At 40.6% G+C, this 55,513-nt stretch carries 60 protein-coding genes, 1 other RNA gene and 2 pseudogenes (1 of these 63 cut by a window edge); 24 read left to right on the forward strand and 39 right to left on the reverse strand.

Going from position 1 to position 55,513, the window contains the following annotated elements:
* Positions 1 to 94: 94 nt before the first annotated feature.
* From HMPREF2086_RS06945 to HMPREF2086_RS06980, 7 genes are all read right to left on the reverse strand, one after another.
* On the reverse strand, positions 95 to 1,279 hold the full coding sequence (locus HMPREF2086_RS06945) for an HP0729 family protein (RefSeq protein ID WP_023928078.1): 1,185 nt from the start codon (positions 1,277 to 1,279) through the stop codon (positions 95 to 97).
* Between the two features lie 54 nt (positions 1,280 to 1,333).
* Complete coding sequence (locus HMPREF2086_RS06950; protein ID WP_023928079.1) at positions 1,334 to 1,543, reverse strand: hypothetical protein; 210 nt, start codon at positions 1,541 to 1,543, stop codon at positions 1,334 to 1,336.
* Between the two features lie 183 nt (positions 1,544 to 1,726).
* A complete protein-coding gene (locus tag HMPREF2086_RS06960) occupies positions 1,727 to 2,053 on the reverse strand; it encodes a hypothetical protein (RefSeq protein ID WP_023928080.1) in 327 nt (108 codons plus the stop codon).
* A 208-nt stretch (positions 2,054 to 2,261) separates the two neighbouring features.
* Positions 2,262 to 2,672 (reverse strand): hypothetical protein, encoded by a 411-nt coding sequence (locus HMPREF2086_RS06965; protein ID WP_023928081.1) that lies wholly within the window; start codon positions 2,670 to 2,672, stop codon positions 2,262 to 2,264.
* A gap of 4 nt (positions 2,673 to 2,676) precedes the next feature.
* Entirely contained in the window at positions 2,677 to 3,432 is a 756-nt protein-coding gene (locus HMPREF2086_RS06970; RefSeq protein ID WP_023928082.1) for a hypothetical protein, read from the reverse strand.
* Position 3,433: 1 nt separating this feature from the next.
* Complete coding sequence (locus HMPREF2086_RS06975) at positions 3,434 to 4,291, reverse strand: hypothetical protein (protein ID WP_023928083.1); 858 nt, start codon at positions 4,289 to 4,291, stop codon at positions 3,434 to 3,436.
* Between the two features lie 10 nt (positions 4,292 to 4,301).
* Positions 4,302 to 5,867, reverse strand: a complete 1,566-nt coding sequence (locus tag HMPREF2086_RS06980) for a dynamin family protein (RefSeq protein WP_023928084.1) — start codon at positions 5,865 to 5,867, stop codon at positions 4,302 to 4,304.
* 485 nt (positions 5,868 to 6,352) lie between these two features.
* Between HMPREF2086_RS06980 and HMPREF2086_RS06985 the strand changes: the two genes are divergently transcribed.
* From HMPREF2086_RS06985 to HMPREF2086_RS10890, 5 genes are all read left to right on the forward strand, one after another.
* Positions 6,353 to 6,538 carry a hypothetical protein gene (locus tag HMPREF2086_RS06985; RefSeq protein ID WP_034560449.1) on the forward strand — a complete coding sequence of 62 codons (186 nt, stop codon included), beginning with the start codon at positions 6,353 to 6,355 and terminating at the stop codon, positions 6,536 to 6,538.
* Positions 6,528 to 7,016, forward strand: a complete 489-nt coding sequence (locus HMPREF2086_RS06990; RefSeq protein WP_023928085.1) for a hypothetical protein — start codon at positions 6,528 to 6,530, stop codon at positions 7,014 to 7,016. The genes HMPREF2086_RS06985 and HMPREF2086_RS06990 overlap by 11 nt, the downstream gene beginning before the upstream one ends.
* 606 nt (positions 7,017 to 7,622) lie before the next feature.
* Positions 7,623 to 7,787 (forward strand): hypothetical protein, encoded by a 165-nt coding sequence (locus tag HMPREF2086_RS11605; protein WP_156921318.1) that lies wholly within the window; start codon positions 7,623 to 7,625, stop codon positions 7,785 to 7,787.
* A complete protein-coding gene (locus HMPREF2086_RS10885; RefSeq protein ID WP_023928086.1) occupies positions 7,771 to 8,010 on the forward strand; it encodes a hypothetical protein in 240 nt (79 codons plus the stop codon). Before HMPREF2086_RS11605 ends, HMPREF2086_RS10885 begins: the two co-directional genes overlap by 17 nt.
* Positions 8,011 to 8,032: 22 nt before the next feature.
* Complete coding sequence (locus tag HMPREF2086_RS10890; RefSeq protein ID WP_023928087.1) at positions 8,033 to 8,395, forward strand: hypothetical protein; 363 nt, start codon at positions 8,033 to 8,035, stop codon at positions 8,393 to 8,395.
* A 372-nt stretch (positions 8,396 to 8,767) separates the two neighbouring features.
* Here HMPREF2086_RS10890 and HMPREF2086_RS07005 read toward each other — a convergent pair whose 3' ends face one another.
* From HMPREF2086_RS07005 to HMPREF2086_RS07035, 7 genes are all read right to left on the reverse strand, one after another.
* Positions 8,768 to 9,610 (reverse strand): hypothetical protein, encoded by an 843-nt coding sequence (locus HMPREF2086_RS07005; protein ID WP_023928088.1) that lies wholly within the window; start codon positions 9,608 to 9,610, stop codon positions 8,768 to 8,770.
* A gap of 167 nt (positions 9,611 to 9,777) precedes the next feature.
* Positions 9,778 to 10,416: a WYL domain-containing protein gene (locus HMPREF2086_RS07010; protein WP_023928089.1), complete on the reverse strand. Its 639-nt coding sequence runs from the start codon at positions 10,414 to 10,416 to the stop codon at positions 9,778 to 9,780.
* Positions 10,397 to 10,738 carry a DeoR family transcriptional regulator gene (locus HMPREF2086_RS07015; RefSeq protein WP_023928090.1) on the reverse strand — a complete coding sequence of 114 codons (342 nt, stop codon included), beginning with the start codon at positions 10,736 to 10,738 and terminating at the stop codon, positions 10,397 to 10,399. The genes HMPREF2086_RS07010 and HMPREF2086_RS07015 overlap by 20 nt, the downstream gene beginning before the upstream one ends.
* A 286-nt stretch (positions 10,739 to 11,024) precedes the next feature.
* On the reverse strand, positions 11,025 to 11,531 hold the full coding sequence (locus HMPREF2086_RS07020; RefSeq protein WP_023928091.1) for a chemotaxis protein CheW: 507 nt from the start codon (positions 11,529 to 11,531) through the stop codon (positions 11,025 to 11,027).
* A gap of 1 nt (position 11,532) precedes the next feature.
* Positions 11,533 to 13,980, reverse strand: a complete 2,448-nt coding sequence (locus tag HMPREF2086_RS07025) for a hybrid sensor histidine kinase/response regulator (protein WP_023928092.1) — start codon at positions 13,978 to 13,980, stop codon at positions 11,533 to 11,535.
* A gap of 304 nt (positions 13,981 to 14,284) precedes the next feature.
* On the reverse strand, positions 14,285 to 15,286 hold the full coding sequence (locus HMPREF2086_RS07030; RefSeq protein WP_023928093.1) for a chemotaxis protein: 1,002 nt from the start codon (positions 15,284 to 15,286) through the stop codon (positions 14,285 to 14,287).
* Between the two features lie 81 nt (positions 15,287 to 15,367).
* Positions 15,368 to 16,309, reverse strand: a complete 942-nt coding sequence (locus HMPREF2086_RS07035) for a metallophosphoesterase family protein (protein ID WP_023928094.1) — start codon at positions 16,307 to 16,309, stop codon at positions 15,368 to 15,370.
* 396 nt (positions 16,310 to 16,705) lie between these two features.
* Here HMPREF2086_RS07035 and HMPREF2086_RS07040 point away from each other — a divergent pair, with 396 nt between their 5' ends.
* The 7 genes from HMPREF2086_RS07040 (at position 16,706) to HMPREF2086_RS11615 (ending at position 22,218) form a co-directional block, all read left to right on the forward strand.
* Entirely contained in the window at positions 16,706 to 17,635 is a 930-nt protein-coding gene (locus tag HMPREF2086_RS07040) for a ribose-phosphate pyrophosphokinase (RefSeq protein ID WP_023928095.1), read from the forward strand.
* A gap of 151 nt (positions 17,636 to 17,786) precedes the next feature.
* Complete coding sequence (locus HMPREF2086_RS07045; protein WP_023928096.1) at positions 17,787 to 18,635, forward strand: ATP phosphoribosyltransferase regulatory subunit; 849 nt, start codon at positions 17,787 to 17,789, stop codon at positions 18,633 to 18,635.
* 256 nt (positions 18,636 to 18,891) lie between these two features.
* On the forward strand, positions 18,892 to 20,103 hold the full coding sequence (locus HMPREF2086_RS07050) for an adenylosuccinate synthase (protein ID WP_023928097.1): 1,212 nt from the start codon (positions 18,892 to 18,894) through the stop codon (positions 20,101 to 20,103).
* 102 nt (positions 20,104 to 20,205) lie between these two features.
* Positions 20,206 to 20,637, forward strand: coding sequence for a flagellar export protein FliJ (locus HMPREF2086_RS07055; protein WP_023928098.1), 432 nt, complete (start codon positions 20,206 to 20,208; stop codon positions 20,635 to 20,637).
* The gene (locus tag HMPREF2086_RS10895; protein WP_023928099.1) at positions 20,634 to 21,482 is read left to right on the forward strand and encodes a MotE family protein; all 849 of its coding nucleotides are present in this window, start codon (positions 20,634 to 20,636) and stop codon (positions 21,480 to 21,482) included. The genes HMPREF2086_RS07055 and HMPREF2086_RS10895 overlap by 4 nt, the downstream gene beginning before the upstream one ends.
* A gap of 302 nt (positions 21,483 to 21,784) precedes the next feature.
* A complete protein-coding gene (locus HMPREF2086_RS11610) occupies positions 21,785 to 22,030 on the forward strand; it encodes a hypothetical protein (protein WP_148374485.1) in 246 nt (81 codons plus the stop codon).
* A gap of 23 nt (positions 22,031 to 22,053) precedes the next feature.
* Complete coding sequence (locus HMPREF2086_RS11615) at positions 22,054 to 22,218, forward strand: hypothetical protein (RefSeq protein ID WP_156921319.1); 165 nt, start codon at positions 22,054 to 22,056, stop codon at positions 22,216 to 22,218.
* 205 nt (positions 22,219 to 22,423) lie between these two features.
* On the opposite strand, the gene HMPREF2086_RS11620 is transcribed toward HMPREF2086_RS11615, so the two are convergent.
* The 3 genes from HMPREF2086_RS11620 to HMPREF2086_RS11630 all read right to left on the reverse strand — a co-directional run bounded on the left by HMPREF2086_RS11620 (position 22,424) and on the right by HMPREF2086_RS11630 (position 23,362).
* Complete coding sequence (locus tag HMPREF2086_RS11620) at positions 22,424 to 22,588, reverse strand: hypothetical protein (RefSeq protein WP_023928100.1); 165 nt, start codon at positions 22,586 to 22,588, stop codon at positions 22,424 to 22,426.
* A gap of 414 nt (positions 22,589 to 23,002) precedes the next feature.
* Positions 23,003 to 23,176, reverse strand: coding sequence for a hypothetical protein (locus HMPREF2086_RS11625; protein ID WP_156921320.1), 174 nt, complete (start codon positions 23,174 to 23,176; stop codon positions 23,003 to 23,005).
* 9 nt (positions 23,177 to 23,185) lie between these two features.
* On the reverse strand, positions 23,186 to 23,362 hold the full coding sequence (locus HMPREF2086_RS11630) for a hypothetical protein (RefSeq protein WP_156921321.1): 177 nt from the start codon (positions 23,360 to 23,362) through the stop codon (positions 23,186 to 23,188).
* Positions 23,363 to 23,486: 124 nt separating this feature from the next.
* Here HMPREF2086_RS11630 and HMPREF2086_RS07065 point away from each other — a divergent pair, with 124 nt between their 5' ends.
* Positions 23,487 to 25,817 (forward strand): autotransporter outer membrane beta-barrel domain-containing protein, encoded by a 2,331-nt coding sequence (locus HMPREF2086_RS07065; RefSeq protein ID WP_148374486.1) that lies wholly within the window; start codon positions 23,487 to 23,489, stop codon positions 25,815 to 25,817.
* 458 nt (positions 25,818 to 26,275) lie between these two features.
* Here the strand turns inward: HMPREF2086_RS07065 and HMPREF2086_RS11635 are convergent, their stop codons facing one another.
* The 5 genes from HMPREF2086_RS11635 to HMPREF2086_RS07090 all read right to left on the reverse strand — a co-directional run bounded on the left by HMPREF2086_RS11635 (position 26,276) and on the right by HMPREF2086_RS07090 (position 29,069).
* Positions 26,276 to 26,437, reverse strand: a complete 162-nt coding sequence (locus HMPREF2086_RS11635) for a hypothetical protein (RefSeq protein WP_156921322.1) — start codon at positions 26,435 to 26,437, stop codon at positions 26,276 to 26,278.
* Positions 26,404 to 26,649, reverse strand: coding sequence for a hypothetical protein (locus tag HMPREF2086_RS07070; protein WP_148374487.1), 246 nt, complete (start codon positions 26,647 to 26,649; stop codon positions 26,404 to 26,406). Before HMPREF2086_RS07070 ends, HMPREF2086_RS11635 begins: the two co-directional genes overlap by 34 nt.
* A 77-nt stretch (positions 26,650 to 26,726) precedes the next feature.
* On the reverse strand, positions 26,727 to 27,629 hold the full coding sequence (locus tag HMPREF2086_RS07075; protein WP_023928102.1) for a bifunctional riboflavin kinase/FAD synthetase: 903 nt from the start codon (positions 27,627 to 27,629) through the stop codon (positions 26,727 to 26,729).
* Complete coding sequence (locus tag HMPREF2086_RS10900) at positions 27,598 to 28,533, reverse strand: TlyA family RNA methyltransferase (RefSeq protein ID WP_023928103.1); 936 nt, start codon at positions 28,531 to 28,533, stop codon at positions 27,598 to 27,600. Before HMPREF2086_RS10900 ends, HMPREF2086_RS07075 begins: the two co-directional genes overlap by 32 nt.
* 20 nt (positions 28,534 to 28,553) lie before the next feature.
* Positions 28,554 to 29,069 carry a hypothetical protein gene (locus HMPREF2086_RS07090; protein ID WP_023928104.1) on the reverse strand — a complete coding sequence of 172 codons (516 nt, stop codon included), beginning with the start codon at positions 29,067 to 29,069 and terminating at the stop codon, positions 28,554 to 28,556.
* A 309-nt stretch (positions 29,070 to 29,378) separates the two neighbouring features.
* Here HMPREF2086_RS07090 and HMPREF2086_RS07095 point away from each other — a divergent pair, with 309 nt between their 5' ends.
* From HMPREF2086_RS07095 to HMPREF2086_RS10905, 3 genes are all read left to right on the forward strand, one after another.
* Positions 29,379 to 30,479, forward strand: a complete 1,101-nt coding sequence (locus tag HMPREF2086_RS07095; RefSeq protein ID WP_023928105.1) for an aspartate carbamoyltransferase catalytic subunit — start codon at positions 29,379 to 29,381, stop codon at positions 30,477 to 30,479.
* The gene (locus HMPREF2086_RS07100; RefSeq protein ID WP_023928106.1) at positions 30,463 to 31,773 is read left to right on the forward strand and encodes a homoserine dehydrogenase; all 1,311 of its coding nucleotides are present in this window, start codon (positions 30,463 to 30,465) and stop codon (positions 31,771 to 31,773) included. Before HMPREF2086_RS07095 ends, HMPREF2086_RS07100 begins: the two co-directional genes overlap by 17 nt.
* Positions 31,774 to 31,897: 124 nt before the next feature.
* Complete coding sequence (locus HMPREF2086_RS10905) at positions 31,898 to 32,824, forward strand: BspA family leucine-rich repeat surface protein (protein WP_023928107.1); 927 nt, start codon at positions 31,898 to 31,900, stop codon at positions 32,822 to 32,824.
* Between the two features lie 3 nt (positions 32,825 to 32,827).
* Here HMPREF2086_RS10905 and HMPREF2086_RS07110 read toward each other — a convergent pair whose 3' ends face one another.
* From HMPREF2086_RS07110 to HMPREF2086_RS07150, 9 genes and pseudogenes are all read right to left on the reverse strand, one after another.
* Positions 32,828 to 34,141, reverse strand: a complete 1,314-nt coding sequence (locus tag HMPREF2086_RS07110) for a ComEC/Rec2 family competence protein (RefSeq protein WP_023928108.1) — start codon at positions 34,139 to 34,141, stop codon at positions 32,828 to 32,830.
* A gap of 126 nt (positions 34,142 to 34,267) precedes the next feature.
* Positions 34,268 to 34,831, reverse strand: coding sequence for a hypothetical protein (locus HMPREF2086_RS07115; protein WP_023928109.1), 564 nt, complete (start codon positions 34,829 to 34,831; stop codon positions 34,268 to 34,270).
* A gap of 8 nt (positions 34,832 to 34,839) precedes the next feature.
* Positions 34,840 to 35,103 (reverse strand): PP0621 family protein, encoded by a 264-nt coding sequence (locus HMPREF2086_RS07120; protein WP_023928110.1) that lies wholly within the window; start codon positions 35,101 to 35,103, stop codon positions 34,840 to 34,842.
* Between the two features lie 9 nt (positions 35,104 to 35,112).
* Positions 35,113 to 35,805, reverse strand: a complete 693-nt coding sequence (gene rsmG / locus HMPREF2086_RS07125) for a 16S rRNA (guanine(527)-N(7))-methyltransferase RsmG (RefSeq protein WP_023928111.1) — start codon at positions 35,803 to 35,805, stop codon at positions 35,113 to 35,115.
* Between the two features lie 65 nt (positions 35,806 to 35,870).
* Positions 35,871 to 37,106: a tRNA preQ1(34) S-adenosylmethionine ribosyltransferase-isomerase QueA gene (queA, locus tag HMPREF2086_RS07130; protein ID WP_023928112.1), complete on the reverse strand. Its 1,236-nt coding sequence runs from the start codon at positions 37,104 to 37,106 to the stop codon at positions 35,871 to 35,873.
* A gap of 27 nt (positions 37,107 to 37,133) precedes the next feature.
* On the reverse strand, positions 37,134 to 37,928 hold the full coding sequence (gene tatC, locus HMPREF2086_RS07135) for a twin-arginine translocase subunit TatC (RefSeq protein ID WP_023928113.1): 795 nt from the start codon (positions 37,926 to 37,928) through the stop codon (positions 37,134 to 37,136).
* A 542-nt stretch (positions 37,929 to 38,470) separates the two neighbouring features.
* Positions 38,471 to 38,639 (reverse strand): annotated as a pseudogene (gene tatB / locus HMPREF2086_RS12535) (Sec-independent protein translocase protein TatB); the annotation flags it as partial.
* A 14-nt stretch (positions 38,640 to 38,653) separates the two neighbouring features.
* A complete protein-coding gene (locus tag HMPREF2086_RS07145; RefSeq protein ID WP_023928115.1) occupies positions 38,654 to 38,893 on the reverse strand; it encodes a hypothetical protein in 240 nt (79 codons plus the stop codon).
* A gap of 44 nt (positions 38,894 to 38,937) precedes the next feature.
* Positions 38,938 to 39,621 (reverse strand): F0F1 ATP synthase subunit A, encoded by a 684-nt coding sequence (locus tag HMPREF2086_RS07150; RefSeq protein WP_023928116.1) that lies wholly within the window; start codon positions 39,619 to 39,621, stop codon positions 38,938 to 38,940.
* A 266-nt stretch (positions 39,622 to 39,887) separates the two neighbouring features.
* Here HMPREF2086_RS07150 and HMPREF2086_RS07160 point away from each other — a divergent pair, with 266 nt between their 5' ends.
* On the forward strand, positions 39,888 to 40,652 hold the full coding sequence (locus tag HMPREF2086_RS07160) for an outer membrane beta-barrel protein (protein ID WP_023928117.1): 765 nt from the start codon (positions 39,888 to 39,890) through the stop codon (positions 40,650 to 40,652).
* Between the two features lie 238 nt (positions 40,653 to 40,890).
* Here HMPREF2086_RS07160 and HMPREF2086_RS07165 read toward each other — a convergent pair.
* A pseudogene (locus tag HMPREF2086_RS07165) lies at positions 40,891 to 41,439 on the reverse strand (pyridoxal-phosphate dependent enzyme); the annotation flags it as partial.
* Positions 41,440 to 41,687: 248 nt separating this feature from the next.
* Between HMPREF2086_RS07165 and HMPREF2086_RS07170 the strand changes: the two are divergent.
* Positions 41,688 to 42,134, forward strand: a complete 447-nt coding sequence (locus tag HMPREF2086_RS07170; protein ID WP_023928119.1) for a hypothetical protein — start codon at positions 41,688 to 41,690, stop codon at positions 42,132 to 42,134.
* A gap of 50 nt (positions 42,135 to 42,184) precedes the next feature.
* On the opposite strand, the gene mqnP is transcribed toward HMPREF2086_RS07170, so the two are convergent.
* From mqnP to HMPREF2086_RS07195, 5 genes are all read right to left on the reverse strand, one after another.
* A complete protein-coding gene (gene mqnP, locus HMPREF2086_RS07175) occupies positions 42,185 to 43,075 on the reverse strand; it encodes a menaquinone biosynthesis prenyltransferase MqnP (RefSeq protein ID WP_051397673.1) in 891 nt (296 codons plus the stop codon).
* Positions 43,076 to 43,296: 221 nt separating this feature from the next.
* Positions 43,297 to 43,758, reverse strand: a complete 462-nt coding sequence (locus HMPREF2086_RS07180) for a ribosome maturation factor RimP (protein WP_023928121.1) — start codon at positions 43,756 to 43,758, stop codon at positions 43,297 to 43,299.
* 31 nt (positions 43,759 to 43,789) lie between these two features.
* Complete coding sequence (rbfA, locus tag HMPREF2086_RS07185; protein WP_023928122.1) at positions 43,790 to 44,137, reverse strand: 30S ribosome-binding factor RbfA; 348 nt, start codon at positions 44,135 to 44,137, stop codon at positions 43,790 to 43,792.
* 69 nt (positions 44,138 to 44,206) lie between these two features.
* Complete coding sequence (infB, locus tag HMPREF2086_RS07190; protein WP_023928123.1) at positions 44,207 to 46,933, reverse strand: translation initiation factor IF-2; 2,727 nt, start codon at positions 46,931 to 46,933, stop codon at positions 44,207 to 44,209.
* Positions 46,918 to 47,271, reverse strand: coding sequence for a DUF448 domain-containing protein (locus HMPREF2086_RS07195; RefSeq protein WP_023928124.1), 354 nt, complete (start codon positions 47,269 to 47,271; stop codon positions 46,918 to 46,920). Before HMPREF2086_RS07195 ends, infB begins: the two co-directional genes overlap by 16 nt.
* A 214-nt stretch (positions 47,272 to 47,485) precedes the next feature.
* On the opposite strand from HMPREF2086_RS07195, the gene HMPREF2086_RS07200 reads away from it, so the two are divergent.
* Entirely contained in the window at positions 47,486 to 48,712 is a 1,227-nt protein-coding gene (locus tag HMPREF2086_RS07200) for a hypothetical protein (RefSeq protein WP_023928125.1), read from the forward strand.
* Between the two features lie 13 nt (positions 48,713 to 48,725).
* Here HMPREF2086_RS07200 and HMPREF2086_RS07205 read toward each other — a convergent pair whose 3' ends face one another.
* Complete coding sequence (locus tag HMPREF2086_RS07205) at positions 48,726 to 49,280, reverse strand: hypothetical protein (RefSeq protein ID WP_023928126.1); 555 nt, start codon at positions 49,278 to 49,280, stop codon at positions 48,726 to 48,728.
* Between the two features lie 202 nt (positions 49,281 to 49,482).
* On the opposite strand from HMPREF2086_RS07205, the gene HMPREF2086_RS07210 reads away from it, so the two are divergent.
* Complete coding sequence (locus HMPREF2086_RS07210; RefSeq protein WP_023928127.1) at positions 49,483 to 49,923, forward strand: hypothetical protein; 441 nt, start codon at positions 49,483 to 49,485, stop codon at positions 49,921 to 49,923.
* A gap of 132 nt (positions 49,924 to 50,055) precedes the next feature.
* On the opposite strand, the gene ssrA is transcribed toward HMPREF2086_RS07210, so the two are convergent.
* Positions 50,056 to 50,422, reverse strand: a transfer-messenger RNA (tmRNA) gene (gene ssrA / locus HMPREF2086_RS11200).
* Positions 50,423 to 50,889: 467 nt separating this feature from the next.
* On the opposite strand from ssrA, the gene HMPREF2086_RS07215 reads away from it, so the two are divergent.
* From HMPREF2086_RS07215 to HMPREF2086_RS07230, 4 genes are all read left to right on the forward strand, one after another.
* On the forward strand, positions 50,890 to 52,059 hold the full coding sequence (locus tag HMPREF2086_RS07215; RefSeq protein ID WP_023928128.1) for an FtsW/RodA/SpoVE family cell cycle protein: 1,170 nt from the start codon (positions 50,890 to 50,892) through the stop codon (positions 52,057 to 52,059).
* A 27-nt stretch (positions 52,060 to 52,086) separates the two neighbouring features.
* Positions 52,087 to 53,124, forward strand: coding sequence for a tRNA (adenosine(37)-N6)-dimethylallyltransferase MiaA (miaA, locus tag HMPREF2086_RS07220; RefSeq protein ID WP_023928129.1), 1,038 nt, complete (start codon positions 52,087 to 52,089; stop codon positions 53,122 to 53,124).
* A gap of 202 nt (positions 53,125 to 53,326) precedes the next feature.
* Positions 53,327 to 53,632 (forward strand): ATP-dependent Clp protease adaptor ClpS, encoded by a 306-nt coding sequence (locus tag HMPREF2086_RS07225; protein WP_023928130.1) that lies wholly within the window; start codon positions 53,327 to 53,329, stop codon positions 53,630 to 53,632.
* On the forward strand, positions 53,625 to 55,513 hold the 5' portion of the coding sequence (locus HMPREF2086_RS07230) for an AAA family ATPase (protein WP_084330326.1). It continues 628 nt past the right edge of the window; only the first 1,889 of its 2,517 coding nucleotides appear in the window; the start codon lies at positions 53,625 to 53,627; its stop codon lies beyond the right edge, outside the window. The genes HMPREF2086_RS07225 and HMPREF2086_RS07230 overlap by 8 nt, the downstream gene beginning before the upstream one ends.

Here is a 55,513-nt window from a genome sequence, read left to right on the forward strand (position 1 = left end):
TCAAACAAAGCAAACACAAAAAATCCACTCTAGCAAAATCTAGTAAAATCTAGCTTTTTAGATTTTCGCACTTAGGATTTTCTAGACTTGTTTTTTATCTTTCTTGTTCTTTTTGCATTTCTAGCCTTGTTTTTACAATGCTAGAAATAAGGCTATATTGTCCTATACCTAAAATTTTGTTGCGAATATCGCTGGCTTGATTTATGCTAGATTTTTCGCCGTGTGCAGCTGGATTGCGCAGTGTTTGGATAGCTCTTATCCCTGATACTAGGTGCTTTACCACAGATGAGATTTTGGGGTTTTGCTTGGCGTATTTATCTATGTGTGCTCTTAGCTCGCCTTTTAGCAAGTAGCCATACACACCTAGAAGTGTGCTTGATTGCAGTAAGTCGCTTACTTGCTTTTTGTGCCCGTTTTCTTCATAAGGGATTTCTAGCACTGCGCTATGAGTCTTTGCTAGCTCTATGATGAGTGCGCGCACAAACGCCCTGCACTCTTGCTCAAACGCCTTTGCGTAGCGCAACACCACACCACTAAAGTCATACGCTGTGTCATTTTTGTTTGCGCGAAACTCTAGCTCGGCATAGACAAGGTTTTCAAAGCTATTTGGGTGCAGAGCGTAGAGGAGTGTCTCTCCTAGCACAAAGTGCGCGAGATTTTCTTGCATTGCTAAAAACTCCACGCTTTTAAACAATGTCAAAAAGTGCTTTTTATGCACTGCTTGCTGTGTGGTGTCTGCCTCTGCATTTTGCAGATTTTCATCGCTGAAATAATCCACTTCCATTTTTTGCGTGATTTTCAATGGGTAGGAGTAGGAGTTGCCATAAATGGCATAAGTATGCCCTCCAAAGTCTGGCGTGCGAAATCCTGCCAAATATTTATCACGCAAAGTAGCAAAATCATTTCGCACGATTTCGCGCAAATCTGTGATGATGAAATACACATCTATGCTTAAAGCTTTTTGCGCATAGTAGCTAGGGATAATCCCGCTTGAAGATTCTAGCGTTTCTAAAATCTGCTCTACCTTTGCCACATAGAGATTGGCATAATCGGTTAAAAAAAGTTGCAAATATGCGTTTTTATCTCGCGCTTTTTGCGCGCTTAGCTCTTTTTGCAAGGAGGACAAATCTAATGGATTCTCTGGCACTTCTAGGCTATTTTTTAGTTTGGAGCGCACCTTGCCAAAGGCGACTTTGCCACTAGATTTTAGCACTTCTAGGTGGGATTCTATCACGCGCTCTTGGTAGTAGGGATTGTAAAGGATTAGGAGGTTTATCATTTGTGAAGTCCTTAGCGTGATTTAGTGTGATTTGTAGCGTTGCACCATAGTATTTTACTTGGTGTCTGCTTTGCTTATGAGGTATGTGCCTAGCCACCAAGCCCCTAGCCAAGCTAACCCCCACGCCACACCAAAGTAATAAAAAATCGCCACACTACCCACGATAAACGCCAAAAAAACTGCTAAGGTAATATATGCCATAACGATAGCTAGCCCAAAAAGAGCTGCAAAAATCGCCCCGATAAATAAAATAAGTCCGCCCATCATCTGCTCCTTTTTGTAAAAATTATAGTTTGCCAAAATCTGCTTAAAACTTGCCTAAAATCATTGCGCGATAATGGCTTGATAATAGTGTGATAGTCGCCGCAATAGTTGCGCGGTAGTTGCTTTGATAGTCGTGCCAAATCACTTGCACTAGCTAAATCAAAGCCACAAAAAGCTACAAAGCTAGTCAAAAAACGACTTTATCGCTTCATCGATTTGTCTATCGCTTTTGCGCTTTTGGCTAAATCGCGCTAGTGCGCTAAAGATTTCCTCAAATTCTTGGGGATTTTCCCTCTTATACTTTAGCACCAAGTCTAGTGCTTCAAATGCAGAGTTGATTCGCGCCTGCTTGGATTCATACTCGTTTGTGAAAGTGTCGATTTTACTTTTTAGCTCATAGCCTAGTGCGCCGATTCTCGTTAGCTTAGGTAGATTCCAAAAGCTTTCAAACTCGCTTAGAAACTTAAAGCCTACACTAAGCATATCAAGCCATTTTTTCATTTTTTCCACTTTGTGCGCTCCTTTTGTGCGTTTGATTTGCAAAATGCAAAAGCGATTTGCGGTGGCATTTTGCGATGAGATTTTGCAAGTTTTTGTATAAGATTTTTGCGGGAATATTTTACAAAGCTAATGCGACAAATATTGTCGCTTCATAGTGCAAAATTATAAAAATGTAAAAAATTTGTGAGAAATTTTTTGCTTATCATCTAGTATGTTTTTATGAGTTGCTAGATTTTTCGCTACTTATTATTTCTAGCACGGATTGCATTTTTGCCTTTTGCAGATAGATTTTGCAGAGTTTTCTTTGCTGTGCGTTTATTGCCATTTTTGATTCGCATTTGCGTGTTTCTAAGGCTTTTATCATTTCGTATTTTACGCCTATTTTGCTATAAAGATGATTTGCAAAATACTCATATATGCTCTTTTGCACTTTCTCTACGATGATTTTTGTATTAGGCATTTTGGCAAATTTTTCTAGCATAGCTTTCACTTCCACGCTACACACGGCTTTTTCAACCGAATCTTTGCTGATAAAATCAGGCGATTTACCGCATTGCACGCATAGCTTTTTAATCTCGCTATGCGTTAGCTCTGCGATATATTTTGCTATTTCATCTTTATTGTGCATTGTCCTATACTAGCGCATTTAGTGCCACTTGATTTGTCGCTATGCTTTTTGCTAGGGCGATTTGTTGCGCTTCCTTGCCTAGCTTATCTGGCGAATTTTGATAGTTTTCTAAAAATTTCACGCTTTTTTGTGCGCTAGATTTTATGCCCTCTAACTTTGCGCTTAGCTTTTGCTTTGTCAGCTCAAACGCCGTATTTAGCGCGTTTTCTAGCTCGTTTTGAAAGCTATGCAAAGCATTAGCATTGGTATCATTGATAAAATTTTCCACCTTTTTGCGTTTGCCCTCGCCACTATCTTCCATTAGGATTTTTGATAGCGATTCATTATCAAAGCTAATTTGGCTGATTATTTGTGAGCGCAGATTTTCCTTTGCCTTATTAAAGTGATATTTAGCCGATTGGCGCATATCTCTAGCGATATTTTTATCTATATCCTTAAAGAGTTCATCGCTAAAATCAAACATTTTGCTAAATCCGCCCACAATCTGCTCTGCGCTATCATCTAGCTTTTGCAATGATGAGTTTTTATAGTTTGAGATAATCCCGCGAATGTGCTGTATCTCTGCGATACTAGCCTTTTGTGCGTCAAAAACTCCGCTTTGGGATAGCTCATTTGCTAGCTGCTTACTATCGTTGCCAAAAATCCAATCTTTCAATTTGCTTATAGCGATAGGTATCAGTGCCGCACCTGCTTGTATGGCATAAGGCAATAATTTTGCGCCAATCGTTTTTGCCGCACCAAGCAATGTCCCTATTGCCATCTCACACCCCCTTTATCGCATTTAGAATAGCGATTTTTTTATTTAAATCAAGTGCCAAATTCACTTGCTCACTTTGCTTTTGCTCTACATTTTTCGCTTCTTTGATTTTCTCTAGAGTCGCCATTTGCTTGCTTGCTAGAGTTTTGTGCATTTCTAGTTTGGATTCCAGCATTTTTATCATAGTATTGGCATTGTTTTCCACACTATCTACGAATCTATCACCCAAATTTCTAAATGCCTTTTTTATCGCATTGTCGATAAAACCGTTCATCTCTTTTCTTTTGGCTTCTCCGCTTTCTTTGCTTAAAATCTCTGCACATTCTGCGTTGCCAAGACTGATTTTGCTACCAATTTCACTTAGCACAAAACCTTTAAGTCTTTCAAATTCCGCTTCGCATTGCTTTGCGAAATTTTCCCCACTATCGGCTAAAATCCGCGCTAATCTTTTAATAGACTTGCGCCCTATGCCAATAAGCGCGACTTCAAAAGTTTCGCCCTCCTTGATAGCACTTGATTTAAAATAGCCTAGCTCATCGTTGATTTTCTTTATCTCACTCACAGTTGCTTGTTGCTCATCATAAGCACTCATTTGCCCGATATTGTGCGATAAATCAGCATTTGCCTTATTGATATTTCTAGCAGACTCATTTGCCGAATCACTAGAAAACCAATCTTTAATAGACTTAAATGCTTCAGTAGCAAAATCAGCCACAGCATTATAAACTTCTTTTCCAATTTCAGCAACCTTTTTGGCAATGCTAAGAGTTTCTATTGCAGTCTCTGCGTATTTTTTTGCAGTTTCTGCGTGTTTTTTTATTTTTTTCGCATCTAGTGCTTTTATAGAATCCAAAAGTCCCATTTTATCCTCCTTATTTATTCTTTTCGATGAGTTTTTCGATTTGCTCACCCAAACTTTTTAGCGTTTCTTTGCTTTGTGATTCAAACTGCTCCATAACGCCCTCTAACTCATTTTGCGCATTTTGCAAGTCTTGCAATTCACCTTTTTCTTTGGCGATTTGTGCGTTGATTGCCTCAAGTCCGCTAGATAGTGCCTCATAAGTATCTTGCTTTCTGAGTATGTCGCCTGTGAAATACGCCATAACTTCGCTATGCAGATTTTCATAATTTCTTTTTACGCCTTGATTATAAATATCTTGCGCATCGTTTAAAATGTCCTTTTGTATGCGTTCGTGCATCGAATCCACATTGGCAAACTCTAATAATCTATCCAAATTTGCGTCTATATCATCATTGCCACAGATTTTATAGCATTTCTCTTTTAGCGATTGAATCTTATAGTCTTCATCCAAATCATCTAACTCGCCCTTTTTGTAGAGTTCGCATAGCAACGCCACCCGCCCAGAGACATTGATGATATTTTTTTGCGCCAATTCTTTAGTATAGCAAGTGCGCTCTTTTATATTATCATCTATTTTTGTGGCGGTTAGATAGTTGCTCCACTCATCTTTTTGCTTTGCCCAATCATCTTTTGGATTTTCAAATCTATCATATTGTGTCCCAAGCACATATACTTTGCTAGGGTCGCTACTTTGGTCAAATGCGCTATAAATGGTAAGCACTTCATCTTTTGTCATCGCTTCTACACTATTGCAGACAAGCACGACTTTCGCACTTTTGATATATGCCCTAGTAATCTCCGAGCGATATGGCACAGGGTCATCTAGCCCGGGCGTATCTACAAACATTAGATTTTTTTCATAAGGAAAATCAGGGTAGCTAATCAGCACTTCTTTTACGAAAAAATGCTCTGCCTTTCTTGATGAAGTGTATTTTTTGAGCGATTCGACACTAAAAGGCTCTGTGATTGTAGCCTTGCCTACGAAATTATCTTTGTGTGATTCGGCATTGGCTTCGTTGTATTTTTTCAAAAACAATTCGCCACTTTTGAGTGCGTCATCATATAGCTTTTGCCACTCTTTTTGTGTGTAGAATGTTATTTGCATTTCTGCCTTTTTTCCCCACTTAAATTTCGTAAGCGTAGCCGTCTCTGGCGTAGGGTCCACACTTGCATACTTTGCTTTTAGCAGGGCATTTATAAGTGTGGATTTACCCGCCTTTATCGTGCCTACAAAGGCGATTTCTAAAAATTCGCTTTGATTTAGAAAATTATCCGCTTCGTTTATATAGCCATTCAAAATCTTTTTAGATTCATCACTATCCTCATCATTTGCGCAAACTTCAAGGACGCTTTTTATCCTCGCCACTTCATCAAAATACTTTTGCACCGCCTTATTTGGCGCAGGTTTTGAATCTATGGGCTTATTTAGCTTAGCGATAAAATCTTTTAGATTTTGCTCATTTTGCGCCAAAGCATTTTTATCGCTAAACTCATCGCCACCTACGATTTTGCCACATTTATAGCAAAATAACTCAACCTCAATTCCGCAATTTTCGCATTTTTGTAATGCTGACATTTTTTCTCCTTTGAAAGTTTGTTTATAAGAATCCAAGATTCTTAGATTCTTAATAATAAAATTATACAAAAGGGGTGCGACAGCATTTGTCGTCTGCAACATAGTTGCATAAATTTTTGCAAAAAATTTTACGGATTTTTTGAAAAATTTGCGAAAATGTCGTGTAGGGCGGGGTTTTCTCAAGTTACGATAAGTAGCATTTTGTTTTTTTTTTTTTTTTTGTAGTTGGATTTTTGTGGAGATTTAGGGGTATTTTTGATGATTTTTGAGGGATTTTTGGAGGTTTAAGCGAGGTTTAAGGTATTTAAGGTTTTGTGGGGTTTTTTGTATGTTTTGAATCTTGGGGAGTTGTGATATTTGGGGTTGTGATATTTTATGTGTTTTGGAGTTTTGTAAGATTTTGAATTTTATGAGATATTTCGCTTACGCTTAAATATGACAAATGCGGCAAAAAAATAAAATCAAATTCTACAAAGAAGTGAAATATGCAAAACTGTTTTTTTGAAATAAAAAAGCATTGCAAAATCGCTAGCGAAAAACCGCAGAATGCTTCCCAAAAAAGCCCGCACAAACCCCCGCGTGCTAAAGTGGTTTTGGATAAGATAAAATCAAAGAATGATATAATAGCAAGCCAAAAAATCACAAAAGGGCAAAGAAAATATGAAACTTGATAAGTTTTTGGATTCTAATGGTAAGATGAGTGAGGAGGCACTTCGCGGGTATGCTGTGAATATGCCAGAAGTAAGGTTTGATAGCACGGCAAGTTTTAAGGCATATTTTAAAGAGACAAAAGGGAGGTTTGGCTTTATACAAACTCCCTATAAGGTTGTGAAAGTAAATATGCCTTATGCCTACGCTCATTTTTACAAAAATACAAGTAAAGCAAATCGTGGTGCTATAAAATCAGCATTTTTTGAAACCTTTAGCGACCCGCTTTTTATTGCTAAAGATAACTCAAAAGGCAGAGATAGCGTGTATTTTTATAAGCCATTTTTGGACAAAGATGGGAATCTTTTAGATTTATTTGGTATAGGCATAGACAGCGAGGGAAAAATAGATTTTATGACTTTTTACAAAGATATATCAGGTAGTAGAATGAAAAGAATGCTAAAAATAGATGATGAAAGGATTGTGTATGTGAAAGAGTAAAACCCCCTCGCTATCATAACCACTACACTGACAGCGGCTTCGAGAAGTAGTTACCATAAGTGGAGTAGGCTTATAGCTACTCTCGCACGGGGTTTATGAAGCACATTATAAAACTTTTTGCATTAAAAGTCAAATTTAAACAAAAATCTACCACAAAGGAATAATATGCAAAATCTATCGCAACTAAAAATAGCATAATCACAAAAGCTAATCAAAAAAGCAATATTAAATTTTGCTAAAAAAAGCGTAAATTCTTGTCATACTTAAGCGGCTTTTTAAACTAGAAATATCTAAATAATATTTTAAAAACCAAAATAGTATAAAAAGAGATATTTCGCTTGCGCTCAATATGATAAAAGAATTAAACTCTCTAAATAAAATATGCAAAGCTGTTTTTGAAATAAAAAAGCATTGCAAAATGCTATAATCTAGCGAATATATTTTTTGTAAGGATTATTATGACGGCTAGAGACAAAGAGATTTTGGAATATTTCGCTCATTTTGTTTGGTGGAAAAAAAAAAGGATGAGATTATCGCTAGTAATCCTTTGCGAATCGTTGCTAGCGCGATGAAAGATGCTAATAGTGTGGATAACTTCAAAAAAAAGTGTGTGATTTTAGCGATGAAGTGCTAAAAGAAACATTAAAAAACGCGCAAGCAGGGTGGTTTGATATAAAATCGTGGCATTTTTGGCATATTAGATTGTATGGTGTTGATTGTGTGATTCCACCACTACCAAAACGAGGGTTTTTAGATGAAACTACGATTTGAGATATTGCCAAAAGAGCAAAAAGATATTTATCCGCACCTAAAAGCTATAAAGGATTTGGGTTTTACGCTTTTTGGCGAGACTGCGGTTGCTTTGCAGCTAGGGCATAGAGTGTCTATTGATTTTGATTTTTTTACTGACAAAGATATATCACAGCTTCATTCCACGCTTTTAAGCATTAGCGGCATAGAGGTAAGCGAAATCTCGCGGCAAACAAATAATTAACTATCTTTTAAAACCACAAATAATGTCAAATTTTCTTTTTTTTGGTGGCATAGAATTTGTCAAATTATCTGGCAAGATTCAAAGCGATGATGAAGTATTGCAACTTGCTGATTTGAAGTCTTTGCTTATCACTAAGCTAAAAGTTTCGTGTGAAAGGGCAGAATATAAGGATTACAAAGATATAGCAGAGATTTTAAAAACCAATCAAGTTTCGTTAGAAGAAGGACTATGCGGAGTGAAGCAGTATTTTGGCTATAAATTCCCACTTTTGCAGGTGCTAAAAGGATTGACTTACTTTGAGGATGGGGATTTGCATAGACTAGATAAAGATGATAGAAAGATTTTGCTAAATGCTGTAAAAAATATCAACATATCTAAAATATAAATACACTGCGATAAAACAAAATATAGATTTTGTTATGTGGCTATTTTTTGTTATTTTGGTATAGGTAAAAAGTATGTTTTAGATTTTTCGTGGAGTTGTAGTTTTGCGAGGTTTGAATATTTGTGAGATATTTCGCTTGCGCTCAATATGACAAATAAAATATTTACAATACGGTAAAAAAAAATAAAACGCTTAAATATAGCAAAAAGTGAATGCTATTACTTTGGACGCTTGAAATCTTTGTTTTAGAGAATCTCACATTGACAAAGTTTGAGGAATCTTAGTTGCAGGAATCTCACAGCAAATAGTTAGCAAAGACACTTGTGAGATTCCTCATTTACAAATAGTAATGACTAGCGATGATATGTAGCCTTACGCGCTTAGTTGCTCTGTGAGTGCCTCCACTTGCTTGGCGCAAAACCTACCGCCACTAGCAAAATCATCTCTTATCACACTATCAAGCACTAGGGCAAGCTCCAAAGCCTCATCTAGACTGAAGTGCGTGCTAGAGTTTTCTCCACTAGATTTTAGTGTGGCGAGTTTCTCACAAGCGTTTTTGATACTATCGCTAGCCTCATTTACAAGTGCGATTTCCTCTATCTCGCACAAGTCATACTTGCTATCACAAACCTCATAATCCCTGCTTAAATCATCTAGCTTGGCGCAATCAATACTGCTAGATTCTCTAGCAAGTGAGACAAAATCAACTATGGCTTTGTGCGCTTCATAGCATTGTGCCTCTAGCTGATATATAGCATCTATGAAGTTGTAGATGTTTTCTCCTCTATCCCATAGCCCATCAGCTTCATCTTGCTGCTCATTATCCAAAAATCCCAAATCAAAGCGACTATGCTTTGCTAGGGTAAATTCTGCTTCTTTGATGAGTGCAGGGGCTAGCTTTTTCTCGCCCAAATGCTTACAAACACTCTTGCGGGCAATCTCATTTGTCATTGTTAGTATTTTGCCCTGCTTGCAATGCCCATAAAAAGGCTCATCAAATATCTTTTCATAGCCTTTTGCCACCCACTCACTAGCGGTATCTAGCGCATTTGAGACTGCCTTGCCTGCTTCTTGTATGGCTAATTCTTTGTAGTCCAAAAACTCATTCTCTGGCTTTGCTTTTTGACTATCTAGATGCTGTTTTATCTTGTAGCCTGCATAGCCCACACCTGCTAGGGTCGCTGTGCCCAAAATGAAACGAGTAAATTTTGACATTTTTTGCTCCTTGCAAAAGTAGATTTGCAATGCTTCCTCTTACCTGCGGCTTTTGCACAAGATTTTGCATTTTACGCTTTTTTAGTTTTGCTCTTTGGCTTTTTGCAAGCGTTTATATGCTTTTGCACATTTGCTTTAGGCGAGATTTGACATTTGCAAGTGGGATTTTACTCTTTGGTAGCGACAGCATTTGTCGTGCGTATATATTCTGCAAGCATTTTTTGAAGTTTTTTGTGGAGTTTTATGGGGGATATGATTTGAGCGTGGGGAAGCCAAGACTTGACAAAGTTTAGCACTTCATCATCAAAGGCATATCGCATTTCTAGGGTAAGATTTTCATAGCTATCTTTTAGGACACAAAAATTTGGTGGGAGATTTTTGCGCAAAAAATGTGTCCTAGCTTTTGGCGTAAGCAAGAGGATTTGAGCGGTTTTGGGGGTGGGGGTAAAGTAGGTGGTAGAGTTGTAGTTAGATTTTAGGAGTTTTGCGACTTTTTGACTAGGGATAAATGGCTTTTTGGTGTCGATTAGATTTTGGATTTTGGATAGAGTGAAGTGCTTTAGCTTACCTGATTGGCTTGCTAGCAGATACCAAACCCCCTCAATATGCAAAAGCCTATAAGGCTTGACAATGCGGGGCTTTAGCGCATAATCAAACTGAAGTATGTGCTTGCACTCTATTGCTTCTCTAAGATTTTCAAAAATCTGTGCTTGAGGTTTTTCAAAATGCCCTTTTGCGATTTGCAAGGACTTTTGCTCTTGGCTTAGAAGCTGGGAGATAAAAAACTCATCTAGCTGGGGATACAAAGACTCTATACCGCTGATAGTGGCAAATCGCTTTATATATTTGGGACTCGCCCCCCCCCCCCCCCCGATTTAGCGAAAGGGCGTCTATCTCATAAACTCCGCGTTGGTGCTGAAGCGGGAGATGTCTAGCGATAGTCTGCAAATCTCGCTGAATAGTGCGAACAGAAGTGCTAAACTCACTAGCTAGCTCCTCAACACTGATAACTGCTCCGTCATAGAGATTTTTTAGGATTATGATGATTCTAGTGGCGGTGTTGTCTTTTGTGCATTTTTGATTTTTTGTGATTTTTATCTCTTTTGCATTTTTTGTAGGTGTTTTCAAGTTTTGGAGCCTTGTCTTGGGTTTTGTGGGGATTTCATTTTTTGTGATTTTGACTATGTGTAGTTTTTGGATTTTTGCAAGAATCTTGTTATATATTTTTGTGTAGTTTTTTTGTATGGATTTTTTCTAGTTTATGTGTAAATGCTTTTATTTGCTTGATTATCTGCGCAGGGGATAAGAGAAAACCTTTTGCTAGAATCTACTATTTATTATGGTTTTACTGATTGTAAAAAAAACTAAATTTTTGTGTCTTTACTATGCTAATCCCCCTCCAAGCTAACAAAATCTAAAAATCCTTTTTTAATAGCACATCTACCTTTAGGATAGTGATAAGCCTATCTTCTCGCTTGCCTACTCCGTCTATCATTCCACCTTGAGAATTTACCAAAGTCTCTGGCACAGGGTCGATTTCGGAGCGAGATAGCGTGATAGCCGCAGTGAGCTTGTCTATGACAAATCCTGCAAAATCATCATTTCTCTGCACGATGAGATAGCGCGTGTCTTTGTCCTGCTTTATCGCTGGTAGCCCAAACTTCAATCGCAAGTCGATAAGCGGATAGACATTTCCGCGCATATTAAACACGCCTAGCACATAGTTTGGTGTGCCCGGCACGCGCGTAAATTCTGTGGGTTTGATGATTTCTTTGACATTGAGAATCGGCACGGCAAATTCCTCATTTCCCACGACAAAGCCGATGACTTGTAGGACTTCCTCTGGCTCGGCGTTGTTGCTATCGCCTATGCTTACCGAGCTTATTTGCTTTTCTAGGACTTCTTTTATATTGTCGCTCATTTTATTCTCCTGTCGTTTCAAGGTGGATATTGCGTTTTACGACATTGACTAGATAGTCAGGGGTGTAGGGCTTGGTTATGTATTCTGTCATACCTGATTCTACGCCACGCATTCTATCAGTCTTGCTAGTCCTGCTTGTAACGGCGATAAGTGGCAAGTTTTTAAACTTATTATACTTGCGCACTTCGCTAGCAAAAGTATAGCCGTCCATTTTTGGCATCTCTATGTCTACAAGCACTGCGTCTAGAGCTTTTTCGTTGTTTTTTACAATCTCTAGTCCCTCCAAGCCATTGCTAGCTTCTAGCACAGTTACACCCAAAGTCTTTAGACATTTTTTCATTATCGCCCTATCGGTGTTGCTATCATCAATAGCTAAGACTATGTAGTCAGATGGCGAGTTTTTCACCCTTGATTGCTGGCTTTCTTCTGTTTTGCTTGTGATATTTACTTTGACATCTTTTGCCATATCCATCATCGCAGCCACATCTACAATCAGCGTGATACGGCCATCTCCTCGCACAGTCGCTCCTGCTATGCCCTGCGTGCTTTTTAGATAGTAGCCCAAAGACTTGATAACCACTTCCTCTTGCCCGATTAGATAATCCACAATGACACCGATTTTTTGCTCGGCAAGTGCGATGATTACAACATAGACTTCATTTGGCGACTCTAGCACAGAATCCACACCAAAAATATCTGTCAAGCGCACAAGAGAAAGCACCTCATCACGCAATCTTAGCACGCTCTTGCCATCTACGGTATAGATTTCATCTTGAGTGATTCGCACTGTCTCTTTGACAGATGATAGCGGTATGGCGTAGTATTCCTCTTGCGCCCCTACTAGCAGTGCTTGCAAAATCGCAAGGGTAAGTGGAATCTTTAGCTTGAAAGCCGAGCCCACGCCCTTTTCAGAATCAATCTCTATGATACCATTTAGCTTTTCGACATTGGTTTTTACCACATCCATTCCCACGCCACGACCTGATACATTGGATACAACTTTGGCGGTAGAAAATCCGGGCTTAAAGATGATATTAAACGCCTCTTTGTCGCTCATCGTGTCGGCTTCTTTTTCGCTTATCACGCCTTTTTCGATAGCCTTTTGCTTTAGCACATCGACATCTAGCCCTTTACCGTCATCGACTACTTCGATTACGATATGATTGCCCTCATTGTAGGCTTTCAAATCCACCCTACCTTGCTCTGGCTTGCCTGCTGCTTTTCTATCCTCTGGAGATTCCACGCCGTGGTCGCAAGAGTTGCGGATAATGTGAATAAGCGGGTCGCCTATCTCCTCTACGACAGATTTATCTAGCTCGGTTTCTTCCCCTGTGATGACTAACTCAATGTTTTTCTTCAAATCACGCGATAAATCTCTAACCATTCTTGGGAATTTGTTAAACACTTTGCCTACGGGCTGCATTCTTGTTTTCATCACAGCTAGTTGCAAATCCGTAGTTACGCTAGAAATAGAGGATACGACTTGGTTTAGCTCTTCTAAAAATTTCTCCCCATCATATCTCTCCTCGACATCGCCATAGATTTTGATAAGTCTATTTTTGCCAAGCACAAGCTCGCCTAGCAAGTTCATAAGCAAGTCAAGCCTGCGGACATCTACGCGAACGGTTTGCTCGACATTTGTCGCTACGCTTTTGGCTTCTGTTTTTGCTGCTGCGGCTGCTGGTTTTGCCGCAGGCTTAGGTGCGGCAGCTGGTTTTGGCGCGGCTGGCGCAGCTGGAGTGGCAGGCTTGGGTGCTGGGGCACTAGCAGCTGGGGCTGTTGGCGCTTGGACTTGCTCGGCTTGTCCGCTAGCGCGTTTTTGTGCTCGAAGCTGTTTGTCTGCTTCTTGGCGTTTTTGTAGAAGTCTAGCGATTTCCGCTTCGACTTCCTCGCTACTCATATTGGAGTAGTCCTTATCTGGCTCATCAGCAAGTGGATTACTCGCATCAGATGCTGGAGCTACTGGCTGTGCAGATTCTGCGCTTGCTGGTGGTGCAGACTCAGCAGCTGGTGCGGGTGCAGAAGCTGCAGCAGCTTCGCCACCCTCTGGGGCTGCTCCGCCTTGTGAAATAGCTTGGAGCTTTTTGACAATATCAGTAATGTCAATCCCCGCATTTGCATCCGTGCCCGAGTCTCGTATCGCTTGCAAAAGGGCTTTCATCATATCAATAGAGACAAGCACCACATCCATTACATCGGGGGTAATCTTTAGCTCCCCACGCCTTGCTTTGTTTAGGACATCTTCCATATTGTGAGTAAGCTTGGTAAGAATGTCAAAATTCAAAAACGAGCTAGAGCCTTTTATCGTGTGCGCTACACGGAAAATACGATTTAATAGCTCTAAATCCTCTGGATTTGATTCTAGCTCCACAAGGTCTTGGTCGAGCTGTTCTACCATTTCAAAGGCTTCGATTAGGAAGTCTTCCATTATCTCTTGCATATCATCCATACTATACCTCACTTTGTTTGGGTTTGGCTTCTATTGGGTTTAGCCTCTGTTACTTGGCTTGGTTTGGCGTATTCTACCAAAAAAAATTAAAAACCTACATAAACTACGATAAAAACTACGATAAAAGGCTTACAACTCCTTATTTAAGATTTGCCTTTGCTTGCCTTTTTTGCTTTTGCTACTTGATACTTAGTGGCTTCTCATTTTAAGGTTTCTTTATAATCGTTTTTATCCCACGATTTTTTTGCTATTTTAAAACCTTTTGCAAAGATTTACAAAGCAAAATCCCTTTAACAAAATCCCTTTAAGGAGATAGCACCTTTTTTATCTCCTCATAGAAATGCTCTGGCTCAAACTTTACTATATAGCCATCAGCCCCTACTATATTGCCCTTTTCCATAGTGTTTTGGTCGCAAATAGAGGAGTTAAACACGATAGGGATTTTGGAAAATCTCGTATCATTTTTTACGATATTAGCGAAGTGAAATCCATCAACCTTTGGCATTTCTATATCAGAGACAATGATTTTTAGATGTTCATTTAAGCTATTGCCATACTGCCTAAAGAGTAGCTCGATTTTTTCTTTGCCGTCCTCTCCGTCAATAGCTTCGACTATGTCAAATCCCATAGCTTTTAGGTTTTGCACTACGCGCTTTCTAGCCACACTACTATCATCTAGCACAAGCGCAATTCCGCTAAATTTCTCTTGGTCTTCCATTATTTCGATAATGTCATCGGCTTTGCGCTCATAGAAATCTAGCTCATCAATGATACTCTCCAAATCCAAAATCAAAAGCGTGTATCCGTCCTCTATGCGCGTAGTTCCCGTTACGCGCCCGCGCTCTGCGGTGCTAGAGATACTGAAGTGTGCTGGCTCGACATTGCGCCAATTTATACGGCGGATAAGTTTGACAGCATCTACGATGAATCCTATCTGTATGTTGTTAAATTCTGTGATGATGATTTTTTGGCATTTTGACTCCGCAGAAGCAGTTATGGCAGAATTTTTGCAAGAAAGACACCAATTTGCAGGGATTTCGCTAGCTGGCTTGATATTAAGCCATTTTGACAAATCCACCACAGGAATAATCACACCACGCAAATCAAACAGCCCAAGCACATAATCAGGGCTACCCGGTGCATCAAAAATCTCTGTTGGACGCTCCATCACAGACTGCACTTTTGCGACATTTATACCATAAATCCCCTCATATCTTTGCCCCTCCCTCTCCTCAAAGATTCTAAAATCTAAAAGTGCGATTTCATTAAACGCTTCTAATTGTGTCGCGCTGATTGTGTTTGCCATTGTGCTTTCTCCAAGATATTTTAAGTAAAATTCTTGCCTAAAATTTTACCAAGTTTTTGCCAAATGTTTATAGCCCAATCGCTACAAAAGCGTAAAAATCTCTCTTTGACAATAAAAAGAGGGTAAAGAAATATATTCAATATCGCCAAATTTTCCAAAACTTTGGCTAATTTTTTGCCCTATGTGAAAATGCCCCTCTATAATCCCGCTTATTTGGATTTTTTGGCTAGTGCCCTCACTCTTGCCAACGCAAATCTTGCTAGATTTTGCAATAGCATTTACATAGCATTCAACGCGCCTTTTGACAAAAGAGCAAAAGCTATCTTTTGCAAATTCTAAATGATGAATTTTTTTGGCATTTACTTTGGCATTTGCAAAGTCATAGATTTTCCCAAAGCTACAAATATCAAGTAGCTTTAGCGCGCTTAAAGTCAGCGCGGAATTCATCGCCTTTATGTAGATTTCATAGCCATTGCCGATGAAAATATCGCCGTGTGCAAGCGCGTAGATTTGCCCATCAAAGTCAAACAAAGCAGGTTGCAAAAAGCGTGGATAGATTTTCACATTTGGCAAAATGCTAGAATCAATGCCAAAATCGTGATTTCCCTCGAAATAAAACACCTCGCATTTTTGGCTAAGGGCGTTTATTTTGTCAATCAAATGGCGATTGGCACGAAGCGAACTAGGAATATGCCCGATAAACAAATCCGCAATATCGCCCATCAAAAACACTTGAGGTGGCAAATCACTCGGTGGCAAAGAAATAAAAGAATCTAGCACTTCTAGCAAGTGCAAATCCGTGCTTGCTTTGGTGTCTTTTTTTAAATCAAGTGCGGATTCTGCGCTTTTTTTGGGGCTAGATTCTATGCTAGATTTTGGGCTAGATTTTGCTACAAAGTCTAGCATAGATAAATCCCCTCCACAATCCCCACCGCCACGATAATGAGAATCCGCGATAAACACCGCACCGCGCTTTAGACACAAAAGCATCTTATCCAAAAGCATCTTATCTGCGTGATACATAATCACTAGATTCTCCCCTTAAAACTGCCCTAATTTTTACTTTTTTAGCGGTGGTCATCAAAATGCTTTGAGCCAAGCACAAAAGCGCAAGCCAAAAGCAAAAGACATATCAAAAAATTCTCATCCATTTTTTACCCTAAATAATTCTATTTTAATGATTTTCTTTGCAAACGCTACCAAAATCTTTAAGCCCTAGTCTTTGAAATCTTTTATACTCTAAAGTTGTCGCTAGAGTTTTTGCCAAAGTTTTTGCATTGTAGCCAAAAAGTCGTAAAAATTCACAAATTTGCCAAAAAGACATAAAATTTTAGTCAAATTTTTCCTATAATTAGGGCTTAATTTTTTGGATTTTTTAGATTTTGATTCCCTACCCTACCTTAAAAAGGCTTAAGCAAAATGCGCGGTTTTAAGATTTTTAGTGGCAATGCCCACGCGGAGTTTAGCACAGAGTTTGCCAAGCACCTTGATGTGATGCTTTCATCAATCAGTATAAATCGCTTTAGTGATGGCGAAATAAGCGTGCAGATAAATGAATCTGTGCGTGGCAAAGATGTGTTTATCATTCAGCCTACTTGCCCACCGACAAATGACAACCTTATGGAATTGCTAATAATGAGTGATGCCTTTAAGCGAAGCTCAGCTAGCTCTATCACCGCAGTGATTCCATACTTTGGCTATGCTAGACAAGATAGAAAAGCCGCCCCAAGAGTGCCTATCACTGCCAAGCTCGTAGCAAATCTTATGCAAACAGCAGGCATTGATAGAGTCATCACTATGGATTTGCACGCGGGGCAGATTCAAGGGTTTTTTGACATTCCTGTGGACAATCTATATGGCTCAATCGCGTTTTATGACTATGTGCGAGGCAAAAGGTTTGAAAACCCAATCATCGCTAGTCCAGATGTCGGTGGTGTGCCTAGAGCACGCTACTTTGCCAAGCGACTAGGCTGTGAGCTAGTCATCGTAGATAAGCGCAGGGAGAGGGCTAATGAAAGTGAAGTGATGAATATCATAGGCGATGTGGAGGGCAAAAATGTCATATTAGTCGATGATATGATAGACACCGCAGGAACTATGTGCAAAGCAGCAAAAGCACTCAAAGAAAAAGGTGCGGTTTCAGTCATAGCACTTGGCACACACCCTATTTTGAGCGGTGGAGCACTAGAGCGCATAGAGCAAAGCGAGCTAGATGAAGTAGTCGTTAGCAATTCCATACCTTTGGCAAAAAAATGTGATAAAATCACAAGTCTAAATGTCGCACCGCTATTTGCAGAAGTGGTAAGGAGAATCTACCACAACGAAAGTGTAAATTCATTATTTATATAGTTTTTGGTTTGTGCTAGTTTGGTGTTTTATGTTTTGATTGTGCGCTAGAAGTTTTTACACATTGTGATAACGCACCATTTTTAGCCATTTAGCCATTTTCAATTACACAAAAGCAAAATATACAAAGCAAAATACAAAAAAGGAAAGACAAGTGATTTTTGAGCACGAAATCCCAGAGGGCACAAAACTCTACTTTGGCAAGTCAGCGCGAATCAAACGCGAGCTAGAATCTTATGCTTGCGAAGTGTTTAGCAACAACGGATTTGAGGAAATCGTTACGCCTTATTTTTCTTACTTTGAGCATCAGCAAAATATCGGCGATAGGCGCATTATCCGCCTAAATAGCCAGAACAATCATCAAATTTCTTTGCGCTATGATTCTACGATTGATACGATAAGAATCCTTACCAAACGGCTAGGTAGAGCGATAAACCACCAAAAATGGTTTTATATCCAGCCTGTGTTTAGCTACCCTACAAATGAGATTTACCAAATCGGCGCAGAGTGCCTAAATCCTAGCAATTTCACGCAAGTTATCGGGCTATGTTTGCAGATTTTGGATAAATTCTCGCTACAATCCCACTTGCAAATAAGCAACACCAAAATCTTGCAGCTATGCCTTGCAGAAATGGAGCAAAGCCTAGAATCTTTTAGTTCACTTTGCTTAGAAGAGATTGTCAAAAAAGCTCCTTTTATGCAAGATATTGTGCGCATTTCTAGCATAGAGGATTTGGCAAGCTACACAGCAAATGCACCGATGTTTTTGAAGCTAGAGTGCGAGAGGTTGCTTGATAAAGCGAAGTCTTGTGAGTATCCTCGCACGCTTATTTCCCCGCTAGAGCGCACAATGGTGGCGTATTATGATGACATTGTGTATAAGGGATTTTCGCAAAATAGTATTCTGTTTTTGGGCGGGAAGTATAAAATCCAAGATTGCCTTTGCGGAGGTGTAGGAATCTATGAAGACAATGTCATAGCCAAAATCCTAAAAGGCAATTAAAACTAACTAGGCTTTTTGCTAAATTTTTTAGATTGCTAAAATCCTACCAAATCCGTTGGCAAATGCTTTTGCAACAAAGACAAGCTAAACAAATCAAAACCGAACTAAGCAAAATCTAAATTCTAGCTTTGCGCGGTGTTGCTTTGTGCAATCGTTTTGCCCTGCAAATGAGGCGTATAGACATACGCCGCAGTGAAGCAGAGCAAAAGGATTACGCAAATGAATACCCAAAGGCGAATTTTCTTAAGGAGAGTAAATGGCAGATTTAATCGTAGGCATCCAATGGGGCGATGAAGGCAAAGGCAAAATAGTCGATGCTCTCGCAAAAGATTATGACTTTGTCGTGCGCTATCAGGGCGGACACAACGCTGGACACACCATTGTCGTGGGCGAGAAAAAATACGCCCTGCACCTAATCCCATCAGGCGTGATTACTCCGCATTGCAAAAATATCATCGGCAATGGAGTAGTCATCGACTTACAAGCACTGCTAGATGAGATAGAGCAATTTGGCGATTTGCAAGGGAGGTTGTTTATCTCTGATAGGGCGCATTTGATTTTGCCTTTTCATCAAGAGCGCGACATTATGAGCGAAGCAGAGTCCAAAACAGCCATAGGCACGACAGGCAAAGGCATAGGTCCCACCTACTGCGACAAAGTCGGCAGAATCGGTATTAGAATGTGTGATTTGCACGATTTGGACGCGCTAGAGTCTCGCATTTTGGAGCGCAAAGACTTAGAAGAGAGACAGACAAAATCCATTATGAAGCTACTAAAGCACACCGCGCATAAGATTTTGCCATTTATCGCTGATACTGCAAGTATGCTTTGGCAAGCGCAAAAAAATGGGCAAAAGATTTTGCTTGAGGGTGCGCAAGGCAGTATGCTAGATATTGACCACGGGACTTATCCATTTGTAACTAGCTCTACAACGATTGCTTCTGGTGCTTGTAGCGGGAGTGGCTTGCCACCAAAGGCAGTGCAAAAAGTCATCGGCATTTGCAAGGCTTACTGCACGCGCGTGGGAAATGGCGCATTTCCTAGCGAGGAGTTTGGCGAGATAGGAGAGCTTTTGCGAAAAAAGGGTGCGGAGTTTGGCACGACTACGGGCAGAGCTAGACGGTGTGGGTGGTTTGACGCAGTAGCTGCAAGATACGCTTGCAATCTAAACGGTTGCGATGAACTCGCACTAATGAAGCTAGATGTGCTTGATGGATTTGAGGAAGTCAAAGTCTGCGTAGGCTATGAATACAGAGGACAAAAAATCGACTATGTCCCAAGCGATTTGGATAACACAAAGCCTATCTATGAGACTTACGCAGGGTGGAAGAGTAGCGCAGATACCACAAAATACGATGAGCTAGAGCCAAACGCACAAAGCTACATAAACGCTCTAGAGAAATTAGTCGGTGTGAAAATCTCTATCATATCCACAGGTGCAGACCGTAGCAAAAGCATTTATCGCTAAAATGTGCTACAATGGTTATTGATTTTTGGGTTGTTGATTTTTGATTTTCTTTTGATTGTTTGGGATTTTTGCATTGGTTTAGAATCAAAATAAAGGAGCGAGATGAAAACTCCATTTGACGCGCTTGTGCTAGCACAAAAAAAGCGACTTGAAGCAAAAGAGCTAGAAATACTCCGCACAAACAACCAAATCGCCGCGCAATATGCCAAAATCGATGAACTCCAAATCGCCCTCTCTCAAGTCATTTACCCAAAAGAGGGAGATTTCTCTCTTTTCCTCAAAACAAACGCGCAAAAAAAATCCCTAATCAACGACATAGACACGCATCGCACGCACATATCCACCCTCAAAGCCGAGCTAAAATCCCTCCAAGAACAGCGCAGAATCATCTACATAGAATACGAAAAATACAAGCACATACAAGAGCGAGAGAAAGAAAAAATCCTATCCGAGCTAAAAAGAGCAGAATCCAAAAACCTTGACGAAATCGCCCTACTACTTTATAACAACCCCATACAAAAGGAAATGATATGACAAGCATATTTGCAACAGCAAGCCTTGCAAAAGCAAGCATAGCAAACCACGCCACAGAGAGTTTTGCCACAGAGAGTTTCACAAAAGCAAGCCTTGCAAAAAGTGTCGCAAAAGTAAGCCCCACAAATAGCAAAATAGCCCTTTTATTGTTGCTAGCGTTTTTGCTAGCACTTCATCAGCCTATCCTATCAGCACCCCAAAGCACGCCAAACGCGAAAAATACAAACACCCAAAATGCAAATGAGATTTTGCAATGCAATGCGATATTTGAAGCACGAAAAGGCGAGATAAAAGACTCCCTAAGAGAGCTAAACGAAAAAATGCAAAATCTCGAAGTCTATCGCAACGCCACACAAAATCTAATCGAGCAAAAGCAAGCCCAGCTAAAGCTCCAAGAGCAAGCCCTCCAAGCCAAAATCAAAGAAGCACAAGCAAGACAAAAGCAAGCCCTAGACAAAGTCGCAGCCCAAAAAAAGTCCATAGAGGAGCTAATCGCAAAAAACGAGGAGATTTTGCAACAAATACAGAGCACCTCCGCTTCAAAGGTGGCAAAGACTTTCTCTGGTATGAAAGACTCCAAAGCCGCGCCCATACTTGCCGAGCTAGATGATGATGAGGCAGCAGAGATTCTCACCGCACTCACGCCTAGCGAAGCCTCCAAAATCCTTGCCAAAATGGACGCTAAGCGAGCCGCAGAGCTAACCAAAGTCATCGCAAAAGGACCACCCTATAAGAAAAAAGATGACAAAAAAGAGCCCACTAGCCAAGTCCCCGGACAAAATCCACAAGAAAGCCAAGAAGATGAAAAAGCACAGCTAAAATTCCAAGAAAACGGCGGTTTTTGAAAGCAAATCTATCATACAGAGCCTGCATACCTATTGCATAATATTGAGCTTATATATTTGAGTATTTGGCTTGCATAACTTAAAGTGTTGGATACATTATCCAAGTAAGTATTAAGCACATTATGCAAAAAATCTTAAATCTACCCCCTTATCATTCCCAAACACACAACCCAAAGTATCCATTCCCTTAGCGCAAATGTAGTCAAACCAATTGCTCTCCCCCTCCCTTAGCACGAGGGGGATTAAGGGGGTGGGTATAGGCATTTGATAAGCGAGGAATAGGCTTTGGGTTTTAAGGGTTTTTGAGAGGGTGGGTTCTTTTAGATTCTTATGTATTCGTCATTGCGAGCATTTGGAATACTAATTCCAAATGCGTGGCAATCTATAAACCTGCACAAATCAAAAACACCGATTCCAAAAAATCCTACACTTTGCACGAAAATCACACATATCACCCAAAATCCACAAAAAACCTCACAAAAGACATAGATTGCCACGCAAGTCTTGCGACTTGCTCGCAAAACAAGGCGAAGCCGAAGTTTCTTTAGTAATGACGGACAAATGGCGCACAATGCAAAGTCAGCATACAATGACGAATCTTTCCACACTTTTGCTAACGCAAAAGATACCCACCCCCAAACCCCCTCCGCAGAGGGAGGGGGCTTTTGAAGTCGCACCCCACGCGCACAATGCAAAATCTGCAGTTTGTCATACTACAATCCCTCGTCATACTTAAGCGAAGCGAAGTATCTCAAACAAACTTCTTAAATTGTCATACTACAACTTTTTGTCATACTTAAGGGTGTAGCCCGAAGTATCTCAAAAGATTCTGCGGATAATGCAAAATCAAGTAGGGATATTTCGGTTTCTACGAAACCTCAATATGACAATGCAGGTGGGCACAATGTAATTTTCCCCTCCATTGTAGGTGGCAATTCTACTTATTCCCCCTCCCTTGCGAGAGACAACCTCACGAGTTCCCCCTCCCTTGCGGAGGGGGCTAGGGGGTGAGTAATAAAAAATACACAAAACCACAATAAATACCGACACATATCCACACACATTTTTATCATTATTTTCCACCACTCATTTTTCTCATTACTCATAGAATCTCCTCTTTTTTTTCTTACCACTTTTACCGCTTTTTATCATTCCCTATAAAATCTCCTCTATTTTCTTACCACTTTTTATTATCTCTAATCGTTTTTTCCTCATCATTTTTCTCATTTTCCACCACTTCCCCCCACTTTTTCATCGTTTTTTTTTTTTTTTTTGGAGTTTGTCAAATCGCATAAATACACTTGATTCCCTATATTTGCACTCATTTTACGCTACGATTTGTAAAAATTTACAAAAATTTTACACCACTTAAGGAATATTTAAGAAATATTTGTTTATCATTTATTTACTTTTTCATTTGACAAAGTAATCTCGCCAAACCAAAATCTAAAAAAGCGAGATTTTACACGAAAGGAGATGCAAAATGAAAAAAGCAAATTTCAATGTGATTGAGACAACTATCACACAACGAGAGAGAGAGAGAGAGAGAGTAGCTCACGCTTAAGTGGAATCTCAATCAGTTCCCCCTCCCTTGCGAGAGACAACCTCACGAGTTCCCCCTCCCTTGCGAGTGGGCTAAATCCAATCAGTTCCCCCTCCCTTGCGGAGGGGGCTAGGGGGTGGGTAGATACCACCTCCGCACTTCAAGCAAGGCTGGCAACTGCTAACGCAAAAGATACCCACCCCCAAACCCCCTCCGCAAGGGAGGGGGCTTTTAAAATCGCTAACAGCGCAACCCAACAAACCAGCCCAAGCAAATCCCGTAAGCTAGCCCTATCTCTAGCCACTGCTAGCATTCTAGCTAGTGGTGCTCTAGACATCGCTGCAGCGGCTTGTCAGTGGGCTGAGGACTGGGCTCAAGGCGATGCCAACTCAAATAAAGTAGGACGCTACAATAAAATTACCTGCACAGGCTCTAACTCTGCTACATATATGTCTCAACAAATGGGTTCAACCTCTTATGCTTGGAATGGCTACTACCGCGAAACAAGGTGGTATCTACAAGGTGCTATCACGGGCGATACCGTAACGGCGTCTTTTTCTAGCGAGCGATTCCCCACAGGCGAAATCGCCAATCAACGACAATGGGAAAAAGCCTACTTCTATCAAGGAGTGTTTTTTCAAGGACTAAATGCTAGAAACACAAAAATTCAACTCACAAATAAAAATAGCAATGTCCCATTATTTGAGGTAAATTCACAAAACTCAAACATAAAAGAGCTAGAGGTGCAAGGCAATGTCAGTAGAAATATCACTATCAATAGCTCAAATATCGGCACGATTACTACCTCTGCTGCAAATACCGCTTATGATATGAGTATAGGCTCTGCCTCAAGTATCTCTAGCCTAAGCATCGGCAGCAATCTAAACACGCTTACCATAGATGGTGGCTCTGTCATCGGTAGTAAGCTAGCTGGCTCTGGCACTATCGGCACGCTAAATCTAGGTGCTAGAAACCAAGCAGGCTCTGCCTCTATCGCAGATACAGACTTCTCTAGCTCTACTATCGGCACGCTAAATATCCTAAGCTACTCACTTCAGCTAGGAAATACCACAGGCACTACCATAACAGCTGGACAAGGACAAATCAAAGTAGGAGCTAACACCGTAGTAGGTGTAGCTACAGCTGGTATCACTGTAACTAGAAAACCAGGAGACACCGTAACAGCAAATAAAATCTACTACTTCAATGACCTCATAAGTGGTGCTAAAAATAGCTTTAACCTCACTACAAATCACGTAAGAGCTGGCTCTGGATTTAATATGAATCTCGTTAGCAGTGGTGGTAGGCAAGGATTTATCATCGTAGCGGATGCTTCTACGACTTATGGTGCGAGTATGTATCGCTCTCTAGCGATGAGCAATATGCGCAGAAACGCTATGACTCAAAATATCCTAAACACAATGACAACTAAGACATTCCATAGCGATAGGTATTACAATCAAGAAGTAGAACTTCGCTTGCTTCAGTATGATTTGTCTAGGCTTACAAATCGCTCTAGCAAATTCTCAAAAACCACACGCAAAAATCAAAGCAAAGTCGATAAAGTGCGTGAAAAAATGGCAAAGCTAACTTTGGAGCAATCTAAAGGGCAAAATCTAGATAAGGGCTATAATAACTTTGAAGTCATAGACCAACTAGATGCTATCTTTATCCCCTACACAGGTAGGCGAGATTGGCGTTTCTTTGCACTTCCTTATGCTAGCAATACTTGGGGCTATCTAGGAAATGCTGAAACGATAGAATGGGCTGGTGGTGCGCTATTTGGCGTGCAGCGAAACCTAAGGGCAGCTGGAATCTTTGGCGGCTATCTAGGATATGAGTTTGCAAATACAAAAACACAAACAGCTGGTGCAGATACTACCATACAAAGTAACTCACTCCAAGCAGGGCTAAACTACTTCAAAACCTTTGCGATTACTTCTAAGCTATGGGAAGGGTTTATCAAAGCAAATGTGAGAGGTGGAGTGGATTTACCAAGAATTGATTTTGGTAGTGGTAGCAGACTAAAGCTAGAGAGTGATACCAAAGGTGTGAGCTTGCCACTAATGTGGAATATCGGTGCAGAAGTCGCTGGCGGGATTACATTTTATCAGTTCAAACGCAATAGCTATGTAGCACCTGAAGTAAGCCTAAGCTATGATATGCTATCCACCCTAGCAGCAAAAACACTAAAAGAGCAAATATATGTCGGTAGTGCAATGACTCCCGGAAACGATGAGTTTTATAACGCATTTTATTGGCATTTACCACAGCTAGGTGCTAGTGTGCGCTACTACAAAATGTGGGGCAATACTTTCCGCACAAACCTAAAAGTAGGGCTAAAGTATAATATGCTAAATAAGCAAGATGTAACCGTTACGCTTAAAGCACATAGAGACAATATCGCTGGTGGTAGCAAATACGGCGGAGAGGAGAATGCTACAAATGCTATCACACTCCCTGCAGTGTATGGAAACCTAGCATTTGACTTTATCTGGATGATAAAGAAAAACCACGAACTTAGCTTTGGCTATGATGGGCTATTCTATGCAAGCACATTTAGCAAGGATAGGTTTAATGTCAAAACAGATGATTGGTTTAATGGTGTAACCACTACGCTAAACTTCAAATACGCTTATTGGTTTGGTGGCTCTGACTATGTAACTGACAAAGACGGAAATGCAGTCTCTCGCTCCATAGCAGAGGGCAAGAAGTCCAAAAAAGGCAAGAAGTCTTCTAAGTCTAAAAAGTCCAAGAAGTCTAAGAAAAAAGTCTATTACATTGATGGGTAAGTGGGCTTGCAAAATAGCATAAGGACTTTTTGTAGGCAACACTGTATAATTCCCCCTCCCTTGCGAGTGCGGGCAAGCAAATTATTTCCCCCTCCCTTGCGGAGGGGGATTAAGGGGGTGGGCATATTGCATAGATTGAGTAAGTTAGCTTTGTATCGTTGGTAAGTGGGCTTGATTTAGTAGCCATTTGGTAAGGGGGACTTAGTAGGTGAAAGTATTTGTCATACTTAAGGGCTTTTAAGCCCGAAGTATCTCAAATCATTCTACTATTTGTCATACTGAGCGTAGCGAAGTATCTCAAGTAAAACAAAAAGAGATATTTCGCTACGCTCAGTATGACAAAGTAATTGGAAGCAATCTTTAAGATTCCCCCTCTCTTGCAAGTGAGGGCAAGCAAATTATTTCCCCCTCCCTTGCAGAGTTACCGCTCTCTTAATCCCCCTCCCTTGCGGAGGGGGTTAGGGGGTGGGTTCTTTTTTGTCATTGCGAGCAAATGCGCTAGCATTTGCGTGGCAATCTATAATGCCGACATTATAAGACGAAGTTTTGCCATTGCGAGAATTTGCGCTAGCAAATTCGTGGCAATCTATGTCTTTGCCTTTACTTTTATGGATTGCCACGCACACTTCGCTTGCTCGCAAAACAAGCGTAGCGCAGTTTCTTTAGTAATGACGGAAGTGTTTGCGTTTGCTTTGTTGGCAATGGAAATATTTGCATTGCTTGCAGTTGCCGACTTTACTTGAGAAGCGGAGGTAGTATCTACCCACCCCCAAACCCCCTCCGCAGAGGGAGGGGGCTTAAATAAGCCAAACACCATTTTGAGATTTATCAAAACTTATCAAACACTCTTATCAAAGAGCACCAAAACTTCGCCAAAACAATTCACCAAACTTCTACCAAAACCCTCCGCTAAAATCCCTCATCAAGTATCTTTTTTGCATTTGATATGTCTTTTTGGATTTGGGATTTTAGCAAGTCAAGCGTGTCAAAGTGTCGATTCTCGCGCAGTTTTTGGACAAATTCTATTTCTATTGCACCCTCTTTGTAGTCCTTATCTTGCAAAAATTCTGCAAAGTCTTCTAATATATGACTTTCAATAGCAAAACACCCATCTGTGCTAAGTCTTTGCCCTATGAAGCTCACAGAGTTTGCGCCATTTGTGCGCGTGGCATACACGCCATTTGAGGGCAGGACATAGCCATTTGTGAGTGCGTTTATCGTAGGGAAAAGCTCTTTAGAGCCTATGCCCTGCCCTTTTGTGGTTTTGCATTTTAGCTTGTAGCACCACCCTAACATCGCATTTGCTATGGCGATGTCCCCGTGCATTATCAAATCCTTTATCACGCTAGAATGTAGCGGAATCTCATTGTGGCTTACCTTTGGCACGATAGTGATTTTTGGCACTCTTGCAGGAGAATTTGCGCTAAATAGCCTTTGTAAGTCCTCCGCACCAAATGCGCGATTTTTGCCAAAAGCAAAATCATAGCCCACCACGATATGCCTAAGATTTGGCAATAGATTTTGCACTAATGCCACAAACTCCCCACCGCTTAGCTCACGCACACTATCCAAATCAAGCACAAACACATTGCCAACCATCCTAGATAGTCGCTCATACCTATCATCTAGCGAGGTTAGATACTCGCTAGAGTGCGTATCTATGATGATAGTAGCGCACTCCTCTTTAGAAACAAAGGCAAAATCTACAACCGTGCTAAGTAGCTTTTGGTGTCCCAAGTGCAAGCCATCAAACTTCCCGATAACAATGCTTGAGATAGAATTATCTTTGGATATGGACAAAAAATTCTGCATTGCCTTGCTTTCCTTTGATATGAGATTTGGCACTATGCCTTATGCAAAATCCCCTTTGTATCAGCATTTCTCTAAATCCTGCTAGATTCTCCTCAATGAGATTTTGCTCTTTTAGCACGCCTTTTTTGTTACGCTTTGCTTGTGTGCCAACTTCAAATTGTGGCTTATATAGCAATATCATCTCATCGCTTAGCACCTCCAATGAATCAAAAATCTTCCCTAGCCCGATGAAGCTGACATCACACACAAGCAAATCAAATGGCTTGGTTGATTTTGTCTGTGTAAGTAGTGTCGGTAGTGATAGCGATGTCGGTGCTGGTTGTGGCTGTGGTGCTGATTTTGGCTGTATTGGTGGCGTTAGATTTCTTTGCGTTGCCTCATTTGCTTCAAAATCTAGGCTTTGCCTTTTTGATTCTTGCTTGGTGCATTGCTTATGGCTTTCATCACATTGCCCATCATTATATTTGACTTCATATCGCTTAGCAAACTCTCTCACATCGCAGTTTTCAAACGCCTCTATACGCGGGTGTGATTTTAGCTTGCTATGAAGCTGATTGCTCCCCACATCTACGCACACCACACGGCTAAACCCAAACTCTAGCAAAATCTGGCTAAACCCCCCACGCGAAGCACCTATATCCACCGCTATCTTTCCTGCGCCAAAATCCCTATCCACCCCCAAATCCTCCAAAAATCCCTTTAGCTTAAAAGCCGCCCTTGAGACATACGCGCTATCCTTTGCTACCACCAAGTGAGAAGACAAATCCAAATCTTTATCCACGATAAACGCTGGCTTTGTGATAGTGGAGTTATCTAAGCGGACAAATCCCGCTTTTATCGCTTCGCTAGCCTTTTGACGACTATCAAAAACCCCTCCCTTTACCAACGCAATATCTAGCCTCATCGCTCAATTTCCATAGATAATCAGATAATCGAAAAAGGCAAAATATGAAAGCTAAAATCTAGCTTGTATGGCTCATCATCGACAAACACTTGCAGTTGGACATTTTTTTTATCGATTTGGTTTGATTTTTCAAAAGCGATTAGATAGCATTGCGACCACCTATTTAGCGGGCTAATGATTTCATCAAACTCATCTTTTGAGAGTTCTTTTATGTAGTGTGGGGTATGCTTTTGCCCTTTTTTGTCCTGCAAAAGAAATGAAAATCTCGCTAGATTGATTTTCTCGTGGTTTGCATCAGTGATTTCCACAAAAAAATACATTAGATTTGGATAAAAGGATTTTTCTATATCGTTTAATAAAGTGGCAAAAAACATTGTTTGGACTTGATTGTCTTTTATGACTTGAAAACTCCTTGTGGCTTGGATTTTTTTCTCTTCTAGTGTTTGGGGTGCAAAATCTCTATTTAGATAAATCGTGCAAGAGCTACACAAAAAAGCGCAGGCAAAAAGACAAAGCAGAACAAAAACATTTTTCATTAGATTTTTTCCTTTAGATTTTTTGGGCTTAGATTTTGGTTTTGTGGCTAGATTTTGGATTTGGTTGGCTTGTGGCTTTTTTACGAAAAATTTGCAAAAAATTTATATGCCATTTTCACGCTATTTTTTGCATTATTTTCTAAATTTTCTAAGGCGCATTTTGCTTGGCATTGATTTTGATATTTGCTAAAAATAAGCTAAAATTATAGCCACACTTCGCCAAAAAAACAAGCCAAGCAATTTATGCAAAACAAAAATTGTAAAGCAAAATCTTAAATGCTTAAAATCCCAAACGCTTCAAGGAAAAATATGCAAAACCTACCACACACTTCACAAAATTTTTATACTTCCCAAAATCTCCACACTTCACAAAATGGGCATTCTCCACAGCGACACCTTATCCAAACAAACGATTTAAGCAAGGACGAAGTAGAGCGGATTTTAGCAAGGGCTAGGGAGTTTTTGCCGTTTTTGGATTCTACTTTTGGTGCGACAGGTGATTTTGGTAAGGCAAGTGATTCTAGCGCGACAATCAAGGATAGCACGACAAATGCAACAAAAAAAGCGGCTTTAAAGTCATTTTCACAAGACAGACTGCCACAAACACTGCTTGGCAAAAATATCATCACCATTTTTTTTGAAAATTCCACTCGCACGCTTAGTAGCTTTGAGTGTGCGATAAAAAACTTAGGTGGCGCGGTTACTAGGCTAGATGTTTCCCGCTCCTCCACGACAAAGGGCGAAACCATAAGCGACACCGCAGCAAATCTAAATGCGATGAGCCCCGATGCGATAATTATCCGTCATCAAAGCTCTGGTGCGCCTGTGCATCTAAAAAAATCCGTATCTTGCCCTATCATCAATGGTGGCGATGGAGCGCACGCCCATCCCACGCAAGCATTGCTTGATTTGCTCACACTCAAGCAATGCTTTGGCGAAAATCTAGAGGGCAAAAAGATAGGAATCGTAGGCGATATAAAATCCTCTCGTGTAGCAAATAGCAATATTGAGCTACTAAGTCGTTATGGCGTGGATTTGACACTTATCGCACCACCTCATTTTCTAGGCAATCACAACCTAAAAAGCACGCACAACCTAAAAGAAGCACTGCAAGACTTAGATGCTATCATTTCGTTGCGCACGCAGACAGAGCGACATAGCAAGCAAAACTACGGCTCGCTAAAAGACTACGCGCACGATTTTTGCCTCACACGAAATCTAATAGGCGACAAAGACATAGTCATAATGCACCCCGGCCCCGTGCATCACAACATAGACATAGAAGATGAGCTACTAAAAGATTCTCGCTGTAAAGTGCTAAAGCAAGTCCGCAATGGCGTGGCTGTGCGAATGGCAGTAATGGAGTTTTTTATCCTAGAACTAAAGGGCATAAATGCAAAAACAGCTTAAAATCGGGCTTATCGGTGTGGGCGTGGTAGGTAGCGCAGTAGCCAAAATCTTGCAACAAAACAAAGACATCATCACCGCTCGCACAGGCGTAGAAATCGTAGTAAAAAAAGGAATCGTGCGAGATATAAAAAAGCACAAAAACGCTACTATCCCGCTTAGCCAAAGTGTAGATGAAGTGCTATATGATAATGAAATCGATGTCATTGTCGAGCTTATGGGCGGGGTAGAAAAAGCCTACAACATAGCAAAAATCGCCCTAAGCCAAAACAAGGCTTTCGTAACGGCAAATAAAGCAATGCTTGCCTATCATCGCTATGAGCTAGAGCAAATGGCAAAAACTCCTATCGGCTTTGAAGCAAGCGTATGCGGGGGAATCCCTATCATAAAAGCCCTAAAAGACGGGCTAAGTGCCAACCATATCTTAGCCATTCGCGCAATCCTAAATGGCACTAGCAACTATATCCTAAGCAAAATGTGCAATGAGGGGTGGGACTTCTCTAGCGCACTTAAAAAAGCCCAAAATCTAGGCTATGCAGAAGCTGACCCCACACTTGATATAAACGGCACAGATGCTGCACACAAACTTTTGATACTAGCAAGCCTTGCCTATGGGATAGATTCTCGCCCTGAAGAGATTCTAATAGAGGGGATAGAAACCCTCTCAAGTGAAGATATTGAGTTTGCACGCGAGTTTGGCTACACCATAAAGCTACTTGGCATAGCCAAAAAGCGTGGCGATAGTATTGAGCTTAGAATCCACCCTGCGATGATACACTCCCAAATGCCACTAGCGAAAGTCGATGGCGTGATGAATGCTATCTCTGTGGTAGGCGATAGTGTGGGAGAGAGTGTGTATTATGGTGCTGGAGCTGGAGGGGAAGCCACTGCTAGCTCTGTGATAAGTGATTTAATCGAAATCGCAAGGGGCAAAATGCCACAAGGCGGACAAATGCTAGGATTTCACACCTCACAGCCACTTAGCATAATCCCAAAAGAGCAGATTCAAAGTAGCTACTATGTGCGGATTTTGGCTGTGGATACTTATGGTGTGCTAGAAAAAATCGCCGCCGTGCTTAGTCGCAACCATATCTCAATAAGCACATTTTTGCAAAAGCCTAGCCAAGAAAGTAAAACCCCCGCAAACTCCACAAGCAATGACAAAAACCAAAAAGCCAAAATCTTGCTATCCACACACACCACGACAGAATCAGCTATCCAAAATGCTTTGTGTGAGCTAGAAGCCCTAGAAGTTGTGCTTGCTAAGCCTATTATTATACGAATAGAGGAGGCATAAGCCCAAAAATCTGCTACAATGGCAAGACTAATGGTAAGATTTCTTGCAATGCAAACAAGTCCTAAGATTTCTTATGCCAAATCTTATAGCAAATCGTAGGGCGATTCTAGCTTAAGGAGTGGAAATGCAGCCAAAACACACTATCTGCACTCACGCACAATCTCACACAAAGCACGACCAAAAACCTGCAAAATCTAAAAAGACACAATCCCACATAACTTCTTTTATCGCATTTTTTTGCCTAACCCTCATCGCTTCAGTGATATTTAGCGGGTGTGGCAAAATGAGCGGACTTGATTATGAAAAGTTTGAAAGAATTATGGCGGAAGATTCTAAAAAGTCAAAAAAATCCCGTCCTACTTCGTTTGGCAAAATCCGCTCTCAACACATCAAAGAAAACAAACCAAAAAGACGCGCTAAAGCAAGGCAAGAGAGGCAACAAGAAAGGCAAATGGCTGATTTAAGTCAATTTAGCTTTAGCTCTTCTTATGCTAGTCCCACTACCAATGAAGCAAATGCAATGCTACTAAATCCTTTCTCTTCCTCAAGCACTTTTACCCTCCCACAAGGGCTTAGCCCATACTATGCAGAAGTCATCGAAGATGAAATGCTACCCTTTCCACTAGAGCGCAAAAAGCCTGCGAGATACAAGCCAACTTCCCATAGCGAGCTAGTATCGCTTGTGCAAAATGAGAGCATAAGGCTTAGCGAGATTGACACAAGCAAAATCACTGATATGGGGTTTTTGTTTGCGTGCAATGATGCGTTTTTGACTTGTAGGGAGGATTTTAGGGGGATTGAGCGGTGGGATACAAGCAAGGTAGTAGATATGGAATCAATGTTTGATGGAAATCCCTTTTTTAACGCTGATATTAGCTCGTGGAATGTATCCAAAGTGCGCAATATGTCAAAAATGTTTTACAACGCTAGTAAATTCAATCAATCACTTAGCAGATGGGGGGATAAAATCCGCAGAGACACCAAAAAACACAGTATGTTTCTAGGCTCTAAGCTAGAATCAAACCCACCAAGGTGGTATTACAGACGATAGAGCTTAAGTCGCACTAACAAATCTAGCAAGTAAATACACCCAAAATATCAGCGCAAATGCCAACATTGCAAAGTAGATTTTCCTAGAAAAAATCGAGCCAAAGCTCAAAGCCACATAACAAAGAGTAAAAGGCACTGATAAATAATAATCAATACTTGGAATCTGCAAATCCACCACCATATCTAGCCATTTATCACAAACCCCACCAAGCCCAAAAATATGTAGCACAATCATCAGTGGAAACGCCACTACAAAAGCCAAACTAACAGGAATGCTAACGAGCTGATAAGGCGAAAAATAAGGGAAAAAATAATGCACCAAAGGCGTAATGCTAAAAAATATCACAACATTAAACGCCACCCAATACCACACAAAATTCCATACACTAGGCAATTTAGGGCAATACTTAACAAACAAAAATATATAAAACACTCCTGCCATTGAGAGAATAAAGCCTATATTAAACGCAGCACTTGGAAATAGCGCGACACAAATAGCCCCTACCAAGCCCAAAAGTTTAAAATTCACAATCTCTAGCCCCCAAAAAAGTAGCAAAAATCCCAAAATCCCCATAACAAGCGCACGCAAAAAAGAGGGAGTAAAATCTAACAACACCAAGTAGCCACACATAAATAACAAAATCACTCCACCCAAATCATAGAGCTCGTTGCGATAGCTAAAATATCTATTTTGCAAAAAACGATATGGCAGCACAAAAAGCCCAAACAAAAACGCGCTAAGCACACCCAAATGAAATCCACTAATAGCGATGATATGAGCTAGCCCTAGCTTGTTTGCCACTTCCCTCCACTGCTTAGCCAAACTATCAGCAAAAAATAGCGCACCAAAAAGACTAGCTTGAATTTGGCTTTGGTGCTGGGAAGCAAAGTATTGCTTTAGCGGTGCGCTAAATTCTCTCTTTGGCATTAGCGAAATAGAAAAAGCGATAAAAAAGCAGCTTCTAAAATACTCCACAAAGCCACACCTTTTATCGACTTTGCCATACACGCGCACAAATCGCCCTTGCAAGTCTTTTAGATTTTCTTTTGAAGTGATATAAAAAATATGCCCACTAGATTCTAGCTTCATCACGGTGTAAGGCTTATTTGGCTTATCTGGCTTGATTTTTTTGTATTGGAGTAGGACTTGGGCTTTTATCTCTTGCGGCGTGTCAAAGGGTAAGTTTGTGTAGCTGTGGTATTCATAGCCTATCTTTACCAAACAAAGCAAGGCAAGGCACAAAAGCGCGACACACCACTGTTTAGCACCCTCGATGAGTGGAATTTGATAGGGGGAGAATTTTACTTTTTGTGCCATAAATGCGTAAGAATCACCTTTTATTATTTTTTAGATTTTAGGCTTGCTTAGTGTTGCCTGTGGCTTGGCTTTGCTTGACTTTGCTAATAAAAGATTTAGTGCAAGTTTTTGGTAGGCTTATTTGGGCTACAGTGCGTCTAAAAATATCGCTCCATCAATGTGAGATAACGCTAGGGATTCTATCTCTTGCTCACTTTGAATGACAGCCAAAATCTTAGAATCAAAAAGATAAGAATCCGCAATATTTTGGCAAACTTTTGCTAAGCTATGTGAGGGGCTACAATCCTTTCCTAAGCCAAACTCACTCATTCTCAAACCTTTTTTACTCGCTCCCAAATCTTTCTCGATAGCTCTTAAATCCTGCAAACCCGCTTCTTTAGGATTTTCCAAACTAGGCAAACTAAAATCCACCACCCTAAAATCAACTATTAAGTATTTTGGCATATATTGCGCACTTAAAATGCACTCCTTGATATTTCCTATCATCACGGCAAAATCTATTTTATTGCTAGCGCAAAATTTACTTAATGTAAATTCTCTATCCTCACTAGCACCAAACCAAAAAACCCTACCCCGTGCGCTCCGCACTTCATCGCCCTCACTTAAGCGCAAATCCCGCTCCAAATCACTTAGCGAAGTGATATGCCTAAAAATTTCGCTTGGGATATGTGGGTGTCCTATGAGTATCATAAGCTACCTTATTTTTGGCTTAGTGATAGCTCTAAGCACTCTTTGGAGCAAAAATGCACTCCCCTGTGGCTAAAGCTATCTTGCGTATCTATGTATGTCCCGCATTGCTTGCAGGGTATCATTTGATTTTGTGTTTCATTTTGTGCTTTATGCTCTGCATAGTTTCTTGCTTGATTGTTTGAGCTAAAATGCCCTAGTGCCTTTCGTATCGCATTTATCACAAACCCCACAAGCAGAGCAAAAAGCCCTACGATAATTAAACCTTTTAGCATTTTTTTTCCTTATGTTAGTTGAGATTTTTGGCAAATATAGAGATAAATCCGCTCGCTATTATAGCTATTTGCACAGCCAAAATTTAAATTTTTCGCCAAATCTCTAGCGCAAACCCTAAGCATATCATATCCCAAATCGCTAAAATCGCCACTTTGTGAGCCTTTGAAAAATAGCCAATGCCCATTTGGCTCTAAAATCTCTTGTGTGGCTAAAATGAGAGATTTACTATCCATAAGTGCTCGCGAAGTGATAAGCTCAAAATCTCGTGCTTTTTTTGCGCTAGATTTTGCTAGATTCTCTTGCGTGGCTACTAGAGATTGTATGCGGGATTTGTGGATATGGAGATTTTCTAGCCCTAGCTTTGTAGCGATAAATGAAAGAAAAGCAACCCTTTTTGCGCGTGGCTCGCATAGATGAAAATCCACTTTTGGACGCGCTAGTGCCATAACAAGCGCAGGAAACCCCGCTCCAGAGCCCACATCTAGACAACTAGAAAAAGGCGAGATAAACGCAAAAGGCAGAAGCGAATCAATGATATTTTCCTCCACTTGAGAGATTTTCTTTGCCCCACTAAGATTGTGCGTGGCATTCCACACAAGCAGATTTTGACAAAAATCTTTTGCCCTCTCTAAAGCACACTCTTGCGTGGTGTCTTGCAAAATCTGTGGGGCGGATTCTAGTAGTTTTTTTAATTTTTGCATTTTTATTACTTTTTTGGATTTTATTGTGCGGATAAAAATCTATTAGCCTTGCTAGTCTTGTGGCTTTACAAAATCAGCATTGCATCGCCATAGGAGTAGAATCGATATTTTTGTGCTATCGCTTCATTATAGATTTTGCGCCACTCATCTAGCCCCACCATAGAAGCTACAAGCATTATGAGGGTGGATTTTGGCAGATGAAAATTAGTAAGCAAAAAATCCGTCTTTATAGGTGGATTTTGCGGGTGCAAAAATATATCGCACTGCGTTTGAAAATCGCTTGCAACTTCGCTTGTAAAGTCATTTGTGAAATCGCTTGATAAATGTTGTGATTTTTGCGTGGTTTTTAGCTTTGTCAAAGCCCTCGCATAGCACTCCACACTACGCATAGATGAGCTTCCCACACACAAAATCTTACTAGCATTTTTTATCGCTTTTTGCGTTTTTGGTGGGATACTTAGCCATTCTTTGTGCATATTGTGTAAGCGAATATCCTCGCTTACCACAGGGGCAAATGTCCCCGCACCTATGTGAAGTGTAAGCGTAGCAGTGGGGAAGCGCAAATATAGCTCTTTAAGCATAGATTTTGAGAAATGCAGCGAAGCCGTAGGAGCGGCGATAGAGCCATTTTGTGTGGCAAATACGGTTTGATATTCGCTCTCATCTAGTGAGCTATCCTCGCGCTTTATGTAGGGAGGCAGCGGGATATGCCCGATAGTTTCTAGCATTTTTATGATTTCATATTGAGCGCATTGCCTTTGTCGATAAAAAAATGCGATGACTTTATAGCCACTTGGAAGAGTGGCAAGCACTCTAGCTTCATAGCCCTTTTCTAGGGCGATTATGTCGCCATTTTTTAGCTTGCCTTTTGTCTGACATAGTGAGCAAAAATCCACCTTAGATTGCGACAAAATCTCTGCTAGATTTTTATCTTGTGATATTTCTTGCAAAACCTCATCTTTGCTGATAAAACGATGAAAAAGAATCTCTCTTTTCCCACCACTTGATTGATTTTGTGATTTATTGTTTGCTTTGTCGTTTTTAGAGAGTGGATTTTGGGCAGTGATTTTGCCTAGCCTTGTGCCATAGATTCTAGCTTTTAGCACACGCGTATCATTTAGGATAATAGTCGTGCTAGGCGGGATAAATTTAAATAGATTCTTAAAACTGCTATGCGTGATTTTTTTGCTCGCTCGCTCATAGATAAGTAGCCTCGCACTCTCTCTTGGGCTAGCAGGGTAGCTAGCGATAAGCTCGCTTGGCAAATCATACTCATAGCTTTGTAGCGCGTAAGAATCCATTTTTAGAATAATCCATTTTTTGCATTGTCAGTTTTTATCTGTCTTGGCAGAATCTTTTTTGCCTTGTGAAAAATTGTGGGTAGATTTTTTTGCGGGCTTTTTTGGCTTTTGAGCGGGATTGGTAAAGTAGGCAATGATAATAGCAAGCCCATATAGCCCTACAAGTGGGATTGCCATTAGTAGCTGTGAGAATGGGTCTGGAGGCGTGATGATAGCAGCGATGATAAAAATCAGCACTACGGCGTATTTAAAGAAATTTTTTAGGCTTTCATCAGTGATAAGCCCCACGCGTGCTAGAAAGTAAGCAAGCACAGGTAGCTCAAATGCCACACCAAACCCAAGCACAATGCGGATAAAAAATCCCACATAACTTTCAATAGATATATTTGCTGCAAACATATCATTTCCAAACATCAAAATATACTTAATCATAAAAGGAAACACAATATAGTAGGCAAATGCCGCACCTAGCGCAAACATAGCACTACCAAAAAACACAAATGGCAAGATGATTTTTTTTTCTTTTTTATACAATCCCGGTGCGACAAAAAGCCAAATCTGCCAAAAAATAACAGGCGTAGAAATCACAAGTGCTGCCAAAAATGAAATACTCATCGCAGAAAAAATCCCCTCTAGTGGGGTAAGCTGCATCAAAGTCCCCTTGATATTATCGCTAAATGCACGCTCAATGGGGGATTTTACAAACTCAAATATGGACTTCCAAAAGCTAAAGCACACAATAAACGCCACCAAAATCATAGCGGTAGAGATGACAAGTCGCTTGCGCAAATCCTGTATATGTGGCTTTAAATCTTCAAACATTCTAGCACGGCCTTATGGTAGAGTATTTTTTAGCTATTGTGGTTAGCTGTCTTTGTGCTAGATTTTTGTGTAGCATTATATCGCCCCTATCATCGTTTTTGATTTTACGCTAGGCTTTTTGGTGGATTTGCCACTTTGGCTTATGCTAGTTTTTGTCGTAGTTTTTGTGGTAGGCTTTTGGGTGGTAGATTTGGAGGATTTTGCTATATTTTTTGAGACAGATTTTGTGGTTGTTTTTGTAGTAGACTTTGGAGTGGATTTGGTGGAGGATTTTGGGCTAGATTTTTTGTTTTTTATTGGTGTTTGTTTTTTTGCGCTTGGTAGTGCGCTATACTCTCCGAAGAGAGAATCACTAGCTCCCACATTTCTACCCAAATCCCCCAACTCATCTTGGAATCTATCTTTTACACCCTCTAGCTCGTTTATTTCTTGCTTTATCTCTTTGATTTCTTGTAGATTCCCCAAATCTATATCTTTTGTGATAGAATCCACCTGCGTTTCAAATTGAGATTTTATCCCCTCTACTTCGCTTACAAGTTTGCTTATCTCTAGCTCTTTATCAAGTGTGTCTTTTGCTTCGTTTATGCTTCTTTTTAGCGCACGAAAAAACTTCACAAAATCCACAATCGCTTGTGGCAGTTTATCAGGTCCTAGAAAAATCACCGCCACAACTAAGATAATGAGAATCTCAAAAAAGCCGATTCCAAACATTTGTATAAATCTTTTTAGGTTTTGGGAGGATTTTGCTTTAGTAGCAGGCAAAGAGATTTCGCCACTAGCGCAAAAAACACAAACACACAAAACACGATAAGTGCTAGCAAGGCAGAGAAAAACGGCTCATCAAACACTATATCAAATATCAAATACCCCATAAACGCACCCAAAATCCCAAGCCCAAAAAAAAGCCCGCAAAAAAACTCTAAAATTCTAGGCAAAAATGCTTCAAAACTCCCAAAAAAAGACATTATCGACACTCTAAATCAACTAAAAGTTTGCTTCAAGGTATCGCCTATGCGTGCCCCTCATCGACTACGACTGCGCCAGCCAAATACACATAAGTCAAAATCATAAATACAAATGCTTGCAACACAGCCATAAAAAGCAAAATCGCAAAAGGCACAACAGGCACAAGATATGGCACAAGCATAAGCATAACAAGCAAAAACATATCATCACCCTTGATATTTCCAAAAAGACGGAAAGAAAGCGAAATAATACGAGATAGATGAGAGATGATTTCGATAGGAAACATAAGTGGGGCTAGCCATTTGACAGGTCCCATAAAGTGCGCAAAATAGTGGATAACACCCTGTGTGCGAATCCCCTCAAAGTGATAATAAAAAAACACAATCAATGCTAGCACAAGCGTGAAATCCCACGCAGAAGTAGGAGCTTCAAAGCCCGGAATCATACCGATAATATTGCAATAAAACACATAAAATCCTATCGTGCCAGCAAGTGGAAAGTATTTGCGTGCTTTTTCCTCACCGATGACATCTTTTGCCATATAGAGCATTCCGCTTATGGCAGCTTCGTGGAGATTTTGCAAAAAGTTTGGAATCACGCTCATTTTGCGCGTGGCTAGTTTTGCCACCGCCACGGTTACGACAGCACAAACGATAGTGTAAAAAGCGATGATGAAGTGGTGGTCAGTGCTAAAAAGACTTGCAATGGTAAAAAGTCGGTTTTCCATTTGGGTTTCCTTTTGTGTGGATTATGGAGTAGTTATGCAAATTTACAAAGCGTTTGGCAGTATTTTGCCCAAACTTTGTTAAGTAGCAGATTAAATCTGCATATTTTTTCGCAAATTTTGCAAAATCTACACATTTTTTAAAATTTTTACAAAAAGTCATAATTCATTTACTAAACATTCAGGGGGGGGGGGGTAGCATTCTCTTTATGCCCTTAAACTTCAAAATCACAAATCAGGGTAAATTTGCCAAATTTAAGGAGAATCAAATGGCAACAAACAGCATTAGCAAAACTAAAAGCAAAGTCCTTACTCGCACTTTTGGTGCACTTAGCTTGGCTTTATTAGGTTTAGGAAGTGGCATAGCAAGTGCCGAAGAAAGCGCAGTCTTTGCAGGGGTAGAGGTAGGATATGCCGCAAGTGCGTTTGAAAACAAAATAACAGTAAGCGCGACAGGATTCAATCAATCTCAAAGTGCAAAATATAGCGGAGATGGCGTGAAATATGGGCTAGTCGTGGGATATAAGCAGTTTTTTACCCCACATTTTGGTTTGCGCTACTATGCAAATGTTTCTTTGCATCACGCCGAGCTAAAATCAAACACCGTAGCAAGAGATTATGGCTGGAAAACAAAAGTCAATGGAACGCTTATAAATTACGGAGGAAATATCGATGCGTTGGTAAATTTTGTCGCAAATGACGCACTAGATTTTGGTGCATTTCTAGGTGTGGGTGTAGGTGGAATGACTTGGATGGGCAAAGATTTGGATGACCACGAGGACTATGCCCAATCATTGAACTCCGCTTGGAGTCTAACAAGCACAGGACTAGATGTCGCCCTAAATGCAGGAGTGCGGTTAGGAGTGGGGGATAGGCACGGATTTGAGCTAGTCGCACGCATACCGTTTATAAAAACAACTCTACTAGATGAAAGTGGTAGTGGCGTCATTCAAGGAGCGCAAGTAAATGCCAAACTCGTCAATTATTTATCGCATACTTATGCGATAACCGCACGATATACTTTTAGTTTTTAGGTATTTTTTGTGGGTTTATTTACTAGATTTTTATCTAGTTTGATTTATAGTGATTAGAATCTTATATAAATCTAATCACTATATGAAGTGGCTCATAGATAAAAAAGTGTGTTTTTATCTATGAGCCACTTTGTCTGCTTTAACCGATACGCTTCTCTCGCGTGCTTTAATCGTGCTTTGCTTACGGTTTCAAAATAGTGAGCAAAGCACGATTTTAGCAAAATCTAGCGCATAAAAACTAAAGCGTATTAAACAAATCTGTGCTTAGGTATCGCTCTGCGGTGTCATTAAGCACGGTTAGGATAGTTTTATCGCTGTGTGTTCTTGCGATTTGGAGTGCTGCACTCACATTTGCACCGCTGGAGATTCCGACCATTATGCCGATTTTGCCTAGCTTTTGTGCCATAGCGATAGCATCATCATTTTCTACACACATTATTTCATCAATAACGGTGCGATTTAAGATTTCTGGGATAAAGTTCGCCCCAATGCCTTGAATCTTGTGCCCGCCTGCTTGCCCTTTGCTAAGCAGTGGTGAGGCAGCTGGCTCTACACCTATGATTTTTACGCTTGGATTTTTTTCTTTGAGCACTTCGCCCACGCCACTTATCGTCCCGCCTGTGCCAAAGCCCGCTACAAAGTAGTCCAAATCCGCCCCAAAGCTATCCCAAATCTCTACTGCGGTAGTTCTTTTGTGCATTTCTTTGTTGGCAAGGTTGCTAAATTGGCTTGGCATAAAGGAGTTTGGCGTATTTGCCACAATCTCATTTGCCTTATTAAGCGCACCTTACCTCTTATGATTACTTCGTTCGTTTTTTTTAGCCATATTTTTAGCCGCTAATTGACAAGTTGTTGTTTTTTTTTTTTTTTTGATATAGTTTTGGTTTTATCCTAGAAAATTTATCTTAGCAAGTGAGGAAACGCAAATACAAATTAAGTCAAAATCACACAAACAATTTATCTTAAAGATTGAGGGGCAAGGCGAGTATTTGCAAAACGCTAAGTGGGCGTGGATAAGTAGTGTAAAAGGATTTGATGAAAGCAAAAAAAAAATGCAAAAATTGCTTTAAGCCAAGAAAAGATGTCTTGCTAGGCTTTCACAAAAAAGTCAAAATAGGCGAGGATTATCCATTTGAAGCTGATAGTGAGCAAATGCCTATAAATCCAAAAATCAACGGACATAATGGCGAAGTGCCACATTACTTGTGTATTGATTCTACAAACGGCAAGGATTATTTGCATATAGGGTTTATCTATGATGAGGGTAACAAGAAAGGAGTTAAAGGGAAATTTATGGGACAAACTATCACCATAAAAAACGCTAGAAAACTTGATTTTGATTTTGGCAAAGATAGTGAGATAGGCAATAAAGCGCGAGAAAAATACGCGGATTTTGACAATCCAAATACAAAGAAAGAATGCAAAGCCACAGAATGTAGAAACTTTTGGTTTGGAGCATATTTCTTTGGCGATAGAATCTAAAATTTTTGATTTTTGCTAAAAATCTACAAATCCTAATTGCTAGCCAAAAATCAAACAAGCGCGTCTAGCACGATAAATCCAAGCAATATAAATCCCAAATAGCCGTTGGTTACAAAAAATGCTTTTGGGATATTGGCAAAATCCTTGCTTACCAAATACTGCTCATAGCACAGCATAATCGCACTTATGCCAATTCCTACAAATCCAAACGCCCCAAGCCCTGCACTCATACCAAACCACACCCACGCCAAAACCGCAAATATATGAAACACTCTTGAAAAAATAAGCGCACCCCTCACCCCAAAGCGCGATGGCACAGAAAAAAGCCCTTCTCTTTTATCCACTTCAATATCTTGCAAAGAATACAAAATGTCAAACCCAGCCACCCAAAAAGCCACCCCCACAGCCAAAATCACACTCCAAGCACTTATCTCGCCAGACACGGCGATGACACCAGCTATGGGGGCTAATCCTAGAGAGATACCTAGCACCAAGTGCGCCAAAGAGCTAAATCGCTTCATCAAACTATATCCACCCAAAATCAGCAAAAAAGGCACGCTAAGAGCAAATGCCAAATGGTTGATAAAATAGCTCGTAGCAATAAATCCAAGCGCATTTATCGCACAAAAAATAGCGATAGAAAAGCTAGAGATTCTGCCATCTACACTTGGGCGTGAGGTGGTGCGTGGATTTAGCGCATCTATCTTTCTATCACAAAAGCGATTAAACCCCATAGCGAAGTTTCGCGCAGTGATGAGGGCTAGAGCACAAAGGCAAAATGTCTTAGTCCCCACCCAAATGCTACCATTACTCTCCACACTCGCCACACACATAGCTATCAAAATAAAAGACGCGCTAAAAATCGTATGCTTAAACGCCACTAGCTCACTAAAGTGCGCGATTTTTGAAGCAAGGATTTGAAGCGGGGGGAAACTAGCAATACTTTCACTAGGACTAGATTGTGCGCTAGCTTGAGCTTTGGTAGAGTGTGCTAGACACTCTTTATTAGAATCCTTACTAAAATCCCCGCCAAAATCCACACTAGAATCTACCTCGCAAAAATTACAAGGATTTTCCACACAAGAATCTTTTTTGGGGTTTTCACCACGATTTCGTCCAAAATTTTTAGAATCCATATTATCTTGTGTATTTTTTTTCATTTTCACCACTCAAAAATAGTTTTTACCTTTTTTAATTCTGCATAAGGGATGCGCACGCTAGATTGCTCTAGCTCAAACTCTACACCCTCTTCATCAGCACCCAAAATAATGGCTTCTAGCTCGTTTTTATCAATAGTTCGCACAAGCACCTTTGTCCCCACAGATAGCATAAAATGTCTTGGTATCTTTAGCACTCTCTCTAGCCCGGGAGAGCTTACTTCCAAATGATATGCGTCTTTTATAAAATCTTTGACATCTAAAAAAGGCGAGATAATCTCACTTACCTTTGTGCATAGCTCAAGTGTGGTGCTGCCTTTGCTTGCCATAATGCTAATGCGTAAAATCAACACTTCATTTTCGCGCACAAGTGCTATGTCATAAAGCTCACACTCACAAGAGTGTATGAGTGATTCTAGCTCGCTTTGAATCTCTCTATCTAGCTCATAGCTTAGTTTGTGCTTCATCTTTTGCCTTTGTCAGTAAATCTTGCCTAGACTATTTGGAATCTTGCGCGATTTTGGCAAAGATTTGCTCTAGATTTTGCGCTACTTCTAGGCTATCATCAAAGCTAAATTGTAGATTTGGGCACTTAAACCACCCACTAGCATTTAGCACATATTCTTTTAAGATTCCCTTTGCCCTCTCAAGAGTTTTTAAAATCTCTTTTTTTTCTTTTTCATCATTTGTGTTGGCTTGGATATAGACTTGGGCATTATACTTGCCTTTAGAGCAACGCACAGCCGTGATATTTAGCGAGTTTATACGCGAGTCTTGCAACTGCGATAGTGCTTCTATAAGTAGCTCTTGGAGGAGGGATTGGGTGCGCTCTAGGTGGATAGACATTTACACTGCTTTATGCTTCTTGGCTTTAATACTTCTTGCTATTTTTTAAGTCCTAAATTCTCTGCCAAACTAAATCTTTTGCGCTTTTTTGACTTGGATAAATGTCTCAAACACATCGCCCACCTTAATGTCATTGTAGTTTTCAAGCATTATGCCACACTCATAGCCCTTTGCCACTTCTTTGGCATCATCTTTAAACCGCTTTAGGCTTGCAATCGCGCCTGTGTGCACCACTACGCCATCACGGATAAGTCTAACCCCAATCCCACGCTTGATACTACCATCTGTAACCATACAACCAGCGATAACGCCCACCTTGCTAATACTAAATGTCTCACGCACTTCGGCTTGCCCTGTGTTTTCCTCCTCAATAAGTGGGCTCATAAGTCCAGATATTAGGGCTTTGACATCATCTAGCAAATCATAAATCACCGAATAAGTCTTAATCTCCACTCCAAGTTCTTTCGCGCTTGTTTTTACGATTCCTGTAGGACGCAGTCCAAACCCCAAAATCAGTGAATTTTCACTAGCACTTGCTAGCTCGACATCGCTTTGGGTTATGCCACCTACACCAAAATTTATCACATTTACTTGGACTTCATCATTATTTAGCTTCTCTACGCTAGCTTTTATCGCCTCTAGGCTACCTTGTGTATCGGCTTTGATGATGAGTGGGATAGTCTTTAGCTGTCCTTTTGCAACCATTTCGCTTAGCTCCTCAAAAGAAACTTTTGTAGATTTGCTAAGCTCTTTTTGTCGCAGATATATGGCTAGTTTTTGGGCTTTTTCTCTTGCAGTTGTATCGCTTTGCTCGACAAATAGCTTGCTTCCAGCACTTGGCACTTCAGATAGCCCCGCGATAGAAGCCACGCTTGAAGGCTCTAGCTTATCAATACTCTCGCCTCTATCATTTACCATAGAGCGCACGCGTCCATACGCTGTGCCCGCATACACAGGGTCGCCCACCTTTAGCGTGCCTTGCTTGATGATAACACTCGCCACAGGTCCTCGCCCTTTTTGGATACTTCCCTCTAGCACGATAGCTTGAGTAGGAGCGTTATACGCAGCTTTTAGCTCCAAAATCTCTGCGTGCAACAAAATCGATTCTAGCAGATTTTCTAGCCCCTCGCCACTTTTTGCTGAAATGGGCAAAAACTCATACTCCCCACCCCAATCTTGCGACATAAAACCTAGCTCCGCGCACTCACTTTTTAGTTTATCTGGGTTTGCATTTTCTTTGTCCATCTTATTCATAGCAATGATGATTTCTACACCTGCGGCTTTTGCGTGATTTAGGGCTTCTATGGTTTGTTGCTTCACGCCATCATCAGCTGCGATTACGATTATAGCAATGTCAGTTACTTGCGCTCCTCGCGCTCGCATTTGGCTAAACGCTTCGTGGCCGGGAGTGTCTATGAAACTAATTAGCTTGCCATTTTTTTCTACCATATACGCGCCGATATGCTGTGTGATACCGCCCGCTTCTGCGCTTGCTATGCGTGAATTTCGTATCGCATCAAGTAATGAAGTTTTTCCGTGGTCTACGTGCCCCATTATCGTTACCACAGGAGGACGAGGCGATAGCTCACTTTCATCAAAGCTAGATTCTCCATCTTGGGACAGAGCCTCCTCGCTTTGGATAGATACCTCTATCTTAAACTCTTCGGCCAAAATCTCAATAGCATCTTTGTCTAAAAAGTCATTTTTTGTCGCCATAAGTCCCAAGCCAAAAAGCACTTTGATGACTTCTGTGAGTGGTCGTCCTGCCGCTTCAGCAAACTCATATACACGCACTTCTTCGGGGATAACTATCGCGCTTTTTGCACTCAAACTAGATTCTACTTGTTGTTTTGGTGGTTTTTTGCGCCTTGAGCGAGAGATAGAGCGCGTCTCATTTAGCCACGGATTTTTGCGCTGCACTCGCACTCTATCAGTGATGATTTGCCTAACCTCGTTTTCTTTGTCCTCATCGCGTATTTCGCGCTCATTTAAGTCAAAAAGCACGATTTCATCTTGCTCATCATCAAAATCTTTTGAACTTATTTCCCTGCTTGTGATTTGAAGTTTTTGCTCACCCTCTCGGTGCGTAGCTGCGACTTTTTTTGGCTTTTTGGGCTTGCGAATAAGTGGCTCTTCATCTTTCATTTCTTTATCTAGCATATCGTGCAAAGATGGTGCATAAGCCTTTTGTCTAGGTGTCTGTGGAGCTGGCTTGGGTGTAGAATCTGCTTGGGGAGTTTTTTTGACGATACGAATGCCTGTGCTTCGCTGGATAAGCGTAGAATCTTTGTCTATGTCTGGTTTGTCATTTGTAGCTTGCTGTGGCAAAACTTGTGTCTGTGTGCTATCATCTGCTTCATCTTGTTTGGAGGCTTCTTTAGATTCTTTTGTTGCTTTTGCTTCTTTTTGTGTAGTGGATTTTGTAGATTTTTTAGGAGAAGTTTTTGTAGCATCTTTAGATTCTTGCTCTGCTTCTTTTTTAGAATCTTTAGTTTTTTTAGCAGTTGGTTTTTTTGGTTTATCACTATCCTCTTTATCGCTTTTTTTAGCTTGACTTGTCTTGGTAGAATCTTTTGATTTTGTCGTGCTTTTTGTGGTAGATTTTGCGGGTTTTGGAGCGGGCATTTTATTTACACCCGTGAGGACATATTCTGAAATATAGCCTGCGATTTCGACATCTACCGAGCTTGTTACATTATGCACCTTTAAGCCCATCTCTTTGGCTTTTGCGACAACCTCTTCTGGTTTTCTTGCGATGTCTTGTGCGATTTCTGATAGTTTTACTTTGATAGCCATTCTTGTGCAATCTCCTGAATTTCTCCTAGATTTTGAGGCAATGCCCTAATAGCTTTTGCAAATCCCTTTTTAAGCTGCTTTTCATCTGCTAGGCACTCTTGCAAGCATTTTTTGCAAAAATAAAAGCTTTTTCCTTTTTTTTCGCCCTTTTTGCCTTTTTTGTTTGTGTCATCTTTTTTAGTCGCATATCTCTGTGGAGTATAGGGCTTGATGATTTTTTGTGTGTCGTTTTTAGATTCTACCAAAAACCGATACAACTCCGCTTGAGCAAACCTCCCGCGACAGCATACACACATTCGGATAGATTTTGCGCTAGCATATTTGCTAAAAGGGGACATTTATATTTCTTTATGCAAGTAAATTTGGCGGGTATTTTAGCATTAAATTCCCTAAAATACCATAAAACTTTAGCCTTTTTAGATTTTGATTTTAGTTTTGGCATATTTACTTTTTATAAAGTTTGTCCTATACAATACGCACACTTAAAAATAGTATACCAAGTCTTAAAATCCAAAAACACACCAAAGAAAAAACCAAACGCAAGGGAAAAAAATGCAAAACTCAAAAAAGATAGATAGCACCGCACAAAAAAAATCTAGCAAAATCTTTGACTTCAAAATCTTGGCATTATCTAGCCTGCTAGCCACAAGTGCAAACGCCCTAGAAATCCCTGATATAAAAATCGACACCAAAGGCACGCTAGGTGCAGTAGGCGCAGCAGATTTTGCCTCAAGCAATAGCCATATAGGCGTTATGGCAAAAATCGGCGCGACTTTTTCGCTAGAAAATGGCTTTGTGTGGGGGATAGGCGCAATAGGTGGCTGGACTCCTTGGGTGCAAAGAGAGGCGACTGTCATCTATGCTAGCTCGGGCGATGCTGCGCAAGCCTACATAGGCTATGAAAACAGCCTTGTGTCATTTTTTGCAGGGCGATTTGACAATGAGTTTGCAAAATTTGAATGGCTTGGTGGAAATGTGCAAGGACTATCTTTGCGCTTTAAGACTTATGAGGAGACAATGTCTTATTGGCTTACTTATGCCAACTCTTACCTTTATAATGGAGTGCAAAAAGATGATGTGCAAGGTGAGAGAATCGCAGCAAATCTAGGCTCGCTAATAAGCTACAACACAGGCTCACGCAAAAATGAGCTAGTAGGTGGCGAAATAGTGGCTGGTGGGGTAGACTTTGATTACAAGGGTGTGCTACTAAAACCCTTTGTGCTATTTAACACAAAAGTGCAAAACAGCTTTTTGCTTCAGGGTGGAATCAAAGCAGGGCTAAATCTACCTATCGGGCAGAGTGGATTATTTTCTTATACGACTTTGCGTGCTATGTATCAGTATTGGGACATTGCTCAAGGTGGTGCAGCTAGCTCGGTGCTTGTGTGGGGCGATGAGGCGATGAGTATCAAAAACTTCAACTTCGGTGGAGGTGTAGTGTGGATAATGGGAAATAGAAATAACCGCATTTATGCTCTAAGTGATTCTAGCAGATTTTATGGTAGGTCGTTTTTTGGTAATGGTATTGCACCCTATCTACAAGGCTCATCGCTATATGGCTATGTATTTGGCGGTATTGATTTGCAAGAAAAAATCGGTGCAAGGCTTGATGTGATGATAAGTTTTGGGACTTATACGGAGTATAGCATTATGAGTGATTTCGCGCTATGGAAGCGTGAGGCTATGAGACTAAGTGCGGGCGTGGGCTATGCCTATATGGATGCTAACAACTTCGGGAAAGGCAACTCGCTAAGGGCATTTGTGCGCTTTGCTTATTAGTTTGCCACCAAATCTACTTATAGCCTTTTAGCTGAAATAGCACGATACTACACAAGCAGACTATCACTCCAGCGATATATCCCAGCACGCAAAAAAGCCCTAAATCCATAAGCACGACAATCCCCACTGCTAGCACCAAATACGCTAGCACACGATACAGCCCAAAAGATAGCTCCACTCCTAAGATAAAGCGCGAAACAGGGCTAGGTTTTGGCTCTTCATCATCTTGCGCGGAATCTTGTGTGGAGAGAGGTTTTCTATCTGTGGATTCTTTGGACTCTTTAGATTCTTTAGATTCAAGGTTAGCTTTTTTTAGTTTATTCTTCATCGCATAAAACGAACTAAGCACGACTAAAAACGCACTCACTTGAGCGACAAAAAAACTTATAGCATAGCCAAATCCTAGCACAAAATGCACCCCCAAAGCTAGAGCGATATTTATGCCAATAAGCGTGCTAAGGCATTTAAAGCAGGGCTTTAAACTCTGTGAGGATTCTTGGGTGTTATTGGTGTAGCTAGTGTGGCTAGTATGATTGGTGTCATTTGTGTCTTGGTGGTTTTGCGACATTTTTGTCCTTTTTGCGTGGCTTATACTTTGCTTATGCTTTTTGTAGTTTGGTGGCTTATGTGTAGATTTTTAGCATTAGAATTCTAGCGCAAAATTTTACTAGATTTTAGTATAATGCAAAAATCTTAAAAAACCCTGCAAAATAACAAATGGCAAAATCACAAACGCCAAAATCAAAGATTCCCAAACTACAAGGCAAAGTATGCGACTTTCTCACACTAACTTTTCACATTTTTTTTGGCAGATTTTTGCCACATTTGCACTTTTTGTGGTGCTTTTTTCTAGCGCAGCTCACTCTGCAGAATCAAACATTGTAGAGATTATGCAAAAGCTACAATATGATAGCGACTTAATCCAAAAAGGGTTTAGCCTAAATCGCTTCGAGCTAGTGAGAGAGGGAATCACGCGACACAAAGTGGATTTTGACGCGCTAAGGAGGTTTAATATCGAAGTCTTTTTGACAAAAAATAATCTAAATTACGCGCCGATTATTTACTCATTTATCAACAATATCGTAGAAGAGCGCACAAGCCTAGAATATTTCCTAAGCAAAAACCAAAAAATGAAAGCCTATGAAGCATTTCAAAAAATCAATCATCGGTGTATGCAGTGCCACGCACTCACTCGCGGGTGGAGCAAATAAACAAATAAAAAATGAGAAAATGCTAAACTCGTAAGAATCTAAAAAGAGGGAAAAGTCTAAGGTGCTTTTTACAAAAAGTTTTCAGAGTTTTTCAAAGAAGTAAAAAAAACAGAGGCAAAAAGAAGCAAAAAATGGTGGAGTCGTGGGGAGTTGAACCCCAGTCCAAAACTCACCTCCAAATCAAGAGAATCTACATGCTTTCATAGGTTTAGATTTCTTGTGTGGCTAAAACCTAAAAACCCTCACACAAAAAGCTTTATAAGTCTTTGCTTAAAATCCTAAAGCAAGATTGCAAGCGCAACTAGCAGAAGTTACGATTATTTCTAGCGAGCTAGTATAGCTAGGATAATCGGCTCGAAATTAGTTAAGCTTACGCGACTTTTGCGTAGGCTGGAGCGAATTTTGTGTTGTTTGCGTTTATTGCAAGTGGGAGTTTTACAGCCTCCCGCGCTGACATGCACTCAAGGGAAGAGAATCCTGTCGAAGCCAAGTCGACCCCAAAAACCCGAGCGTGATAAAGCCAAAACTGCGGGTAAAAAGAAAAACACAAATCGCCAAAATTTTGTATAATTTAATTTTTGTGCAACTTGAGAATCCCACACAAGCACAAAAAAGCACAAATAATCTAGCGACTTGAAAGTGCGGATTTTAGCACCACATACATAAATTTTAGCTTAAAAGCAAAATCTAAACCACAAAAACTACGCAAAAATAGCTTTTAGGCAATACAAACCAAACAACACAACAAATATAAATAAATCCTTATTTGCCAAACTTTAGCAAAGTTCTACGATTTTTTGCTACACTTTTGGTTTGAAATATCCACCAAATTAGTTTTAAAGACAACATTTAATCAACGCGTTTTAATGCGTTTGCAAAATCTGCAAGAATCAACCAAAATATAAACCTAGCAAACAAACCGTATCAGACACAAAATCAAATCAAACTTCCCAAAAGGACGCGCAAATGGCAGATTCTAGGCTATTTTTATTTACTAGCGCACTCATCGGCATAGGGGTGGTAATGAGCTATTCGCTATCTAGCTATCCCGTGCTAGCATATCATTATAGCGAGCTACACTTCGTGCAAAGGGAGTTTGCAAGTGCGGTTATGGGGATTTTGCTTATGTGGGCTTTGGCTCAATGCAAACCAAACACCTTTTTTCTCAAATTTGGATTTTTGCTATTTTTTGTGGCGTTTTTTTTGATGATTGTTATGCCATTTTTGCCCGAGAGTATGGCGACTTCTGCAGGCGGGGCGAAGCGGTGGATTCGCTTGCCACTTATCTCTATCGCACCTAGCGAGTTTTTTAAGATAGGATTTGTGTTTTTTTTGGCGTGGAGTTTTTCGCGCAAATTTGCCTCAAACCAAAACCGAAATATTTTCCAAGAAATCTTAGTAGTTTTGCCCTATATTGCGGTGTTTGTGCTAGTGGTTATGGTGCTTGCGGTTATGCAAAATGACTTAGGGCAAGTAGTCTTGCTAGCCCTCACGCTAACCATAATGCTAATCGCAGCGGGCGGAAGCTCGGGGCTTTTTGGGGTGTTGCTTTTGGTAAGTGGGAGTTTGGCAAGCCTTTTTATCGCCACTTCAGAGCATAGAATCAATCGCTTAAAATCGTGGTATGCAAATGCCCAAGATTCTATACTGCCACTATTGCCACACCGCTTTGCTGATTATTTGCGCGTAGAAAACCTGCCAGAGCCTTACCAAATCTACCACGCTACCAATGCCCTATATAATGGCGGAATCTTTGGCACAGGACTTGGAAATGGAATCATAAAGCTAGGTTTTTTAAGCGAAGTGCATACTGATATGGTGCTAGCTGGCATAGGCGAGGAGCTAGGGCTAGTAGGGCTTAGTGTGTGTGTGTTACTCATCATCTACATAGTCTATCGCATACTAAAAATCGCAAATCGCGTCCAAAACGATGTGCATTATCTTTTTTGTGTGGGCATTGCTATGCTTATCGGGCTTAGCTTCCTTATAAACGCGCTTGGTGTGGCAGGGCTTATCCCGCTTAAAGGCATTGCCGTGCCTTTCCTTAGCTATGGTGGTAGCTCTATGCTAGCAAACTGCCTAGCAATCGGGCTTGTGCTAAGCCTCTCCCAAGTAGCCCAATACCCTAAACACTAGATTTTGCTTATACCACAAAGCCGATAAATGCACTCCAAGCACTTTTCGCATTTGCCCGACTTATCAGGCTTGTCAAATTCACAAGACTTGCCACACTCACTGCACCTCCCACGCCCACTACCCTTGCCACCAAAGATTTTTGCCATTGTCGCGCCTACTGCAAGTGGCAAAAGCACTCTTGCTATAAGCCTTGCTAGCAAGCTAAAAATGCGGATTTTCTCATTTGATTCTCTAAGCATTTATAAGCATATCTCTATCGCTTCAGCAAAGCCTAGCAAAGAGGATTTAGCCAAAATCAAGCACTATGGCATAGATGAGCTAGAGCCTAGAGAGCATTGCAGTGCAGGTGTGTTTATGAGGATTTTTACGCGTGCACTAGAGGACATAGCAGCCAAATCAACAAAACAAACAAGCAATGACACTAGCGATACTAACGGGCTTATCCTAGTGGGTGGAAGCGGATTTTATCTGCATAGCATTATGCAGGGACTATCCCAGCAAGATTTTACGCTTAGCGATGAGATTTGCCAAAAAATCTCTACACTAGAAAATCCTTACGCATTTCTAAAATCTATTGATGAGATTTCAGCAAAATCTATCCACCCAAACGATACTTACAGGTTGCAAAAACTGCTATGTATTTACTTCGCAAGTGGTATGCCACCAAGTGAGTATTTTTCCACGCATAAAAAAACTCCGCTTTTGTCAAATATCCCTATCTACGCCATAGACACGCCAAAAGATGAGCTAAATGAGCGCATAAGCAAGCGCACAAACTCAATGATAGAAAGCGGGCTAGTGCGCGAAGCAAAATGGCTTTTAGATACTTATGGAAGTGAGATTCAGCCATTTAAAGCTATCGGGCTAAAAGAATGCCTCCGAGATTTTACAAACAGCATTGATTTGAGCGATAAGCAAAATCTACAAAATCTAGCACAAAATATCGCCACACACACAAGGCAGCTTGCCAAGCGACAGCGCACTTTTAACCGCTCAAAGTTTCCTAGTGCGATTTGCTTGCCCTATCATAGACTAGAAGAGAAAATTTTGCAAGATTTTTCTTAAAAAAAAATATTTAGATTTTGCTAGATTTTGCCAAACTAAGTTTTAGCAGAATTTATAAACTAAATTTTGTGTGCTAGATTTTTTAGCAAGCAGAATTACATAGATTTAGTATATGTATGCCAAATTTTTGTTACAATATGTGGTTACAAGAGATAGGCTTAGACAATCGCTACAAATGCCAAAAATACCAAAAAGGACAAATATGCCAGAATTTAGCACAAAACTTGATATAGACTCCCAACTACTACTAGAAACGCCCAAAATGGTGCGCGTAATCTTGCTAAATGACAACTACACAGAAATGGAATTTGTCGTAGAAATACTCCAAAACATCTACTCCAAAAGCCGTGATGAAGCTATCGCTATCACACTAGAAATCCACAAAAACGGCAAGGCAATCGGTGGAATCTACCCTTATGACATAGGCGAAGTCAAAGTCCAAGAAACCATAAAAGCCGCCAAAGAAGCGCAATTCCCTCTCAAAGCCTACGCAGAATCTATTGAGTAAAATAGCCAAACCAAATCCCAACAAAATCCAAGAAAGAGAATCAAAAATGCCATTTTCAAACCCACCTTTTAGAGCCCAGCCTATTTTTACTGATACGCTAAGTGAAATTATTGATTACTCCGTGCGGGTAGCAAGAGAGCTTCACCACGAGTATTTAACCATTGAGCATATATTTTTGGGGCTTATCGTGCATAAAAAAAGCAAAGAGTTTTTGGAAGCCTGTGGGGCAAACACTGCCCAGCTTGAATCCCACATAAAAGACTATATCATAAGGTATATTCCAAGCAATGAAAAAATTTCACTGCCTAAGCAAACGCCTGCTTTGGGGCGAGTGTTTTCTCAAATGGTGCGCCACGCGGATACTTCAGGGGCAAATGTCGTAGAATTTTGGGATTTTTTGGCATTTGCTATGGAGGAGCAAGATAGCTATTGTGCGAGATTGCTAAAAAGCCTGCAAGTCGCTAGGCTTGATATTTTAGAAAATATCCCAAGTTTTAGCGATTTTGATAAGCAAAATGCCGAAAATATGCGAGCAGATTTTGGCTCACAGCCTAGCTTTGAAGCAGGCGTAGCATTTACGAAGAACAAATCAAAAAGCACACTTACAAAATCCTCACTTGATGGCTTTTCTAAAAATCTAAACTCCCTTGCAAAGCAGGGCAAAATCGACCCACTAATCGGGCGAGATAGCGAGCTAGAGCGCATTTGCGAGATTCTTTGCAGGCGCAAAAAAAATAACCCAATCCTGCTAGGTGAGCCCGGCGTTGGCAAAACCGCCATTGTCGAGGGGCTAGCCCTAGCCATTGAGCAAAACAAAGTCCCCCAAAAGCTACAAAACGCCACGATTTACGCGCTTGATTTGGGTGCGCTTGTCGCAGGAAGCAAGTATAGAGGGGATTTTGAAAAACGACTAAAAGCAATCATAGCCGAGCTAGAAGAGAGAGAAAATGTCATCGTTTTTATTGATGAGATTCATACCTTAGTCGGTGCGGGTGCGACTTCGGGGGGTAGTATGGATGCTTCAAACCTGCTAAAACCAGCCCTTGCAAATGGCAATATCCGCTGCATCGGTGCTAGCACTTTTAGCGAATACAAAACAAGCATTGACAAAGACAAAGCATTATCACGCAGATTTTGTGCTATCGACATAAAAGAGCCAAGCCTAGATTCTTGCTTAGAGATTTTACACTCACTAAAGCCACTTTATGAGGAATTTCACGCGCTAAAGTATGATGATGAAGCACTTGAAGCGTGCTTAGAGCTAGCAAATCGATATATACACGATAAGTTTTTGCCTGATAAGGCGATTGATTTACTAGATGAAGTGGGAGCAAGATTTGCACTAGGTGGCTACTCTGCAGGAAATGAAAGTTTGGATTTGTCAAAAGACAATAACGCCCTAAAAAATCCAAAAAACTTGCAAGCCCAAACTACAAACATCAAAATCGCAAACAAAGTTGTGGGGCTAAAAGAATCCACAAAACTAACACAATCTATCAAATCCAAAACCCCAAAGCACTCCGCAAAACCCACCATAATCGTTACCAAAAAAGATGTCGAAGAAGTAGTAAGCAAAACCTATCATATCCCCAAATCCCAAGTAAATGCAGATGAGCGCAACGCCCTAAAAAGCCTTGATAAGCGACTAAAAAAGCGCATTTATGCCCAAGATGAAGCCATAGACAAAGTCGTCCGTGCTATCAAAATCGCCAAAGCAAACCTAAAAGAGCCAAACCACCCCATAGGTAGCTTTCTTTTTAGCGGTCCTAGTGGTGTGGGCAAAACAGAGCTAGCAAAAGAGCTAGCCTCGCATTTGGGAATGGCATTTGTGCGATTTGATATGAGTGAGTATTCTCAAGCCCACAGCGTAGCCACCCTCAT

Source organism: Helicobacter macacae MIT 99-5501 (genome assembly GCF_000507845.1).
In the GTDB taxonomy this organism is placed as follows: Bacteria; Campylobacterota; Campylobacteria; order Campylobacterales; family Helicobacteraceae; genus Helicobacter_B; species Helicobacter_B macacae.

Excerpts from the sequence above, each read along its gene's own strand:
- HMPREF2086_RS06945 (WP_023928078.1), bottom strand. The coding sequence starts at position 1,279 with ATGATAAACCTCCTAATCCTTTACAATCCCTACTACCAAGAGCGCGTG.
- HMPREF2086_RS06950 (WP_023928079.1), bottom strand. The coding sequence starts at position 1,543 with ATGGGCGGACTTATTTTATTTATCGGGGCGATTTTTGCAGCTCTTTTT.
- HMPREF2086_RS06965 (WP_023928081.1), bottom strand. The coding sequence starts at position 2,672 with ATGCACAATAAAGATGAAATAGCAAAATATATCGCAGAGCTAACGCAT.
- HMPREF2086_RS06970 (WP_023928082.1), bottom strand. The coding sequence starts at position 3,432 with ATGGCAATAGGGACATTGCTTGGTGCGGCAAAAACGATTGGCGCAAAA.
- HMPREF2086_RS06975 (WP_023928083.1), bottom strand. The coding sequence starts at position 4,291 with ATGGGACTTTTGGATTCTATAAAAGCACTAGATGCGAAAAAAATAAAA.
- HMPREF2086_RS06980 (WP_023928084.1), bottom strand. The coding sequence starts at position 5,867 with ATGTCAGCATTACAAAAATGCGAAAATTGCGGAATTGAGGTTGAGTTA.
- HMPREF2086_RS06985 (WP_034560449.1), top strand. The coding sequence starts at position 6,353 with ATGCAAAACTGTTTTTTTGAAATAAAAAAGCATTGCAAAATCGCTAGC.
- HMPREF2086_RS06990 (WP_023928085.1), top strand. The coding sequence starts at position 6,528 with ATGAAACTTGATAAGTTTTTGGATTCTAATGGTAAGATGAGTGAGGAG.
- HMPREF2086_RS10885 (WP_023928086.1), top strand. The coding sequence starts at position 7,771 with ATGAAACTACGATTTGAGATATTGCCAAAAGAGCAAAAAGATATTTAT.
- HMPREF2086_RS10890 (WP_023928087.1), top strand. The coding sequence starts at position 8,033 with ATGTCAAATTTTCTTTTTTTTGGTGGCATAGAATTTGTCAAATTATCT.
- HMPREF2086_RS07005 (WP_023928088.1), bottom strand. The coding sequence starts at position 9,610 with ATGTCAAAATTTACTCGTTTCATTTTGGGCACAGCGACCCTAGCAGGT.
- HMPREF2086_RS07020 (WP_023928091.1), bottom strand. The coding sequence starts at position 11,531 with ATGAGCGACAATATAAAAGAAGTCCTAGAAAAGCAAATAAGCTCGGTA.
- HMPREF2086_RS07025 (WP_023928092.1), bottom strand. The coding sequence starts at position 13,980 with ATGGATGATATGCAAGAGATAATGGAAGACTTCCTAATCGAAGCCTTT.
- HMPREF2086_RS07030 (WP_023928093.1), bottom strand. The coding sequence starts at position 15,286 with ATGGCAAACACAATCAGCGCGACACAATTAGAAGCGTTTAATGAAATC.
- HMPREF2086_RS07035 (WP_023928094.1), bottom strand. The coding sequence starts at position 16,309 with ATGTATCACGCAGATAAGATGCTTTTGGATAAGATGCTTTTGTGTCTA.
- HMPREF2086_RS07040 (WP_023928095.1), top strand. The coding sequence starts at position 16,706 with ATGCGCGGTTTTAAGATTTTTAGTGGCAATGCCCACGCGGAGTTTAGC.
- HMPREF2086_RS07050 (WP_023928097.1), top strand. The coding sequence starts at position 18,892 with ATGGCAGATTTAATCGTAGGCATCCAATGGGGCGATGAAGGCAAAGGC.
- HMPREF2086_RS07055 (WP_023928098.1), top strand. The coding sequence starts at position 20,206 with ATGAAAACTCCATTTGACGCGCTTGTGCTAGCACAAAAAAAGCGACTT.
- HMPREF2086_RS10895 (WP_023928099.1), top strand. The coding sequence starts at position 20,634 with ATGACAAGCATATTTGCAACAGCAAGCCTTGCAAAAGCAAGCATAGCA.
- HMPREF2086_RS11615 (WP_156921319.1), top strand. The coding sequence starts at position 22,054 with ATGCAAAGTCAGCATACAATGACGAATCTTTCCACACTTTTGCTAACG.
- HMPREF2086_RS11620 (WP_023928100.1), bottom strand. The coding sequence starts at position 22,588 with ATGAGTAATGAGAAAAATGAGTGGTGGAAAATAATGATAAAAATGTGT.
- HMPREF2086_RS11630 (WP_156921321.1), bottom strand. The coding sequence starts at position 23,362 with ATGTCTAGAGCACCACTAGCTAGAATGCTAGCAGTGGCTAGAGATAGG.
- HMPREF2086_RS07065 (WP_148374486.1), top strand. The coding sequence starts at position 23,487 with ATGGGTTCAACCTCTTATGCTTGGAATGGCTACTACCGCGAAACAAGG.
- HMPREF2086_RS07075 (WP_023928102.1), bottom strand. The coding sequence starts at position 27,629 with ATGCAGAATTTTTTGTCCATATCCAAAGATAATTCTATCTCAAGCATT.
- HMPREF2086_RS10900 (WP_023928103.1), bottom strand. The coding sequence starts at position 28,533 with ATGAGGCTAGATATTGCGTTGGTAAAGGGAGGGGTTTTTGATAGTCGT.
- HMPREF2086_RS07090 (WP_023928104.1), bottom strand. The coding sequence starts at position 29,069 with ATGAAAAATGTTTTTGTTCTGCTTTGTCTTTTTGCCTGCGCTTTTTTG.
- HMPREF2086_RS07095 (WP_023928105.1), top strand. The coding sequence starts at position 29,379 with ATGCAAAACCTACCACACACTTCACAAAATTTTTATACTTCCCAAAAT.
- HMPREF2086_RS07100 (WP_023928106.1), top strand. The coding sequence starts at position 30,463 with ATGCAAAAACAGCTTAAAATCGGGCTTATCGGTGTGGGCGTGGTAGGT.
- HMPREF2086_RS10905 (WP_023928107.1), top strand. The coding sequence starts at position 31,898 with ATGCAGCCAAAACACACTATCTGCACTCACGCACAATCTCACACAAAG.
- HMPREF2086_RS07110 (WP_023928108.1), bottom strand. The coding sequence starts at position 34,141 with ATGGCACAAAAAGTAAAATTCTCCCCCTATCAAATTCCACTCATCGAG.
- HMPREF2086_RS07115 (WP_023928109.1), bottom strand. The coding sequence starts at position 34,831 with ATGATACTCATAGGACACCCACATATCCCAAGCGAAATTTTTAGGCAT.
- HMPREF2086_RS07120 (WP_023928110.1), bottom strand. The coding sequence starts at position 35,103 with ATGCTAAAAGGTTTAATTATCGTAGGGCTTTTTGCTCTGCTTGTGGGG.
- rsmG (WP_023928111.1), bottom strand. The coding sequence starts at position 35,805 with ATGCAAAAATTAAAAAAACTACTAGAATCCGCCCCACAGATTTTGCAA.
- queA (WP_023928112.1), bottom strand. The coding sequence starts at position 37,106 with ATGGATTCTTACGCGCTACAAAGCTATGAGTATGATTTGCCAAGCGAG.
- tatC (WP_023928113.1), bottom strand. The coding sequence starts at position 37,928 with ATGTTTGAAGATTTAAAGCCACATATACAGGATTTGCGCAAGCGACTT.
- HMPREF2086_RS07145 (WP_023928115.1), bottom strand. The coding sequence starts at position 38,893 with ATGTCTTTTTTTGGGAGTTTTGAAGCATTTTTGCCTAGAATTTTAGAG.
- HMPREF2086_RS07150 (WP_023928116.1), bottom strand. The coding sequence starts at position 39,621 with ATGGAAAACCGACTTTTTACCATTGCAAGTCTTTTTAGCACTGACCAC.
- HMPREF2086_RS07160 (WP_023928117.1), top strand. The coding sequence starts at position 39,888 with ATGGCAACAAACAGCATTAGCAAAACTAAAAGCAAAGTCCTTACTCGC.
- HMPREF2086_RS07170 (WP_023928119.1), top strand. The coding sequence starts at position 41,688 with ATGAAAGCAAAAAAAAAATGCAAAAATTGCTTTAAGCCAAGAAAAGAT.
- HMPREF2086_RS07180 (WP_023928121.1), bottom strand. The coding sequence starts at position 43,758 with ATGAAGCACAAACTAAGCTATGAGCTAGATAGAGAGATTCAAAGCGAG.
- rbfA (WP_023928122.1), bottom strand. The coding sequence starts at position 44,137 with ATGTCTATCCACCTAGAGCGCACCCAATCCCTCCTCCAAGAGCTACTT.
- infB (WP_023928123.1), bottom strand. The coding sequence starts at position 46,933 with ATGGCTATCAAAGTAAAACTATCAGAAATCGCACAAGACATCGCAAGA.
- HMPREF2086_RS07195 (WP_023928124.1), bottom strand. The coding sequence starts at position 47,271 with ATGTCCCCTTTTAGCAAATATGCTAGCGCAAAATCTATCCGAATGTGT.
- HMPREF2086_RS07200 (WP_023928125.1), top strand. The coding sequence starts at position 47,486 with ATGCAAAACTCAAAAAAGATAGATAGCACCGCACAAAAAAAATCTAGC.
- HMPREF2086_RS07205 (WP_023928126.1), bottom strand. The coding sequence starts at position 49,280 with ATGTCGCAAAACCACCAAGACACAAATGACACCAATCATACTAGCCAC.
- HMPREF2086_RS07210 (WP_023928127.1), top strand. The coding sequence starts at position 49,483 with ATGCGACTTTCTCACACTAACTTTTCACATTTTTTTTGGCAGATTTTT.
- HMPREF2086_RS07215 (WP_023928128.1), top strand. The coding sequence starts at position 50,890 with ATGGCAGATTCTAGGCTATTTTTATTTACTAGCGCACTCATCGGCATA.
- miaA (WP_023928129.1), top strand. The coding sequence starts at position 52,087 with ATGCACTCCAAGCACTTTTCGCATTTGCCCGACTTATCAGGCTTGTCA.
- HMPREF2086_RS07225 (WP_023928130.1), top strand. The coding sequence starts at position 53,327 with ATGCCAGAATTTAGCACAAAACTTGATATAGACTCCCAACTACTACTA.